The 56,252-nt window shown below is 56.7% G+C and carries 55 protein-coding genes (2 of these 55 running past the window's edge); 19 read left to right on the top strand and 36 right to left on the bottom strand.

The window, feature by feature from the left end; all coding sequences use genetic code 11:
- Positions 1-1,694, bottom strand: partial view of a glycine--tRNA ligase subunit beta gene (glyS, locus tag LA5095_RS01340; RefSeq protein WP_055111257.1) — the 5' portion only. The gene continues 394 nt to the left of window position 1, outside the view; 1,694 of the gene's 2,088 nt are visible here — the first part of the coding sequence; the start codon lies at positions 1,692-1,694; the stop codon falls past the left edge of the window.
- Positions 1,695-1,943: 249 nt separating this feature from the next.
- Here glyS and LA5095_RS01335 point away from each other — a divergent pair, with 249 nt between their 5' ends.
- A complete protein-coding gene (locus LA5095_RS01335) occupies positions 1,944-3,494 on the top strand; it encodes a putative bifunctional diguanylate cyclase/phosphodiesterase (RefSeq protein ID WP_208992516.1) in 1,551 nt (516 codons plus the stop codon).
- A gap of 74 nt (positions 3,495-3,568) precedes the next feature.
- Here the strand turns inward: LA5095_RS01335 and LA5095_RS01330 are convergent, their stop codons facing one another.
- From LA5095_RS01330 to LA5095_RS01320, 3 genes are all read right to left on the bottom strand, one after another.
- A complete protein-coding gene (locus tag LA5095_RS01330) occupies positions 3,569-5,512 on the bottom strand; it encodes a DUF2207 domain-containing protein (protein ID WP_055111255.1) in 1,944 nt (647 codons plus the stop codon).
- Between the two features lie 12 nt (positions 5,513-5,524).
- Entirely contained in the window at positions 5,525-6,079 is a 555-nt protein-coding gene (locus LA5095_RS01325; protein WP_055111253.1) for a LemA family protein, read from the bottom strand.
- Between the two features lie 162 nt (positions 6,080-6,241).
- Positions 6,242-7,183 carry a glycine--tRNA ligase subunit alpha gene (locus LA5095_RS01320; protein ID WP_055112608.1) on the bottom strand — a complete coding sequence of 314 codons (942 nt, stop codon included), beginning with the start codon at positions 7,181-7,183 and terminating at the stop codon, positions 6,242-6,244.
- A 340-nt stretch (positions 7,184-7,523) separates the two neighbouring features.
- On the opposite strand from LA5095_RS01320, the gene LA5095_RS01315 reads away from it, so the two are divergent.
- Entirely contained in the window at positions 7,524-8,924 is a 1,401-nt protein-coding gene (locus tag LA5095_RS01315; protein ID WP_055112607.1) for an MATE family efflux transporter, read from the top strand.
- Between the two features lie 37 nt (positions 8,925-8,961).
- On the opposite strand, the gene LA5095_RS01310 is transcribed toward LA5095_RS01315, so the two are convergent.
- The 4 genes from LA5095_RS01310 to LA5095_RS01295 form a co-directional block, all read right to left on the bottom strand.
- Complete coding sequence (locus LA5095_RS01310) at positions 8,962-9,147, bottom strand: hypothetical protein (RefSeq protein WP_035899534.1); 186 nt, start codon at positions 9,145-9,147, stop codon at positions 8,962-8,964.
- 46 nt (positions 9,148-9,193) lie between these two features.
- Positions 9,194-10,051, bottom strand: a complete 858-nt coding sequence (locus LA5095_RS01305; RefSeq protein ID WP_055111251.1) for a S49 family peptidase — start codon at positions 10,049-10,051, stop codon at positions 9,194-9,196.
- Between the two features lie 117 nt (positions 10,052-10,168).
- Complete coding sequence (locus LA5095_RS01300) at positions 10,169-10,792, bottom strand: PilZ domain-containing protein (RefSeq protein ID WP_144436101.1); 624 nt, start codon at positions 10,790-10,792, stop codon at positions 10,169-10,171.
- A 79-nt stretch (positions 10,793-10,871) separates the two neighbouring features.
- On the bottom strand, positions 10,872-11,819 hold the full coding sequence (locus LA5095_RS01295) for a uracil-DNA glycosylase (protein ID WP_235808836.1): 948 nt from the start codon (positions 11,817-11,819) through the stop codon (positions 10,872-10,874).
- 314 nt (positions 11,820-12,133) lie between these two features.
- Between LA5095_RS01295 and LA5095_RS01290 the strand changes: the two genes are divergently transcribed.
- The gene (locus tag LA5095_RS01290; protein WP_055111248.1) at positions 12,134-13,810 is read left to right on the top strand and encodes an electron transfer flavoprotein-ubiquinone oxidoreductase; all 1,677 of its coding nucleotides are present in this window, start codon (positions 12,134-12,136) and stop codon (positions 13,808-13,810) included.
- A gap of 1,576 nt (positions 13,811-15,386) precedes the next feature.
- On the opposite strand, the gene LA5095_RS01280 is transcribed toward LA5095_RS01290, so the two are convergent.
- From LA5095_RS01280 to LA5095_RS01255, 6 genes are all read right to left on the bottom strand, one after another.
- A complete protein-coding gene (locus LA5095_RS01280) occupies positions 15,387-16,706 on the bottom strand; it encodes a DEAD/DEAH box helicase (protein ID WP_055112604.1) in 1,320 nt (439 codons plus the stop codon).
- A 335-nt stretch (positions 16,707-17,041) separates the two neighbouring features.
- Positions 17,042-18,163 (bottom strand): PQQ-dependent sugar dehydrogenase, encoded by a 1,122-nt coding sequence (locus LA5095_RS01275; protein ID WP_055111244.1) that lies wholly within the window; start codon positions 18,161-18,163, stop codon positions 17,042-17,044.
- A 94-nt stretch (positions 18,164-18,257) separates the two neighbouring features.
- Positions 18,258-18,596: a chorismate mutase gene (locus LA5095_RS01270; protein ID WP_055111242.1), complete on the bottom strand. Its 339-nt coding sequence runs from the start codon at positions 18,594-18,596 to the stop codon at positions 18,258-18,260.
- A 107-nt stretch (positions 18,597-18,703) separates the two neighbouring features.
- A complete protein-coding gene (locus LA5095_RS01265) occupies positions 18,704-20,998 on the bottom strand; it encodes an NADP-dependent malic enzyme (RefSeq protein ID WP_029063786.1) in 2,295 nt (764 codons plus the stop codon).
- Positions 20,999-21,109: 111 nt separating this feature from the next.
- Positions 21,110-21,754: a ceramidase domain-containing protein gene (locus tag LA5095_RS01260; RefSeq protein ID WP_055111239.1), complete on the bottom strand. Its 645-nt coding sequence runs from the start codon at positions 21,752-21,754 to the stop codon at positions 21,110-21,112.
- A gap of 81 nt (positions 21,755-21,835) precedes the next feature.
- Positions 21,836-23,062, bottom strand: coding sequence for an aminotransferase-like domain-containing protein (locus LA5095_RS01255; RefSeq protein WP_055111237.1), 1,227 nt, complete (start codon positions 23,060-23,062; stop codon positions 21,836-21,838).
- A gap of 184 nt (positions 23,063-23,246) precedes the next feature.
- Between LA5095_RS01255 and moaB the strand changes: the two genes are divergently transcribed.
- Genes moaB through LA5095_RS01240 form a run of 3 tightly spaced genes read left to right on the top strand, consistent with a single transcriptional unit; the run spans position 23,247 to position 25,314 of the window.
- Positions 23,247-23,804 carry a molybdenum cofactor biosynthesis protein B gene (moaB, locus tag LA5095_RS01250; RefSeq protein ID WP_029063783.1) on the top strand — a complete coding sequence of 186 codons (558 nt, stop codon included), beginning with the start codon at positions 23,247-23,249 and terminating at the stop codon, positions 23,802-23,804.
- Between the two features lie 4 nt (positions 23,805-23,808).
- Positions 23,809-24,309, top strand: coding sequence for a GNAT family N-acetyltransferase (locus LA5095_RS01245; RefSeq protein WP_055111235.1), 501 nt, complete (start codon positions 23,809-23,811; stop codon positions 24,307-24,309).
- Positions 24,310-24,345: 36 nt separating this feature from the next.
- Complete coding sequence (locus LA5095_RS01240; protein WP_055111233.1) at positions 24,346-25,314, top strand: glutathione S-transferase family protein; 969 nt, start codon at positions 24,346-24,348, stop codon at positions 25,312-25,314.
- Here the strand turns inward: LA5095_RS01240 and LA5095_RS01235 are convergent.
- Positions 25,311-26,006, bottom strand: coding sequence for a glycosyltransferase (locus LA5095_RS01235; RefSeq protein ID WP_055111231.1), 696 nt, complete (start codon positions 26,004-26,006; stop codon positions 25,311-25,313). The genes LA5095_RS01240 and LA5095_RS01235 overlap by 4 nt on opposite strands.
- 165 nt (positions 26,007-26,171) lie before the next feature.
- Here LA5095_RS01235 and LA5095_RS01230 point away from each other — a divergent pair, with 165 nt between their 5' ends.
- Together LA5095_RS01230 and rnhB are read left to right on the top strand one after the other, a co-directional pair.
- Positions 26,172-27,248 (top strand): PA0069 family radical SAM protein, encoded by a 1,077-nt coding sequence (locus tag LA5095_RS01230; RefSeq protein WP_055112602.1) that lies wholly within the window; start codon positions 26,172-26,174, stop codon positions 27,246-27,248.
- Between the two features lie 44 nt (positions 27,249-27,292).
- A complete protein-coding gene (gene rnhB / locus LA5095_RS01225; protein WP_055111229.1) occupies positions 27,293-27,973 on the top strand; it encodes a ribonuclease HII in 681 nt (226 codons plus the stop codon).
- A gap of 395 nt (positions 27,974-28,368) precedes the next feature.
- Here rnhB and LA5095_RS01215 read toward each other — a convergent pair whose 3' ends face one another.
- From LA5095_RS01215 to LA5095_RS01180, 8 genes are all read right to left on the bottom strand, one after another.
- The gene (locus LA5095_RS01215) at positions 28,369-28,848 is read right to left on the bottom strand and encodes a F0F1 ATP synthase subunit B (RefSeq protein WP_055111224.1); all 480 of its coding nucleotides are present in this window, start codon (positions 28,846-28,848) and stop codon (positions 28,369-28,371) included.
- A 10-nt stretch (positions 28,849-28,858) separates the two neighbouring features.
- Positions 28,859-29,407, bottom strand: coding sequence for a F0F1 ATP synthase subunit B (locus LA5095_RS01210; protein ID WP_055111222.1), 549 nt, complete (start codon positions 29,405-29,407; stop codon positions 28,859-28,861).
- An 82-nt stretch (positions 29,408-29,489) separates the two neighbouring features.
- Positions 29,490-29,714, bottom strand: coding sequence for a F0F1 ATP synthase subunit C (locus LA5095_RS01205; protein WP_055111220.1), 225 nt, complete (start codon positions 29,712-29,714; stop codon positions 29,490-29,492).
- Positions 29,715-29,784: 70 nt separating this feature from the next.
- On the bottom strand, positions 29,785-30,534 hold the full coding sequence (locus LA5095_RS01200; protein ID WP_029063775.1) for a F0F1 ATP synthase subunit A: 750 nt from the start codon (positions 30,532-30,534) through the stop codon (positions 29,785-29,787).
- 54 nt (positions 30,535-30,588) lie between these two features.
- A complete protein-coding gene (locus tag LA5095_RS01195) occupies positions 30,589-30,975 on the bottom strand; it encodes an AtpZ/AtpI family protein (RefSeq protein WP_055112601.1) in 387 nt (128 codons plus the stop codon).
- Positions 30,976-31,186: 211 nt separating this feature from the next.
- Positions 31,187-34,645 (bottom strand): chromosome segregation protein SMC, encoded by a 3,459-nt coding sequence (gene smc, locus LA5095_RS01190; protein WP_055111219.1) that lies wholly within the window; start codon positions 34,643-34,645, stop codon positions 31,187-31,189.
- A gap of 87 nt (positions 34,646-34,732) precedes the next feature.
- On the bottom strand, positions 34,733-35,368 hold the full coding sequence (locus LA5095_RS01185) for a DsbA family protein (protein WP_055112599.1): 636 nt from the start codon (positions 35,366-35,368) through the stop codon (positions 34,733-34,735).
- 193 nt (positions 35,369-35,561) lie between these two features.
- On the bottom strand, positions 35,562-36,089 hold the full coding sequence (locus tag LA5095_RS01180) for a DUF721 domain-containing protein (protein ID WP_208992514.1): 528 nt from the start codon (positions 36,087-36,089) through the stop codon (positions 35,562-35,564).
- A gap of 206 nt (positions 36,090-36,295) precedes the next feature.
- Between LA5095_RS01180 and mutY the strand changes: the two genes are divergently transcribed.
- Positions 36,296-37,363 (top strand): A/G-specific adenine glycosylase, encoded by a 1,068-nt coding sequence (gene mutY, locus LA5095_RS01175; protein WP_055111217.1) that lies wholly within the window; start codon positions 36,296-36,298, stop codon positions 37,361-37,363.
- 17 nt (positions 37,364-37,380) lie between these two features.
- On the opposite strand, the gene LA5095_RS01170 is transcribed toward mutY, so the two are convergent.
- Both LA5095_RS01170 and LA5095_RS32605 read right to left on the bottom strand, forming a co-directional pair.
- A complete protein-coding gene (locus LA5095_RS01170) occupies positions 37,381-37,767 on the bottom strand; it encodes a VOC family protein (RefSeq protein ID WP_055112595.1) in 387 nt (128 codons plus the stop codon).
- A 342-nt stretch (positions 37,768-38,109) separates the two neighbouring features.
- Positions 38,110-38,283: a hypothetical protein gene (locus tag LA5095_RS32605; RefSeq protein ID WP_158510320.1), complete on the bottom strand. Its 174-nt coding sequence runs from the start codon at positions 38,281-38,283 to the stop codon at positions 38,110-38,112.
- Positions 38,284-38,517: 234 nt separating this feature from the next.
- On the opposite strand from LA5095_RS32605, the gene LA5095_RS01160 reads away from it, so the two are divergent.
- Together LA5095_RS01160 and bfr are read left to right on the top strand one after the other, a co-directional pair.
- Positions 38,518-39,000, top strand: coding sequence for a fasciclin domain-containing protein (locus LA5095_RS01160; RefSeq protein ID WP_104702190.1), 483 nt, complete (start codon positions 38,518-38,520; stop codon positions 38,998-39,000).
- Positions 39,001-39,271: 271 nt separating this feature from the next.
- Entirely contained in the window at positions 39,272-39,757 is a 486-nt protein-coding gene (gene bfr, locus LA5095_RS01155; protein WP_055111213.1) for a bacterioferritin, read from the top strand.
- Positions 39,758-39,880: 123 nt separating this feature from the next.
- Here bfr and LA5095_RS01150 read toward each other — a convergent pair whose 3' ends face one another.
- Complete coding sequence (locus tag LA5095_RS01150) at positions 39,881-41,392, bottom strand: AMP nucleosidase (protein WP_055111211.1); 1,512 nt, start codon at positions 41,390-41,392, stop codon at positions 39,881-39,883.
- Positions 41,393-41,690: 298 nt separating this feature from the next.
- Here LA5095_RS01150 and LA5095_RS01145 point away from each other — a divergent pair, with 298 nt between their 5' ends.
- The 4 genes from LA5095_RS01145 (at position 41,691) to LA5095_RS01130 (ending at position 45,545) form a co-directional block, all read left to right on the top strand.
- Complete coding sequence (locus LA5095_RS01145) at positions 41,691-42,491, top strand: transporter substrate-binding domain-containing protein (RefSeq protein WP_055112591.1); 801 nt, start codon at positions 41,691-41,693, stop codon at positions 42,489-42,491.
- A gap of 150 nt (positions 42,492-42,641) precedes the next feature.
- Positions 42,642-43,448: an amino acid ABC transporter permease gene (locus LA5095_RS01140; RefSeq protein WP_055111209.1), complete on the top strand. Its 807-nt coding sequence runs from the start codon at positions 42,642-42,644 to the stop codon at positions 43,446-43,448.
- Positions 43,449-43,587: 139 nt separating this feature from the next.
- Positions 43,588-44,274: a DNA-3-methyladenine glycosylase I gene (locus LA5095_RS01135; RefSeq protein WP_055111206.1), complete on the top strand. Its 687-nt coding sequence runs from the start codon at positions 43,588-43,590 to the stop codon at positions 44,272-44,274.
- Positions 44,275-44,405: 131 nt separating this feature from the next.
- Positions 44,406-45,545 (top strand): site-specific DNA-methyltransferase, encoded by a 1,140-nt coding sequence (locus LA5095_RS01130; RefSeq protein WP_055111204.1) that lies wholly within the window; start codon positions 44,406-44,408, stop codon positions 45,543-45,545.
- Positions 45,546-45,647: 102 nt separating this feature from the next.
- Here the strand turns inward: LA5095_RS01130 and LA5095_RS01125 are convergent, their stop codons facing one another.
- Together LA5095_RS01125 and LA5095_RS01120 are read right to left on the bottom strand one after the other, a co-directional pair.
- Positions 45,648-46,361, bottom strand: coding sequence for an alpha/beta fold hydrolase (locus LA5095_RS01125; RefSeq protein WP_055111202.1), 714 nt, complete (start codon positions 46,359-46,361; stop codon positions 45,648-45,650).
- Positions 46,362-46,390: 29 nt separating this feature from the next.
- On the bottom strand, positions 46,391-46,765 hold the full coding sequence (locus tag LA5095_RS01120; RefSeq protein WP_029063759.1) for a winged helix-turn-helix transcriptional regulator: 375 nt from the start codon (positions 46,763-46,765) through the stop codon (positions 46,391-46,393).
- A 135-nt stretch (positions 46,766-46,900) separates the two neighbouring features.
- Between LA5095_RS01120 and LA5095_RS01115 the strand changes: the two genes are divergently transcribed.
- From LA5095_RS01115 to LA5095_RS01105, 3 genes are read left to right on the top strand one after another with little or no spacing between them, the layout of a single operon-like run.
- A complete protein-coding gene (locus LA5095_RS01115) occupies positions 46,901-47,515 on the top strand; it encodes a glutathione binding-like protein (RefSeq protein WP_055111200.1) in 615 nt (204 codons plus the stop codon).
- A complete protein-coding gene (locus tag LA5095_RS01110) occupies positions 47,512-47,898 on the top strand; it encodes a nuclear transport factor 2 family protein (RefSeq protein WP_055111198.1) in 387 nt (128 codons plus the stop codon). Before LA5095_RS01115 ends, LA5095_RS01110 begins: the two co-directional genes overlap by 4 nt.
- Positions 47,899-47,900: 2 nt before the next feature.
- Positions 47,901-48,113 (top strand): tautomerase family protein, encoded by a 213-nt coding sequence (locus LA5095_RS01105; RefSeq protein WP_055111196.1) that lies wholly within the window; start codon positions 47,901-47,903, stop codon positions 48,111-48,113.
- Positions 48,114-48,520: 407 nt separating this feature from the next.
- Here the strand turns inward: LA5095_RS01105 and tyrS are convergent, their stop codons facing one another.
- The 3 genes from tyrS to LA5095_RS01090 form a co-directional block, all read right to left on the bottom strand.
- Positions 48,521-49,798 (bottom strand): tyrosine--tRNA ligase, encoded by a 1,278-nt coding sequence (gene tyrS, locus LA5095_RS01100; RefSeq protein ID WP_082442714.1) that lies wholly within the window; start codon positions 49,796-49,798, stop codon positions 48,521-48,523.
- Between the two features lie 246 nt (positions 49,799-50,044).
- Positions 50,045-50,713: a hemerythrin domain-containing protein gene (locus tag LA5095_RS01095; RefSeq protein ID WP_235808834.1), complete on the bottom strand. Its 669-nt coding sequence runs from the start codon at positions 50,711-50,713 to the stop codon at positions 50,045-50,047.
- An 81-nt stretch (positions 50,714-50,794) separates the two neighbouring features.
- Positions 50,795-51,244 (bottom strand): MarR family winged helix-turn-helix transcriptional regulator, encoded by a 450-nt coding sequence (locus LA5095_RS01090; RefSeq protein WP_055111194.1) that lies wholly within the window; start codon positions 51,242-51,244, stop codon positions 50,795-50,797.
- A 95-nt stretch (positions 51,245-51,339) separates the two neighbouring features.
- Here LA5095_RS01090 and LA5095_RS01085 point away from each other — a divergent pair, with 95 nt between their 5' ends.
- Positions 51,340-52,044 (top strand): glutathione S-transferase family protein, encoded by a 705-nt coding sequence (locus LA5095_RS01085; RefSeq protein WP_055112585.1) that lies wholly within the window; start codon positions 51,340-51,342, stop codon positions 52,042-52,044.
- Positions 52,045-52,102: 58 nt separating this feature from the next.
- Here LA5095_RS01085 and LA5095_RS01080 read toward each other — a convergent pair whose 3' ends face one another.
- From LA5095_RS01080 to gcvH, 5 genes are all read right to left on the bottom strand, one after another.
- Positions 52,103-54,154, bottom strand: a complete 2,052-nt coding sequence (locus LA5095_RS01080; protein WP_055111192.1) for a vWA domain-containing protein — start codon at positions 54,152-54,154, stop codon at positions 52,103-52,105.
- 100 nt (positions 54,155-54,254) lie between these two features.
- The gene (locus LA5095_RS01075; protein WP_055111190.1) at positions 54,255-54,908 is read right to left on the bottom strand and encodes an isochorismatase family protein; all 654 of its coding nucleotides are present in this window, start codon (positions 54,906-54,908) and stop codon (positions 54,255-54,257) included.
- Between the two features lie 21 nt (positions 54,909-54,929).
- A complete protein-coding gene (locus tag LA5095_RS01070; protein WP_055112583.1) occupies positions 54,930-55,397 on the bottom strand; it encodes a MarR family winged helix-turn-helix transcriptional regulator in 468 nt (155 codons plus the stop codon).
- Between the two features lie 202 nt (positions 55,398-55,599).
- Complete coding sequence (locus LA5095_RS01065; protein ID WP_055111188.1) at positions 55,600-56,085, bottom strand: OsmC family protein; 486 nt, start codon at positions 56,083-56,085, stop codon at positions 55,600-55,602.
- A 3-nt stretch (positions 56,086-56,088) separates the two neighbouring features.
- Positions 56,089-56,252, bottom strand: the end of a protein-coding gene (gene gcvH, locus LA5095_RS01060; RefSeq protein ID WP_055111186.1) for a glycine cleavage system protein GcvH. It continues 208 nt past the right edge of the window; only the last 164 of its 372 coding nucleotides appear in the window; the start codon falls outside the window, past its right edge — the gene reads right to left on this strand; it ends in the stop codon at positions 56,089-56,091.

Raw genomic sequence — 56,252 nt, 5'->3', positions numbered from 1 at the left:
ACACGCTTGACGACCATCAGAAGATCATCCTGCCCGTCCAGCGCAAAGACGGCATCGATCAGATCGTGGCGTGCACCCTCATCCTTCAGGTGCACCTTCAACCGATCGCCGAAGAAGGAAAGCAGGTCGCCGACAAGCGCATCCTCATCAGCCACGTCAACATCAATCAAGCCCAACGCCGAACGAACCGCATCGCCCAGCCTTATCCTGTGGCTGTTGTCCAGCACGATCCGGATTACCCCGAGTGCAGCGCGACGGAGCGCGTATGGATCTTTTGATCCGGTCGGTTTCTCATCAATGGCCCAAAAGCCAGCCAGCAGGTCCAGCTTTTCAGCAAGTGCGACACTGACTGCTACCGGATCGGTCGGTACGTTATCGCTTGGGCCCTGTGGCTTGTAGTGCTCTTCAATTGCGATTGCGACAGAAGCGTCCTCGCCTTGCGCGGTCGCATAGTACCGGCCCATGAGGCCCTGAAGTTCCGGGAATTCGAAAACCATGTTGGACACAAGGTCCGCCTTGGCAAGTTCGGCTGCCCGCCTGGCCTTCAACGCATCGGCACCGACTATCAGCGCGAGCTCGGCGGACAGAGAAACAAGGCGCTTTACACGGGCTCCGACACTGCCGAGCTTTTCATGGAATTTCACATCAGCAAGCCTGGGCAGATTGTCAGACAGGCTTGACTTCAGGTCCGTATCCCAGAAGAAGCGGGCATCGGCGAGGCGCGCCCGGATCACCTTTTCATTGCCGGCGACGATCAGCTTGCCACCGTCATCGGCCTGAATGTTTGAAACAAGAACGAACCTGTTGGCAAGACGCCCGGTTGTCGGGTTCTTCAGAACAAAACACTTCTGGTTGACGCGGATGGTGAGCTGAATGCACTCATCCGGAATTTCCAGAAATGCCTCGTCGAAGCTGCCGGTCAGTACCACAGGCCACTCAACGAGGCCGGCGACCTCTTCCAACAGGCCGGGATCCTCAACCAGGTCCAGACCAAGAGCCAGCGCACGATCCTTGGCGTCGTTCAGGATGATTTCCTTGCGCCGGTCCGAGTCCAGCACAACCTTGTGCTTTTCCAGCCCTGTCGCATAATCATCGAAGCGGCGCACATCAAACGCTTCATCCGCGAGGAAACGATGGCCTCTTGTCGTCTGACCCGATACGATACCGTCGAACTCAAACGGCACAACGTCGGGTTCTTCCGTTTCCGGCCCGAAGGTCGCAACGATCGAATGCAGTGGACGGACCCAGCGCGTCGGCGTCGTGCCCCATCGCATGGATTTCGGCCAGGGGAACCCGCGCAGAATTCCCGGCATGAATTCGGCAATGATGTCGATGGCGGAACGGCCCGGTTTTTCAATCACGGCGACATAAAAATCGCCTTTCTTCGGATCGTTGCGGATAGTTGCATCTTCAATCGAGGCAAGTCCCGCACCGCGCAGAAATCCCTCGACGGCCTTTTCCGGCGCGCCAACACGCGGTCCCTTGCGTTCCTCTCGTTTGGCCGCCGACCCGGCAGGCACTCCGGCGACATGAAGTGCCAGGCGACGTGGTGTCGCAAACGCCTTGGCGCCCTCATATAGCAGGCCCGAGTCCACCAGAGCATTGGTCACAAGGGATTTCAGTTCATCGGCCGCCTTGCGTTGCATACGGGCCGGAATTTCTTCGCTGAACAGCTCAAGCAGAAGATCGGGCATGGGAACTGTGGCCTTCGGTCTTGGTAGGGTATTTCCGGAAACAGATGTGCGTCCGTTAGCAATTCAGCAGCCTCTTGTCACCCTTTTTCCGGTGTAACGATTGCCCGGCACCTCCGCATAAATAGCAATAATGTTTCTCATTCTTGCTTCACTCTTCTTCAAGAAATACATGCGAAACTTTGAGTTCGTCAAAGCAGTATGAAGTATCGGGACGCAATAGTGATAAACCGGGTAGCCGCAGGCAGCCAAATGATGGCACGCCCCCTGGCCGCGCTTTTTGCAGCGGCCATTGTGAGTTTTGCGGCTCTGAAATTCATTCCCCACCTGCTGGAAGACGGTCACGACGAAAACAATCATCTTTTCTACGACGCTGCGACGGGCATTTTCATGGTCTTCGCGCTTGTCGGCACCACCTACGGCATTTGGGCGACGAGACGACTGAGGAAGGAGCTGAGTGCCAGATCTTCCCAACATTCAGAAGCCCTGGCACTTGCCCAGCACGATGCGCTGACCGGTCTTCCCAACCGCCGCCGGTTACTGGAAGCATTTGCGGTTCTCAGCCGGGAGGTGAAGGACGATTGTTTTCGCGCGATCATGATGCTGGACCTGGACGGCTTCAAGCCCATCAACGATGTGTACGGCCACGCGTTCGGCGACAACCTGCTGCGCAGCTTTGCCGGGCGCCTGGCCGAAACCGTCGGCAATGACGGCATTGTTGCCCGTCTCGGTGGAGACGAATTCGCAATCATTTCTCCCGTGTTCAAAGACAAGTCGGAAGCTTCGGGCTTCGCGCGGCGCCTCCTGACCCGTATCAGCGAACGTTTCGAATTCGGCGAGAGACAGATCTCCATCGGCACCGGTATCGGTATCGCCCTCTACCCGCATGATGGACATGCCATCACCGAGCTTCTTCGCCGCGCCGACATCGCTCTTTACCGGGCGAAATCTTCCGGCAGATCCACCTATCGTTTTTTTGAAGTGGATATGGATGCGTCCATCCTGCACAGGACGCTTCTGGAGCAAAGATTGCGTCGTGCAATCGAAAACGAAGAGGTGAAGGTACATTACCAACCCATTCTCGACATGGACACGGGACGGATTGCCGGATTCGAAGGGCTTGCCCGCTGGTCGGACAGTGATTTCGGCGACGTGCCCCCCATGCAATTTATTCCGATCGCTGAAGACTGCGGCATCATTTCAGAGTTGACGCGTCACCTTCTTGCCCAGGCCTGTTCTGCGGCCAGGAGTTGGCCGGACGAGCTCTATCTTTCGTTCAACCTATCGCCTGTTCAGCTGCAGGACCCGGCTCTGCCGACGCAGATCCAGACCATACTGGACACTGCCGGCTACCCGGCCGACCGGTTGGTTCTGGAGATCACCGAAACGTCGCTCGTGAAAAATCCCGAATCTGCAAAACGCATTTTGAACGAGCTCACCAAAGCGGGCATTACTATCGCGCTTGACGACTTCGGCGCCGGTCACTCCTCCTTGAGCTACCTCAGGGACTTTCCGATCAAGAAGGTGAAGATCGACAAGTCCTTTACCGAGCGCATGCTGACGGACAAGCAGTGTGCCGCCATCGTGGAAGCGGTACTCGTGCTTTCCAGGGGGCTCGATATCGACGCGGTTGCCGAGGGCGTTGAACAGGGTGAGGTTCACGACGCGCTCAGCTCCAGCGGTTGTCACTATGGCCAGGGTTTCCTGTATGCCAAAGCGGTCTCAGCAGAAGCTGCGGCCGAGCTGCTCAACGATCAGGCCGATGGCAGCCTTTCATTTTCCGATACTTCCAACGTGGCGTGAGCACCTTCTTCGGCAAGCAGGCAATTTTCCAATCTCGACGTTCGGGTTCCTGCGCGGACGCAAATGGCCGCCTGCTACCAGCCTCCCCCGCCGCCTCCACCGCCGCCGCCACCTGACGAACCGCCTGACGACCCGCCGGAAAAGCCGGAACTCGACGACTTGGGAACGGGAAGCGAGGACTGGAAAGACTGCGCCATGGAACTGGTCGTCTGTCCAAGCGTGTCGGCGACACGACTGGCTTCGAACCTGTGCCCTGCATACCAGCCGGGACTGTAACTTGCCGCGACGGCGGCACCTGCGGCCGTCGTCAACCACCCCTCGAATGCCTTTGACCAAGGCTTTTCCACGCCCAGCGCGACTGCGTAGGGGAGAAGATCCTCAAAATGACTTGTACTCATGTCCGGTACTTCCGACATGTTGAGCCGCTCCTCTTCGGCGACCGACAAATAAAGCTTGAGCCCTTCGATTTCATCGAGCACCTGGCGTCCGAGTGCGGTCGGTGCGCCAAGCAGAAAGAAGAAGAGGACATTCAGTGCGACCAGAGCCGCGGCCACCACGGGCAAAATCGGAAGCGTAGACACGCCACCGGAAATATTGTTCGCAAAAAGCCCGGTGACCACCATCGCTGATACGAACAGCAGAAAGATAAGGGCCATCCGGATCTGCATGTTCGAAATTCGAAAAATCGCCTTTCCGATGTTCACTGAGAAAGCCGCGGCGAAGATCGACAACACCATGAACAGAAAGGCAAACTCCATCTGATCAGGAGGCATCTGGCCGAATATGAATAGCGCAATGATTGCAACGACACTCAATATGGCTCCCGGGACAAGAAACGACCGGTTGTTCCTGAAAAAGACGTTCCGGCTCTCCACTTCGATCGCGCTTCTGAATTTCCTGCCGAGCGTTTTGATCGAGCTGCCATTGCCCTTGTAGATCTGCAACGGCGACCCTCGATCCTTGAGGAAAGCAACCAGGGCAGCTTCGCCCTTCGGCAGCCCATTGGTCTCGTCAGCAACGATATCGTCGAGCACAAGCATCATGTCTCCGTCGCGCTCTTCCAGCCGCAAGCAATGCTTGACCGCAAGATTGAGGCTGGCTGCCGTCAGTGCAATCCAGCCACCGTCGCCGAAACCACGGGTCAGAACGTATCTGGAAAGTGCCGGAGATACGCCCGCAGGCGGTTTGAACCTGGGAAAGACGACACCCTTCGCAGGGTCGCGTCCCACAAAAAGCCAGGCAACGAGATAATACGCCAGGACCAGCAGCACGCCTGCGCCGCCGATGAGTTCAGAGCGGTAGTCATTCAAGAAGTAACCGATCTGGTCGGCTTCTGTTGGCGGCGTGATGGAACCCTTGGGCATCGCGACCACGACTGTCAGACCTTCATAGGCGGCCAGAGGCCTCGTGGTCGTGAAGATGACCTCACGACCGTCGTCGCCCACACGCGCATCATAATTCCTGCCTGTGGCGCCGAACACGCCGGTATATGCCGTCCAGTCCCGTGCCCTTACTCCCTCCGGTAGAATCACCCTCGCGACAGCCTCATCGACCGGAAAGATCCACTCGTTTCCGGTCGCATTCCAGTAAACTTCGTCATGATTGGCAAAAAAGCGTATCTGCCGATCTGTTTGGTACTTGATCGTGTAGGTATAGTCGCCCGGCTGAAGGAAGACGTTTTCTTCGCCAATATAAATCCTGACACCGTCCCGGCTTGACGTTTGAGCGAAACTTGCGTCCCGGCCGTCCTGCAAGACCGAGAGCAGCTGGAATCCGGCGCGGTAGGTCCGACCGTCCTTACCTTCGATCATCAATGGAATATCGCGGAATATTCCCCGCTTGATGTTGTTGCCTTCAGCGCGAACCGTGATCGTTTCAGTAACTGTCAAAAGCCCGTTTTCGGCGACATCGATGTTGGAGACAAAACGATGAAACCGTTCTTCAGCCGCGATGCCCCCCGCGCCTGTGACACAGAGGACAGCGAACACCAGACAAGCGAAGGCGTTTCGGAAAATCATGCGATCGCCTCCCTAGAACTGAACCTTGGGTACGGCCCTGTCTGCTTCGTCCTCGATCTCGAAATATTCCGCCTTTTCAAACTTGAACCGAGAGGCAACAAGATTGGAAGGAAAGCTCTCCACCGCAACGTTCAGGCCGCGTACGGCGCCGTTGTAGTACCTGCGCGCCATCTGAATTGCGTTCTCGATCTCGTCGAGAGACTTGTGAAGATCGGAGAAATTCTCGCTCGCCTTGAGATCAGGATAAGCCTCGGCAACTGCAAAGAGGCGACCGAGTGCCTGGCTCAGCGCGCCTTCCGCCTTCGCTCTTCCGGCCACGTCGTCGCGCGGCACGGAACCAGCCGAAGCCCGCAGCTGTGTGACGTTGTCCAGTGTTTGCTGCTCGTGATCCGCATAACCCTTGACGGTTTCGACCAGATTGGGAATGAGGTTTGCCCTGCGTTTCAGCTGGACGTCGATGCCGCTCCAGCCCTCTTTAACCATCTGCCTTTTCTTGACGAGCGTGTTGTAAAGAAAAATCGCAAAGACCGAGACAGCGATCAGAAATGCAAGAATGAACCAGGCCAACGTGAACCCCCCCGTAAAGAATGACCGGAGGCTAGCGCCTGAGCACTGTCTTGTCATCCCGCGCAGGCACAGGGAATTGTTTCAATACCGTATCAACTGTCTCGTCGATTGCCTGAGACCCCGGATCACTGCCCGTCCTTCAAGAACAGGAATTCACCTGGCTTATTCTGCCGCCTGGTTGTGATAGCCGACACCGCCGGCTTCCGTCTCCAGAAATGCAGCACCGCAGGCCTTTGCGAGTTCGCGCACACGCAGAATATAACTCTGACGCTCGGTCACCGATATGACGCCGCGCGCATCCAGCAGGTTGAAAGCATGGCTGGCCTTGATGCATTGATCGTATGCGGGAAGCACAACCTGGTGCACATGTGCGCCCGTCTCGTCCCGTGCCTTCGCGCCGGCCGCCAGCAACGCACGGCACTCGTTTTCGGCATCCTTGAAGTGACGGAACAGTATGTCCGTGTCCGCATGTTCAAAATTGTGACGCGAGTATTCCTGTTCGGCCTGGAGAAAGACGTCGCCATAAGTGATCTTCGCATCGCCTTCCATGCCGTTGTAGTTGAGATCATAGACGTTATCGACGCCCTGGATATACATGGCCAGACGCTCTAGACCGTAAGTGAGCTCGCCGGAAACCGGGGAGCACTCGAACCCGGCGACCTGCTGAAAATACGTGAATTGCGAGACTTCCATACCGTCGCACCAACACTCCCAGCCAAGCCCCCAGGCACCGAGTGTCGGGCTTTCCCAGTCGTCCTCCACGAAACGGATGTCGTGTAACTTCGGGTCCAGACTTATTGCATAGAGCGACTTCAGGTAGAGATCCTGAAGGTCGGAGGGTGACGGTTTCAAGATCACCTGGAACTGGTAATAGTGCTGCAGGCGGTTCGGGTTTTCACCGTAGCGTCCATCGGTCGGGCGACGCGACGGCTGCACATAGGCGGCCCTCCAGGGCCGCGGCCCGAGCGAGAGCAAAGTGGTTGCCGGATGAAACGTCCCGGCGCCGACTTCCATGTCGTAAGGCTGAAGCACCACGCAGCCCTGGTCTGCCCAGAAACGCTGAAGCGTCAGGATCAGGCCTTGAAAGGAATTTTCCGGACGCATATGCGCCGGCAGGTTTTCAGTGGACATGGATTTTCATTCCGCAATTGGCTCTTGGCGGCAGGACAGTCCCGCCATTGCGGAGCGAGAGGTGCCACGATGCGGCGGCAAGGTCAAGACGCGCTGCCCAGGAGGCACACACACCAAATGGCGTGCAGCGACAGCCGGGGTTGACGCATCTCCTTCAACAAACTACCAACATCGCGGCTCCGGACGCCAGCCGCTCGCCGACCTCCGTCTTGGTGAAGATCCGGATTTGACGATTTTTCGTTCCTCCACGCGTTTCGCGTTGCGGGCAATGCGAGCTTCCCCTTCCTTGCGAAATAACGACCTGGAGAACGAAATGTCATCCGACACTTCGCGGAAGAACGTCTTCACACAGGGACCACTCACCCTCACCTTATTGAAAACCGCACTGCCGATCATACTGGTCATGAGCATGAACGGCCTTTTGACGGTCGCGGATGCCGTGTTTCTTGGCCGGTTCGTAGGACCCGATGCGCTCAGCGCAGTCACCTTGATGTTTCCCGCCTACATGCTGCTTGTCGCGATGGCGACGCTGGTCTCAAACGGGATGAACAGTATCCTCGCCCGCAACCTTGGTGGCGGCCATATCGATGGTGCACGATCGGTATTTTCCGGTGCACACGGACTGGCACTTTGTACCGGCGCAGGAGCAATCGTCCTGTTTTCAGCCGGTGGATACCCGCTGATCTTGATTGCTGCCGAGGGGTCGGAACCGATCGCCGGAATGGCATATACATACCTCGCTATCACAGTCTGGACCTCGCCACTTCTCTTTGTGCTTTCAGTCCAAACGGGTGCCCTTCGAAGCGAAGGCTTCGTCATGCAGATGGCCGGGGTCAGCCTTCTTGTATCGCTGGCCAATATTGTCTTCAATTTCGTGCTGGTCGCCATCCTGAAACTTGGTGTCGCGGGAACAGCCTACGGGACTGCGCTGGCGCAGCTGCTGACGTTTACAGTGGTGATCCTGTTTCGCTTGCGAGCAAAGACAGTCCTGAAACCCGGCGCTCTGCTAAGCTATCCGCTGACCGCGCATTGGTGGTCCATCTTTGCTCTTGGAGCCCCTCAAAGCCTGAACTTTGCCGGTATTGCCCTCAGCTCTGCGGCAACCTTCACCTCGCTTCAGTATTTCGGGCAGGAAGGATACGAAGCAACGGTCGCCGCCTTCGGCATCGTGACCCGCATCATGACCTTCGTCTTCTTGCCGCTGCTCGGATTGACCCAGGCACTGCAGGCAATGATCGGCAACAATTACGGCGCGGGAGAATGGAAGCGTTCGGACGACACACTACGGCTCGGACTTCTGACAGCGTTCGGTTATTGCCTTGGTGCACAAATACTCTTGACGGTTTTTGCCCGACCGGTCGGTTTCCTGTTCGTCGATGATTTGCAGGTGTCCGGCGAGTTGTCGAGGATCATGCCGATCACAGTCGCTTTGATGTTTGCCGCCGGTCCGCTCTTCGTTATCGCGGCCTATTTCCAGGCGCTTGGCGACGCGATGCGCGCGGCATTGATCAGTCTGATCAAACCGTATTTCTTCTTTCTGCCGTTGCTGATCGCGCTACCGGCATATTTCGGTGAAACAGGGATCTGGCTGGCAGGTCCCGCGGCGGAATTCCTGCTTGTCGTGCTGACCGCCATGATCCTCGGCGTAACAGCCAGAAGGAAAACACTGCGTTGGGGTCTGTTTGTTGCATCCACTGCAAAAACGAACGCCTAGGTTCCTCTCGGCGGAGCTTGTGCTCCGCCGGCGCGGTTCAATTGCCTGGACGATACCTGCCTGTCTCAGGATCCAGAACGAGCTTTGCGCCGCGACCGTTAGGGTCGGCCTTTGCCGCGGCCTTGGAGATCTGGTTCTCGACTTCGGCCATCTTGCGCTTGACGCGCTGGACGATCCAGTAGCCGCCAACGGCCAGGGCAGCAACACCTATCAGTTCCGTCATTTCTACTCCCCTTCTTGCTCCCACCTCACAATTTCAATACGTCCATTTAAAGGCCGTAACGCATCCACATCGCCCGTTCCTCCACGGAGGAAATAAGTTCTTCCCCAAGGCCTTCAGTCAGTCGTTGCCCTTTCAGTGCAACACCGAGACCAGCCCTTCGGCCGAACAGACCGCGCGGCGCAGATATCAGGTTCGGTTGCGTCTTTTCACCGAAGCGCTCACGCAAAACGGCTCGCAAGTCACCGATGGCATCGACAAGTCCGAGCTGAACGGCGGTGCGGCCAGTCCAGAATTTTCCGGTAAACAGGTCCGGATCGTCTGTCAGAATGTCACCACGCCGGGATTTCACCAGATCAATGAAGGTTTCGTGGATCTCCAGCTGAAGCGTTTTCAGATAGGCGATGTCCTCAGGATCTTCCGGCTGGAACGGATCAAGCGTCACCTTCTTTTCGCCTGCCGTGTAAACGCGGCGATCGACGCCAATTTTCTTGATCAGTTCCGTAAAACCGAAACCGGCCGCGACAACGCCGATCGACCCGACGACGGAAGACGGATCGACAAAGATCTCGTCACCGGCAAGTGCGATCATATAGCCGCCGCTTGCCGCGACATCCTCCACGAAAACAAGGACGTCCTTGTCATTTTCCTTGGCAAGGTCCCGAATGCGCTTGAAAATCAGGCGTGACTGTACCGGAGACCCTCCCGGGGAATTGACGATCAATGCGACTGCTGGTGCCTTCTTGATCGAGAAGGCTTTTTCCAGGGGCAGTGCTACTGAAGCCAGAGACAGTCCGGAGCGCATCGGGCTCTGCATGCCGATGGCACCTTGCAGGCGCACGACGGGAATGACCGGTTTGTCATTGCGGAAACGTTTGGGAAGAATACGACGAAAGCTGGAAAGCACGCTGGAAAGCCCTGAGAGTGATCAAAATCTTCTCCCGATATATGTATCGTCTCTGCACTTGCAAAGGTCGCCGGCAACCTTAATTCGTTCCGTGCGCGATCTAACGCTCTGTGGTCGTCAAGATCCGAAGGCGCTAATGCGCTTTTTCGGCTTCGGCTTTTGGGCTTCCTTTTCCTTTTCACGGTCGAGTTTGATCGCGATCATCTCCGGTGTCGGCATCGGTGCCGGCGCGAATGGCCAGTTGAGACGAACACCCGCGCTCCCCTCCGCGCGCCACACGATTTTCGCGGAAATCGGCAGATCAAGTCCCGGAATCGAGATTTCGACCTCCCGGGGCAGGCGATCCAGATTGTCTCCTTCAATCCGGCACCCTGATTTGCTGGCATCCACGATCCTGCACTTCATGGTGAAAGGGCTGGTCTTTCCGCAGACTATTGTGCTGATCCAGACGGGACGCCGAATTTCGCGCCGTTTTTCGCCGGACTGCGACTTCATGGGTTCAAAGCTGATCCTGGCTTCATTGTCACCAAAAGCAATAACCGTTCCACGGACAAGCTTGTCACAGCCTTCCAGACGCAGACCGACCTCCTCCTTGAGCAGGTCGACCTTTTCTGAAACGATCCAACACCCCTTGTCGGTCAGATCAAGCACCGACGCCTCAAAACAGGTCATATCCGCAAGATCGACGACTAGTGCCGCGACGCAGTTGTCTGCAGTCCTGACAGCGTTAAAGGTGCTCAATTGAACCTCCGGATTCACCACACCCCAGACTACAACCTGAAGCCTAAAAACGGTGTTAACGCGAGGTCAAATGAGGGATTTAACTTTCGGTCAGTTTCGCGCGAATGCTGAGGAAATCGCGCCACGACAGGCGTTTTTCCAAGGGACTGCGCAGCAGATAGGCCGGATGATATGTCGCGATCGCCGCTATCTGCCGTCCCGTGACCGGATAACTCATCCATCGGCCGCGCATCTTGCGAATGCCGTCCTGGACGCCGAGCAGGTTCTTGGCGGACGCAGCCCCGAGAAAGACTAACACGTCCGGATTGACCAGCTCGATCTGGCGCTTGATGAACGGCTTGCAGATTTCTGTTTCCTGCGGTGTCGGCGTTCGATTTCCCGGTGGTCGCCAGGGAACGACATTCGCGATATAGGCGGATGAACGATCCAGTCCGATTGCCGTCAGCATGCGATCCAAGAGCTGGCCGGACCGCCCGACGAAGGGTTTGCCCTGAAGGTCTTCGTCCCGTCCGGGAGCTTCGCCGACAAACATCAGCCTGGCATCCGGAGACCCGTCTGCAAAAACCAGCCTCTTGGCAGTGAGCTTCAGGTTACAGCCGTCGAAGGCTTCCAGACAGGCCCTGAGATCATCAAGCGTTTCAGCTGATGCAGCAAGATCGCGGGCGGACGCAACGATCTGCTGATCGGGAATAACAGCCGGTTGCCCTGCGGCCGTGCCCTGCGACAGATTGACAGGGGTTTGCGATGCGGTCGGAGCCTGTGGTGTGATCGACGTCTGTGGCTGGGCGGGTGATTTCGGTAACCGGCCGGTATCGATCCGCGCCGGTTGCGAAGCACTCGAGCCGATCGATTGCGCGTCTTTGGGTTCAGAGACCGCGACCTGAGCCCGGCGACGTTCCGCGGCCTGCCTGAGTGTCTGCTCGGCCCAATCAACCGCCTCATCCCCCAAAAAACAGTCGATGCCAGCGTCGACATAAAACTCCAGCAGGCTTTCGATTTTTCTCAGATCTTGTTGGGGATTTTGCAAGAGATCGACCTCCGAGGTGCGATATTATCCGGTTGGCCCGCGAGCACAAGCGGCACCCGGTGACAGAGGCTGCGGATAGTTCGATTTTCAGCGTCTTTGCACATCTCTCTACAGCCACCTCAGCGTAATTAACGTTTACGTAAACGTTAGCCTTTTGCTTGACGCGTCTCTCCGGCTTTGATCTATCTGGCGAAAATACAGTCAAATGGGGTCCGGATTTCGCATTCAGGATAGAAAAATGTCGTGTTTTGCGCCGCAAAATAGGGCAAACAAGGCGATAGGGATAAGGCCCCACCGGGTAGAGGGAGACAAAAATGAGCGAACAAGACGCGCTTGGTGAACGCGAGAGCATGGAAGTTGATGTCGTGATCGTCGGCGCAGGTCCGGCAGGACTTGCCGCGGCAATCCGGCTGATGCAAATCGCCGGCGACAAAGGCGAGGAACTGAGTGTCGTTGTCCTAGAAAAGGGATCCGAGGTCGGCGCCCACATTCTGTCTGGTGCTGTTATCGACCCTGTCGCGCTTGATCAACTTCTTCCGGAATGGCGCGACGAGGAAACACCGATCAAGACCGCCGTCACGGATGATCATTTCCTTGTGCTCGGCCCTGCCGGGTCCATGCGCCTTCCGAACCTGTTCATGCCGAAGCTGATGAACAACCACGGAAACTACATCGTTTCCCTCGGAAACGTTTGCCGTTGGCTGGCGGAAAAGGCCGAGGCGCTCGGGGTCGAGATCTATCCGGGATTTGCTGCGGCTGAATTGCTTTACGATGAAAACGGCAGTGTTGCCGGCGTCGCGACAGGTGACATGGGGATCGGCCGCGACGGCAAACCCAATGCAATGTTTACCCGCGGCATGGAGCTTCGCGCAAAATATACGCTGATCGGCGAAGGTGCCCGCGGATCGCTTGCCAAGCAACTGATCGAGAAATTCGATCTCGACAAGGACAGCGACGTGCCGAAGTTCGGCATCGGCATCAAGGAACTCTGGCAGGTTGATCCGGAAAAACACAGGCTCGGCCTCGTGCAGCATTCCTTCGGCTGGCCTCTCGACGGCAAGACCGGTGGCGGATCCTTCCTTTATCACCTGGAAGACAATCAGGTTGCCGTCGGTTTCGTGCTCCATCTCAACTACGAAAACCCCTGGCTGTCACCGTTCGACGAGTTCCAGCGTTTCAAGACCCATCCGGCAATCCGTGAGACATTCGAAGGCGGCAAACGCATTTCCTACGGCGCGCGCGCAATCACCGAAGGTGGCTATCAGTCGGTTCCCAAACTTTCATTTCCCGGCGGTTTGCTGATGGGATGCTCGGCAGGGTTCGTCAATGTTCCGCGCATCAAGGGCTCACATAACGCTATGTTCTCCGGCATGCTCGCAGCCGAGGAGGTGATGGCCGCCATCGGACGCGGCGAAGCCCATACGGAACTGGCGAATTACGATACGGCGTGGCGCAACAGCCCGATCGGAGAGGACCTGCACAAAGTGCGCAACGCCAAACCGCTCTGGTCGAAATTCGGCACCTGGATCGGGATCGGTCTCGGCGGTCTGGACATGTGGACGAACGAATTGTTCGGCTTTTCCTTCTTCGGCACCATGAAGCACGGCAAACGGGACTCCGACACCCTGAAACCGGCCAAGGACTGCAAGAAGATCGACTATCCGAAACCGGATGGTGTCGTGTCCTTCGACAAACTCTCCTCCGTGTTCCTGTCGAACACCAACCACGAGGAAGACCAGCCGATCCACCTGAAGGTTGCCGACATGGCGCTTCAGAAATCGTCCGAGCACGATGTGTTCGAAGGTCCTTCCAACCGCTATTGCCCGGCTGGCGTCTACGAGTGGGTCGAGGAAGGCGAAGATGCGCCGCGCTTCCAGATCAATTCGCAGAACTGCGTGCACTGCAAGACCTGCGACATCAAGGATCCGAACCGCAACATCACCTGGACAGTGCCGGAAGGTGCGGGCGGACCGAATTATCCGAACATGTAACCGCCGAGATGCTGACCACCTTGACACATCGGATTGGGGCGGCTTCGGCCGCTCTCTTTCTTTCATGTGTGAGCGCGCAAGCCGAAGTCTGCGACAAGGTTAGGCCAGATTGGAATTCTGACGCTGGCCCTGCGTCTCAATACGACGAACTTGTGTTTCTCTTTGGTTCAACATCCGGGCTGGCATTCCTCGCCCTGATATTTGTTTCGCTCATTTTTCGAAAGAGATGGCTTTGCGTTCTGTCGGCAACACTGTCGTTTGCCTTGGCAATCGCAGTTATTGGAGACTGGATATTTGAATGGGGTGGCAGAGTACATAAATTGGCCCTGGCCGAGGGCTGCCTTACGCCTCCCTTTGCAATCGGGTCAGTCCTTCTGGCGGTGTCTGCCATTTGCCTTCTGATCGCTGTCAGAGGGTCATTCCTACGAACGTAGTAATGCATGAAAACAAACAGCGCCGGGAAGTCAAACTTCCCGGCGCTGCCGTCTTGTGGCCGATGGGTGTTATCAGACCGGCGAAGTGGGGGTGCCGGTCCGTTGCGGTTGTCAATTGCGCACAGCTGGAAGGCCGGACGTCTCGGACGTCCATGCGTTGCGCGATCGCCCGCGCCACAAGGCCTGAGCCGTTCTTTCAAACGGCAATTCAAATTCATGGGAGTCGAAGGTCCTGATGGAGCCAACGTGCACCTTGCCCAGATCTTTGTCTGGTTAAAAAAGCCTCTGCACTTGTTAAACTTGGTTAATGAATGCGTCGGTGCGCGCCGATTTATCCTTACGTTACGTTCGCGTCAACCACCTACTTCGCCAGATAAAAATTTATTATGACTCGAGAGTTCAAATTTATACTAATTGGTCAAATTTTTATCTCGTTCGAAGCCGAATTTCGTAACGCTGAGGAAACTTCGCAATGGCATCAAGTCCAGATCAGTAATATCGAATAAATAGCACTGATAAGGCCCTGCCCGATTTTCCATAGCTTTCAACCGCTTATTGAAATTCCACCGCAATTAAAGGCGTATAAGAATTTTCTATACAACAATAGATAAAGAAAATGTTTCTTGCAATTCTTTGAAACTAAAGCATTTCTTGCTTTGCCAACTCGCTCGATTCAATCCTGAGTTAAGTGCAAGAATCGGGAAATAACCGCTTTTTTCCATCTAAATATCTGAAAAATTTGAGATAACCGGATATCCACATGCATTTATACACGCAATCGTCGACGATTGCAGACTCGAGTTGGTTAATCTAGTTTTACTGTCAATGGGGCTTAGTTGGTTGATTTTCGCCATGTTTTGGCGATTGACGTCACGTTGTTCGCGATGGTCTCGCGAGTTCCCCAAAACAATTTGATATCTGGTCGCCCATCGGCGATCGGGTGCCTTGTGGGCAGGAAGCAGCGGCTTCCCGACCGGACTGCGGCGGTTTCGGATCGGGTTTGAACGGCTTCCAACTGTACAGTCAGAGCGGCTTTTGTTGCTCTGGACCCCATCGACCACAAGGTTTGGCACCGGGAAGGCCACTTCCCGGTGCAATTTTTTTAAAATCCGCTTCTCTGGAAACCGCGCAGCTGCCTTGGATCAGGCAGCCCTTTTGCGGTTGTTTGGCCTGCGGCGCTTCGCCTGCCTTGCAGATGCGTTGTTGTTGTCGTTGTCGTTCTTGGAAGACGATTTGCGGAATGGCTTCTTGGGCGCCGGCTTGCTGCCGCCTCGATTTTGCCCACCACGGTTCTGTCCACCGCGCTTTGACCGGCTCGCTGCTGCGGCCATTGGAGGAACATCGCCGCTGGCGACCGGAATCTCGATACCGATCAGTTTTTCAATCTGACGGAACAACGCGATCTCCTCGGGAGCGCACAGTGCAACTGCTTCACCGGCAGCGCCGGCACGTGCCGTGCGGCCGATCCTGTGAACATAGGCTTCAGCGACTTCAGGCAGCTCGAAGTTGTAGACATGGCTCACTCCCGGGATATCGATCCCGCGGGCGGCAACGTCGGTGGCCACAAGTACATTTATCCGGCCTTCGCGCAGATCCCGGATCGCCTTGTCACGCTGGTTCTGACTCTTGTTTCCGTGAATGGAGCCCGCCGCAACGCCGTTTTGCGACAATTTGCGCATGAGACGCTCAGCACCATGTTTGGTCCGGCAAAAGACAAGCGACATGTCGTCCGGGCTGGACTGCAATTGCTTGAGCACGAAATCCGTCTTGGCTTTCTGATCCATGAAATGCACGGACTGGGTAACCTTGTCGGCGGTCCGTCCTGTCGGCGAGACTTCAACCCGTTCCGGATTGCGCAAATAGGAGCGTGCGAGCTCGGAAATCTGTTTCGGCATCGTTGCAGAAAACAGCAGGGTTTGCCGCTCTTGACGGACCAGTCCGGCTATCCTGCGCAATGCATGGATGAAGCCGAGATCGAGCATCTGGTCGGCTTCATCGAGAACGAGATAGGACGCGGTACCCAGGTTGACGGCCTTTCGGTCAACGAGATCAAGAAGCCGGCCCGGAGTGGCCACGAGAATATCCGTCCCCCTGGAGAGCCGCTTGATCTGTCCGTTGATCGATACGCCACCGACGACGGAAGATACACGCAAGGGGGTGGTTTTCAGGTAAGAAACCAGGTTTTTTGCGATCTGGTTCACCAGTTCGCGTGTCGGTGCGAGAATAAGCGCGCGCGCGCCCCTTGGCTGCGCATGTTCGTTTTCGGCAAGCAACCGGTCGATCAGCGGTAACCCGAATGCTGCGGTCTTTCCGGTGCCGGTCTGGGCAAGGCCCATGAGATCGCGGCCCGAAAGGATGAGCGGAATAGCTTTTTCCTGGATAGGTGTCGGTGACGTGTAGCCGTTTTCCGAGACAGCTTTCAACAGGCCACTGGAAAGTCCCAGGTCTTTAAATTCGGTCAAAATCATTTCCTTGTTTCGAGCGTCACAAACGCCCGTGTCACCGCAAAGTCTTCCTTTGCGGCTTGATGTCGGTTCGCGGCAGCAAGATCCTTTCAAAAGACCGTGCTCTGTGCCGCCAGACCCTAACGTGATGTGGGAACTGGTTGAGCCTCTCATCAGGCTCGAATTCTGTGCAACTGGGAGTCACCCTGCTCCGGAAACGATGCGTTTTCGGGCAATCGGTGCATTGAGTCTGCTCACGCGGCAGCAATTGCTCGCCGGTATATCGTCTTACGGACGCAAAATGTCAAGCGAATGCGCAGGATTTGTCTTTCGGCGACAAAGCGTTCCGGCAATCACGGGACCAATCGGATCAACCGGCCGTCATCGCTGTCGGTCAGAACATAGAGAAATCCGTCAGGTGCCTGGCGAACATCCCGTATGCGTTCACCCAACTCGGCCAGAAGCTGTTCTTCAGCAACTATGCTGTCACCGTCCAGCCTGAGCCTGGAAAGATGTTGCCCGCGCAATGCACCAACCAGCAGGTCTCCCTGCCAGTCGGGATACAGGTCGCTTTTGACAAAAGCCATTCCGGAAGGAGCAATCGACGGATCCCAGTAGTAGACAGGTTGTTCCATGCCGTCCCGGGACGTTCCCTCGCCGATCTTGCCACCGGAATAGTGCCGTCCGTAGGAGATCACCGGCCAGCCGTAATTCTTGCCGGCCTCCGGAATATTGACTTCGTCACCGCCACGGGCACCGTGCTCAACCGTCCAGAGCTTTCCGGTGACGGGATTGATTGCCGCACTTTGCGGGTTCCGGTGTCCGATGGACCAGATTTCCGGTTTGTAACCCTCAAGGCCTTCGAACGGATTGCCAGGTGCGGGATCGCCGTTCGAAGTCAGTCGCAGCACCGAGCCGGTGTGTTCCGACGGGTCCTGCGAACGCGAACCTTCTCCCCTGTCGCCCAGTGTCATGAACAGGGTCCCATCAGGAGCAAAGGCAAGGCGAGAACCGAAATGACGCCCGCCATAGGCGCGATTGTTGGCCCGGAAAATCGTCTCGCCGTCTTCAAGGCGGTGGTTTTCTCCATCTGCCGCCAGCTTTGCCCGATAGAGAGATGTCCCTGCTCCTTCGGGCGAACCTTGCGAGAACGTCATGTAGATCGTGCGGTCGCTTTCAAATCCGGGACTGAGTACGACATCGAGCAGCCCACCCTGGCCTTGCGCGAAGACCTCGGGCGTTCCGGACACCACGCTCTGGTCGCCTTCGGCGGAAACGAATTTCAAAAGACCGTCGCGCTCGGTCACCAGGTAGCCGCCTTCAGGCAGAAACGCCACGCTCCACGGATAAGCAAGACCATCCGTGACTGTTTCGGGATCTACCGATGACTGGGCGGCGGCAGGCATCATCACTGCTGAACCGGCCAGAAGGACCAACGCTGCGGCTGAAGTCGTGCAAAAACTCAGGACGTTCATTCAGGGCTCCGAACAAGAGAGACTGCCAATCGGCATTTTCTCTTTAATTAGGTACTCCCGGCGATCCGAACAGCCACCATCGCATTAAAAACATTCAATCGGCGGTTTCGACGGACGCAATATCTGCATTTTCCAGACGTGTGGATATTGCCCGTTTCTCCCATGCCACATTCCAGTCGATCAGCGTACGCCAGACCAACTCGGCCTGCGCGGGTTCCAGACCAAGGCCTTCAGCGCGCTGACGGATTGCTGCAATCATTGTTTCGATACGCTCGCGATCAAATGCTTCATCGGGATGTTGCTTGATTTGCGACATGCGCCGGACGTAACCCTGCCGGCGCGCGAAGATCCGGATCAACTCCTCGTCCAATATGTCAATCGCAGTTCGGATATCCTGCTTGCTGACGCAGTTTTCGGGCGTTTTCACGGTCATGGTGCGACTTTGTTTTCAGGACGGGACGCGGGCCGGTTTAAAGGTCCGCATCGCAAAGGTGAACGCGCGAATTGAAGCAGCCGGTTTCCCCGACAGTTTCTGCGGGCCTAGTCTGCCAATCGGGTTTGTGCCTCAACGCTTGCCAATGCCGACATGTTGACCACACCGCGCGAGGTCACGGACGGTGTCAGGATATGTGCCGTTTTTGCCGCTCCCAGCAGAATCGGGCCGACATGCAGCGCCTGTGTCGCCACCTTCAGGAGGTTGTGGGCAATATTGGCCGAATCGAGGTTCGGGAAAAGCAGCAGATTGGCTTCGCCTTTCAGCCTGCTGCCCGGCATCACCTGCTCCCGCAACGTTTCGCTCAACGCTGAATCGCCGTGCATTTCCCCGTCTGCTTCCAGTTCCGGATGGCGTTCCCAGATGATGTCCAACGCCTCGCGCATCTTGCGCGATGATGCCGTTTCTCTCGAACCGAAGTTGGACATCGACAGAAGTGCGATCTTGGGTTCGATGCCGAAGCGGCGAATTTCCTGAGCGGCCAGGATGGCCATTTCCGAAATCTCTTCGGCGGTCGGATCTTCAGTGACGAAAGTATCCGACATGAAAAGGGCACCCTGGCTGTTGATAAGCAGGGACATGGCGGAAAGATCGCGGGCCGTTTCGCAAACGCCGATCACCTGCTTGATATCGCGAAGATGCCGGATGAAACGCCCCTCCAGGCCGCAGATGACCGCGTCCGCATCGCCCCGCCTCACGGCAAGGGCAGAAATGACAGTCGCGTTGGTTCGTACGACGGTCCGGGCGGCACTGGGCGGCAGACCCTTTCGGCCGACACACTCGAAATACTCATCCACATAGTCGCGGTAGCGCGGATCGTCCTGCGGGTTGACGTATTCAAAATCAATATCGGGACGGATCTTCAGGCCGAAGCGCTCGCAGCGCTGCTGCAGAACATCGGGGCGGCCAACCAGGATCGGTTTGGCAATGTGGTCCTCGATCAGGACCTGTGCAGCACGCAACACGCGCTCGTCCTCGCCTTCCGCATAAATGATCCTTTGCGGCTCCTTCGACGCATTCTGGATGATCGGCTTCATGATCAGGCCGGAACGGAAGACAAAGCGGTTCAAACGGTCGTAGTAAGCATCAAAATCGGTGATCGGCCGCGTTGCGACACCGGATTCCATCGCGGCCTTGGCGACGGCCGGAGCGACACGCAGAATGAGGCGCTGGTCGAAGGGTGACGGGATCAGGTAGTTCGGGCCGAAAGTCTCGGTCTTGCCACCATAGGCTCGCGCCACGACGTCGGAAGGCTCTTCCTGTGCAAGGCCCGCAATCGCTTCCACAGCCGCGCGCTTCATGTGTTCGTTGATGGTTGTCGCTCCGACATCCAGAGCACCACGGAAGATGAAGGGAAAGCAAATGACGTTGTTGACCTGGTTGGGGTAATCGGACCGGCCGGTGCACATCACAACATCATCGCGCACAGCCAGGGCTTCTTCGGGCATGATTTCCGGATTGGGGTTGGCCAATGCCAGAATCAACGGTCCCTTGCCCATCTTCTCGACCATCTGCGGCTTGAGCACGCCGCCTACGGAAAGGCCAAGGAACACATCCGCACCGTCAATGACTTCTTCCAGTGTTCTCAGATCGGTCTTTTGCGCGAACACGGATTTCCACTCGTCCATGAGCTTTTCACGGCCCTCGTAGACGACACCTTCGATATCCGTGATCCAGATATTCTCACGCTTCGCGCCGAGGGAGACAAGCATGTTCAGGCAGGCAAGAGCCGCAGCTCCGGCGCCGGAAGCGACGATCTTGGCATCCTCGATTTTCTTGCCCGCAAGATGCAATCCGTTTCGGACGGCGGCTCCGACGATGATCGCGGTGCCGTGCTGGTCGTCGTGAAAGACAGGAATTTTCATCTTTTCCCGGAGCTTTGCCTCGACCATGAAGCATTCCGGTGCCTTGATGTCTTCCAGATTGATGCCACCGAAAGTCGGTTCCAACACCGAAACCGCATCGACGAACTTGTCGACGTCCAGTTCGTCCACTTCGATGTCGAAAACATCAATCCCTGCGAACTTCTTGAAAAGGACCGCCTTTCCCTCCATCACCGGCTTGGATGCGAGCGGACCAATATGGCCGAGCCCAAGAACAGCGGTGCCGTTGGAGATGACGGCCACAAGATTGGCACGCGACGTGTAGATAGCAGCCTTTGACGGGTCGTCGGCGATTGCAAGACAGGGCGCAGCAACACCGGGTGAATAGGCCAGTGCCAGGTCGCGCTGGTTTCCAAGCGGTTTTGTCGGCTGTATCTCCAGCTTACCGGGCTTCGGATTCTCGTGATAATAAAGCGCTGCTTCGGTCAGATCGTGCTCGGTCTTGTTGCTATCGCTCATGACGTTTCCTGTCTCCCTGACCTTCTCGGCTCTGTCGCTGTTTCTGGATGCAATCCGGCTGGTGCTGCACATTACAACTTTGACTGCAATTTCCTTAAATGTCTCTGCGGTTTATCTCGCGCGCTGTAAAATAAGAACCCGTATCAACAAAAACAGTACGACCCCGTTCAGAACATGCCACAGGAAATGCGTTCCAAACGCAAGATGCACGCACAGAGGTTCATCCATCGTGCGAAATGTGAGCGAGGCAAGGAACACCAGCCCTGTCAGCAATACCTGTAGACCAAGCTTCTGATTTTTAGGAACAAACAGTATTCCAACAACAAAAATCGCCAGGAGCGCAGGCACGTAACCGGCCGAAGACCCGACAAGCGGCGCGATTGCCTGTCCGGCGAACGGCGTCACTGCAAAAAACGCGATAACGATGCCGAGAGCTGCCCACCATTGCAGCTGCAAAAAACGATTGAGCGCGAGGAAAAGATAAAAATGGATGAAAATCGCGATCGGAATGACGTCGGCAAGCGATGCCCACCTTGTCGCAAAAGTGTGAAACAGGAACGACCCGATGCCTATTGCGGCAAGAACGACGATCAGGCCGAAGCCCGCCAGGTCGTTCGGTGTTTTTCTGCGCCAGATCAGAAATGCGGCCAAAGCCGCAATCAGAAACGCGGCATTGGTCATGGCGTTCAATGGCTCAGACCAGAACTCAGGTCCGACGCGTTCGCAGTAGTTGTCCAGCTTCTCGTGAAATTCCATGCGCCTCACTTCGGTTCGCAGTTCCGGTTAAACTGCTTGTGCCGACCTTCGCATTCAAGACCAAGTTTGTGACGGGTGATGTTACTGCCTGGACATGACAGTTTCGCTGATCAGGGCACCAAGCCTTGAAATTCCCTGTTCAATTTTGCCCGTGTCAGCACAGGAAAAACTCAGTCTCAAGGTGTTGCCGCCGCTCCCGTCCGGATGAAAGGCCCTGCCGGGTACAAAGGCCACCTTTGCGGTCTCGACCGAACGCTCAAGCAAATCCGACGCATCAAGTTCCTCCGGCAACTCCACCCAGATAAACATGCCGCCTTCCGGCCGGGTCCAGCTCGTACCAGCGGGCATGTGTTTTTCCAGGGCCGCAAGCATTGCGTCGCGACGGTCCCTGTAAATCGCATTTGTGCGCGCGGTATGGCTCTCGAACTTCGTCTCGGCAACGCGCGCCATGGCTTCCTGGTTGAGAACCGGTGTGTTGAGATCACTCGCCTGTTTGATCAGAACCAGCCGGGAAATGACTTCGGACGCCGCACAGATCCAGCCGAGCCGCAGGCCGGGCGAAAGCGATTTTGAAAAACTGCCGCAATAAAGCGTCCGGCTGTTTTCAATGCCGCCGTTGCAATCGCAATCAAGCGCCAGCATCGCCCGTACCGGCTCGCCGTCATAGCGAAGGCTCTGATAGGGAGCATCTTCGATCACGGCGCAGGCGAGATCGCCAGCAAGCGACAGAATGCGCTTGCGCTCTTCCAAGTCAAGCGATAGGCCTGTCGGATTGGCAAAATCCGGCGAAAGATATGCGAATTTGACTGCGCCGCCCTTTTCTTCCGCTCTGGCAAGATAGTCACGCGCTTCCAGATTGGCGCGCGGCTCCAGCCGTTCAAAATGAAGCTCATACGCGTTGAACGCCTGGACCGCTCCGAGATAGGTCGGCCACTGAACAAGAGCAGTATCGTCTTCGGAAAGGAACAGTTTGCCGATGTAGTCAAGGCCCTGCTGAGATCCGGACGTGATGAGAATATTCTCCAGATTGCAGGAAACACCAAGTTCTCCCATGTGCTCGACAATCCATTGGCGTAGCCTGATGCTGCCTTCGCTGATGCCGTACTGGAGTGCCCTTTCCGCCTCCGGGCCGCCCAGGATGTCGGAATAGGCCTGCTTGAATTCCCTGGCCGGGAAAAGTGCCGGATCCGGAATGCCTCCTGCAAAGGAAATCACATCCGGCCGGTCCAGCAGCTTGAGGAGTTCGCGAATTTCCGAAGCGCGCATTCGCGTCGCCCGTCTGGCGTAGAGACTGTCCCAGGTTGTCATGATCGGCTCTCAAGCATGTTATCGATTATTTAAGTCAATAATACTGACCTAATTATTTTGCAAGTGTCCCATTCTTGTTATTTTTTGTAATTTTATTTCGCGTAGATGGGCCTGGCACGCGCAGTCCGGCAACCACTGGAAGAATGACTCAACTTCCCTTATGTCTCGAATAAAGGAGTCCCGCATGTCACGTATCGATGAGTCCCGTCCCTTTGTACCGCTCAACATCGCGGTTCTGACCGTTTCCGACACCCGAAAGCCGGAAGAAGACCGATCCGGAAACACCCTTGCAGACCGGGCTGAAAAGGCAGGGCATGTGCTCGCCGACCGCAAGATCGTCACCGATGACGTTCCCGCCATCCAGGAGATTGCAAGGAAATGGATTGCCGACAAAGGCGTCGACGTCATCATATCGACCGGAGGCACGGGTTTTACCGGCAGAGATGTCACGCCGGAGGCGATGGAACCGCTGTTTGAAAAACGGATGGACGGGTTCTCGGAAGTTTTTCACCGTATTTCCTACGACAAAATCGGCACATCCACGATCCAGTCGCGGGCAACCGGCGGCGTTGCGGGCGCGACTTACATTTTCGTGCTTCCCGGTTCGCCCGGAGCCTGCAAGGATGCTTGGGACGGCATCCTGAAATGGCAACTCGACTATCGCCACATGCCCTGCAATTTCGTCGAAATCATGCCGCGACTCGATGAGCATCTCAAGCGCGGGAAACTCCAGGAAGCGTGACGCGATGCCGTTCAGGATCCGAGGAACAACTGCTGCCGATGCGGCCGCCGTTTCAGCGCTGCTCGCGCAAAGTTATTCTGTTCTTCTGGCAGAGGCCTATGATGAAGAAACCCTTCGAAGGGCGCTGCCGCTCATAACCGATGCACAGCCGAACCTACTGACCTCGGGGACCTACTATGCAGCCGAGTTTCGCGATGGCCAGATTGTCGGCGCGGGAGGATGGACCAAGCACTCCCCGACTGGCAGGAACGAAACGGCTTCAAATGGCAATATCCGTCATTTTGGAACCGATCCCGATCACACGGGCAAGGGTATCGGACGTGCCTTGATGGAACGGTGTCTGGAAGAAGCTGCCGCAGCCGGACTGCAGGAACTGAATTGTTACTCGACACTGAACGGCGAAGCGTTTTACCAAGCCTGCGGCTTCAAAACCGTGGAACCGTTTCCGATCGACTTGCCGGGCGGCGTGATCTTTCCCGCCGTCCGCATGACCCGGACACTTTGACGAAATACAAAGACTGCGGGTGAATGGGAGTGCGAAATGGGATTGCTTGTAGACGGTGTCTGGGACAAGGACGCTACAGGTGACGGCGTTGCATCCGATCGATTTGAACGTTCTCGCGCCCAGATCAGAAACTGGGTTACACGCGATGGTTCGGCAGGACCGACGGGGCGCGGCGATTTCAAGGCTGAAAGCGGACGGTATCATCTTTACGTCGCCTGGAATTGTCCCTGGGCACACCGAACGCTGCTGATGCGGGCGCTCAAGGGGCTTCAGACCCACATTCCAATTTCGGTTCTCGCACCCAGACGGACGGATGAAGGCTGGGTTTTCGATCCGGAAGACGGGTATGTCGACACGCTCTTTGGCTCTTCCGCGCTGCACGAGATCTATTCCACAGGCACAGACAACTATACCGGCCGCGTCACGGTGCCGGTGCTCTGGGACACGAAGTCGGAGAAACTGGTCAGCAACGAATCTGCTGAAATCATCCGAATGTTCAATGGCGCCTTTCAGGACATTGCCGACAACCCGACCGATTATGTGCCGGCGGGCTTGATCGAGGCTATCGACGACTGGAACAGCTATATCTATCCGAAGCTCAACAATGGTGTTTACCGGACCGGCTTTGCTCGCTCGCAGTCAGCCTACGACGATGGTGTCCGGGATGTTTTCGAAGCGCTGGAGAGGATAGAAAAAACGCTCGAGACCAGCGCGTGGCTGACAGGGGACGTTTTGACGGAAGCGGATATCCGGCTGTTTCCGACATTGGCCCGTTTTGACGTTGCCTATTGGAGTGCGTTCAAGTGCAACCGCCACCGTCTTGTCGACTATCCGAACCTTTGGGCCTATGCACGACGCTTTTACGCTCTGCCGGGTGTCGCCGATACGGTGAAACTCGAGATTTATCGGCGCGGCTATCATTCCAGAAGTGATGTGCGCAACCCGCACGGGATCGTGCCCCTGGGGCCGATTGTCGATTTTTCGGAGCCTGTTGAAATCTGCTAACCGTGCAATTTCACGGCAACGCTTGCGGGAATACGCAATGCGCCGACGCAGAAGCGCGCTAAGGCCTGGCGAAAACGGGTTGTCGAGCCATCACCTTCCGCCGCACCGGCTGTCACAGCGGCGGCCCTCAGCAATACGATCTGACTGCGGCCGATCCGTTTGGCAATATCGAGGTCCTCGAGTTCCGGCAGCGGCCGGTGTCCCCCGAGCGCCTGGTAGAACTGACGCGAGATCAGGAGACCCTGGTTACCATACGGCATTCCCAGCAATTGCGATCGCAGTGCGGCCAAGGACTCGCTGATGCGCGCGCTCATGCCGAAGCTTTCGTATCTGAGGCGAAAACTGGCGGCGGTCGTCAGCCCGTTTGGCGCTCTGCTTGCCCGGTCGATGAAAGCCTGGGCTTCATGATGCCAGCCGCTTTCCAGCAGCGTTTCCGGCCACAGGAACAACAGCCACTCGCCCCTCTTGGCCAGCCCGGCACCGTGAGACAGACACTCGCTGCGGGTTTTACCGTTGCAATTCACCCAGCTGCAGCCAGCCGCATCGGCGACCTGCTCGGTCGCATCATTGGATCCGCCGTCCACAATAATGACTTCCCGGATCACGCCCTCGGCGGCCGCCGTCACCAGTGACGAAAGCGCGTGCACCAATTCTGTTTCCGAGTTTTTCGTTGCTACGACGACACTGATCATGGCCGTCTTTTACATGAAAAATTCGCAGGTGCGAAATAACCCGCTTGAATGATCGAGTTTTTGATTTAATGTTCCGGTTATGTTCTTTTTTTGCAGTGAAAATGTCCAATGAGTGCCGCACCGCAGTCCGATACCGCTGTCGACCCGGAAGAATACACAGACGCAATGTCAGCCCGGCTCAACGAGGATCGCCGTCGAGGACGCGCAGCAGCTCTCAACAAGACGGGCCGCTTCGAACCACAGACGCGGGAGAGTTTCGATGACGGCTGGGACAGTCTTGAAGATCTGCCCCCACTAAAAACAGAGGTTCAGGATGAACGAGCGCGCACGATCATAACGCGCAACGATTCGCCGGACCTTTCCTTCGACCGCTCGATCAATCCCTACCGAGGCTGCGAACACGGCTGCATCTACTGTTTCGCCCGCCCGACCCATGCCTATATGGGCCTGTCTCCCGGACTGGATTTTGAAACCCGGCTGTTTGCAAAGCCCAACGCTGCAGCCCTTCTTGAACGTGAGCTTTCCAGACCGGGATACACGCCGCGTGTGATCGCGATCGGCACCAATACAGACCCCTATCAACCCCTGGAGAAGAGCTACGGACTGATGCGCGAGATCCTGGAAGTTCTGGACGCATGTTCGCATCCTGTCGCTATTGTCACCAAGTCCGCACTTGTCGCACGCGATATCGACATTCTCTCCAGGATGGCGGAGCGTAACCTGGTCAAGGTCGCGCTTTCGGTGACGACACTCGACAGGAAGTTGTGCCGGGGAATGGAACCTCGCACCTCTGCTCCCCACAAGCGCCTTGGTGCAATTCGGGCCCTTTCCGATGCGGGTATTCCGGTCGCGGTGATGATGGCTCCGATCATCCCTGCCCTGACCGACAGCGAGATCGAAGGACTGCTTGAGGCCGCAGCCGAACATGGTGCGCGTGAAGCAAGTTTCATCCTGCTGCGTCTGCCACTGGAGGTTTCGGAGCTGTTCCGCGACTGGCTGCTGCGCGAGCACCCCGATCGTTATCGGCACGTGATGAGCCTGGTCCGCTCCATGCGGGGGGGCAAGGATTACGATGCCAAGTGGGGTGAACGTATGCGCGGCCGCGGTCCGTATGCCGAGCAGATCGCCAAGCGCTTCTCGCTTGCTGCCAAAAGACTCGGTCTCAACCTGCGCCGGAAAAAGCTGAACACGGCAGATTTCGTTCAACCACAAAAAGGCGGTGTGCAACTCAACCTGTTTTAACGAACCTGCTTGCAGCACATGGGAAGCGGCGGCAGGGTCCTATCATGACTTTCGGTCCTTCCCTCTTCGACCTGCCTTTCCCGGAAAGTCCGGACCTCTGGATAGAACAGCGGCACGCAGCCTCCTTTCACGGCGGGCTTTGCGGTGTCGACGAAGCCGGGCGCGGTCCCTGGGCAGGACCCGTCGTTACGGCTGCAGTCATCCTGGACTATGACAACGTTCCGGATGGCCTCGACGATTCCAAGAAGCTGACGGAAGCAAGACGCGAGGAACTGTTTGGGCAGATCGTCTCGACCGCCCGGGTCTGTACCGCAAGCGCGTCTCCGGCGACAATCGACCGTTTGAACATTCGTGCTGCGACACTTTCCGCCATGGTTCGGGCCGTCAATGGCCTCAGCCAAGTACCGGCTTACGTGCTGGTCGATGGACGCGACATGCCGCGCGAGCTCAAACAGCAGGGACAGGCACTGGTGAAGGGCGACGGGCGCTGCCTGTGCATTGCAGCGGCCTCCATCGTCGCCAAGGTTACGCGAGACCGCATGATGGTGCGCCTCGAAGAACATGTCCCCGGCTACGGCTTTGCCCGGCACAAGGGCTATGGTGTTCCGCAACATCAGGAGGCGCTGGACCGCCTGGGCCCTTCGCCGCACCACAGAATGAGCTTCAAACCGGTGCGATTGGCCGCTGTGGAGAAGAACCGGGCTTCAAAAGTCCGCCATGAGTGAACCACCGGGATCAGACAGACGGCAAACACGGAAACACTCTGTTGCGTGACTGCGGCTCCGCGACACTTCCAGTTCCCCTCGTGCACTGAATTCGGCCGAACTGAATCATTTCACCGTGACTGACAGGTTCCGCACTTGTCGCTTCGTTTCCGCACGCAATGACATGCGTTCTGCGGCGATTGTTTTCATATATGCCCGGTAAACGGATTTCCGTCCGCTCGTGCAGATCAATTCTTTTTCCGGGGAGATCACCATGGCAACACTTGCCGATTCAGCACGAGCCATCGAGTTGGAAGCATCCGCCTGAAGATCCTTATCCCGCACACGGCAATGGCACAGAAACAAAAAAGCGGCCCGGAGGCCGCTTTTCTGAATTCAGGCAATCAGAACCGTGATCAGTTCAAACGTTCTTTGACCTGATCGATGCTCTTGGCAAGAATATCGTCAGCGACCTTGTCCTTGACCTTGGAAGCCAGGATTTCCTCGGCGGCGGCAACCGCGACATCCGCTGCCTTTGCGCGGACTTCGGCAATTGCCTGTGTTTCCGCCTGGGCGATCTTGGTTTCCGCGGCCTTGGTACGGCGCGCGATCATCTCTTCCAGTGCCTGGTTGGTTTCTACCGTCAGACGCTCAGCTTCGGCGTTGGCTTCCGCGATGATCGCTTCTGCTTCGCCTTCCGCTTCATGGCGCTTGCGCTGGTATTCCGACAGGAGGGCCTGGGCTTCTTCACGCATCTTGCGCGCTTCTTCCAGTTCCTTGCGGATACCATCCGCGCGGTCGTCGAGCGAACCGCCAATCTTGCCCGGAACCTTGAGATAGATGATCAGGGCGAAGAAGAGGATGAGACCGATCAGGGCCCAAAATGTTGCATCCATGATGGTCTCCTCAGTTCAACGCCGACTTCAGCGCCTTGGTCAGGTCGGTCTTTGTCGGAGCCTTGCCGATCAGCTGCTCAACGAGCGCTGACGTGGTGTCTCCGGCAATTTCGCCGATCTGGGACAGTGCCTCGGTCTTGATACCGGCGATCTGCGTTTCAGCGGCCTGCAGCTTCTCGTTCAGCTCGGCTTCCGCCTTTTCGCGGCGAGCTTCGTGATCAGCCTTCAGCTTGGCACGCGTGTCGTGAGCAATGCTGTGTGCCTTGTTACGGGCCTCGGCCAGCGCCTGCTCGTATGCTGCGATCGCTGCATCGGTTTCGTCTTTCAGGCGGTTGGCCTCGGAAAGATCACCGGCGATCCGGTCCTTGCGGTCTTCAAGGATCCCAGCGATCCGCGGCATCGCCACGTTCTTCATGATCCAGTAGAAGACGCCGAAGGTGATGGCGAGCCACAGCAGCTGCGACGCAAACGTTGTCGCGTCGAACGGCGGGAAGCCCACGCCATGTTCTGCGGGCGGCACTTCTATGCCTTCAGTGGTCGATTGTGTTTCGCCTGCCATTTCCACTCTCCTAGATCCGGTCAGGCGGCGCCGTCAGGGCGCCGCCACCGGAGTCGCATCGAAATTCGCTGCTTGTGAGCGATTAAGCGAACAGGATGAGGAAGGCGATCAGAAGTGAGAAGATGCCCAGAGCTTCCGTCACGGCGAAGCCGAAGATCAGGCGGCCGAACTGGCCGTCGGCTGCGGACGGGTTGCGCAGAGCGCCTGCGAGGTAGTTACCGAAGATGGTGCCGAGGCCGATGCCTGCGCCGCCCATGCCGAGGCATGCGATACCCGCACCGATGTATTTTGCTGCTTCTGCTTCCATGACACGTGCTCCTAGATGTGTTTGCAGATTGCTCACTTACGACCCTGCCGGCCGTGTGATTGGATGACCCTTAGTGGGAAGGATGAATGGCGTCGTTCAGATACATGCAGGTCAGAACGGCGAAGACGTAGGCCTGCAGGAACGCGACCAGGAATTCGAGCGCCGTCAGGGCTACCGTCATCGCGAGCGGCAGAACCGCTCCGAAGATACCTACCGCACCCATCGCACCGAGACTGACGACAAAGCCGGAAAATACTTTCAAGGTGATGTGACCCGCCAGCATGTTGGCGAACAGACGTACGGACAAGCTGATCGGGCGGGACAGGAACGAGATAACCTCGATCATGGTCACAAGCGGGATCAGCGCGGCTGGCACACCGCTTGGTATGAACAGCTTGAGGAAACTCATTCCGTGCCGCATGAAGCCGTAGAAGATAACGGTCAGAATAACCAGCATCGCCAGCGCAAAGGTGACAATGATGTGGCTGGTGATCGTGAAGAAATACGGGAACATACCGAAGAGGTTTGCGACAAGCACGAACATGAAGAGAGAAAACACGAGCGGGAAGAATCGCATCCCGTCCGTCCCGGCCGCATCTCGCAGCGTGCCCGCAATGAATTCGTACATCATTTCCGAAACCGACTGCACCCGGCTCGGCACAAGGCCGCGACCGCTGGTCGAGAAGATCAGAAATGCGGAGGTTGCCGCCACGGTCAAGACCATGAACAGGGAAGAGTTGGTAAATGAGAAATCCATGCCTCCGACTTCAATCGGAAAGATCTTCTGGATCTGGAACTGTGAAATCGGATCGTTCGCCACCGGCCAGCCTTCTTCGCTCGTTCATTCTCACAGCGCCTCAAGGCGCTACAATTTCTAGTCCGATCCGTCTTTGCGAACGTCTTTGTCCCGGCGCAACCCCACTTGCGGCTGTTCGACCGCCCCGGCCGAACGCAACACATTCAGGACACCGGCCGCAAAACCCAGCAGCAGGAAAATAATGAGGCCGAATGGCGTCGTCCCCAGCCACTGGTCGGCAACCCAACCTATCCCGGCTCCTACCAGAACACCCGCGATGAATTCGGATGAGATCTTCATCGCCTGAGCATATCCGGAGGAGTTGCTTTCAGATTTGCGCGCGGCCTTTTCATCGACTGCGTGCTGATCTTCAAGCTTCCGGTTCAATTGAGCCCGCCGTTTCGACAGACCCGCTTGCGAAACATCGCCGTTTCGATCGTGATTTTCGCCGTCTTCCGAAGACATGTTCTTCTGTCCCCAGTGCGCCGACATGTCAGATCAAATAACAGGAATGCCCCGTAAGCCGCGCGCACCATAGTCGGCGCCTATGGCCGTGTCAAGGAGCCTTAAACAATAATTATCTTATTGAAATAATTAGTCTTTTTTCTTTCTCACAAAATTTACGAGACCTAAGTTGTACGCTGGCTTCGAAGTGACGCAGCCGCCAGGGGTTCCATCAGGCGGTTTCCCGGAATCGTTCCGCCGTCTCAAGGTCGACCGAAACAAGCTGTGAAACACCGCGCTCGGCCATGGTCACCCCGAAAAGCCGGTTCATGCGCGCCATGGTAATCGGATTGTGCGTGATCACGACAAACCGGGTTTCCGTGCTGGCGATCATCTCGTCCAGCAGGTCGCAGTAACGCTCGACATTGGCATCATCCAGCGGGGCGTCGACCTCGTCGAGAACACAGATCGGAGCAGGATTGGTCAAGAAAACCGCAAAGATCAGCGACATTGCGGTCAAGGCCTGTTCGCCGCCGGACAGCAGTGTCATCGTTTGCGGTTTCTTTCCCGGTGGCCTGGCAATGATCTCCAGCCCGGCATCGAGCGGGTCGTCTGAATCAACCAGCTGAAGTTCAGCAGTCCCGCCACCAAAAAGATGCGTGAACAGGCGCTGGAAATGGCCGTTGACGACTTCGAAGGATGCAAGAAGGCGTTCTCGGGCTTCTCGGTTGAGGTTTGAAATGCCGGTGCGAAGGCGCCGAATCGCTTCGATTAGATCGTCCCGTTCAGATGTCAGCGTGGTCTTCTGCTCGTCGATTTCCTTCAATTCTTCTTCGGCGCGCAGGTTCACCCCGCCAAGGCGCTCACGTTCCGCCTTGAGCCGCTCCAGCTTTCGTTCGGTGGCAGCCGGATCCGGTAATGGTGCGCCCTCTTTCAGCCCGGCAATCTCGGGGAGTGCCGTAACGGGGACTTCAAGATCCTCGTCAATCCTGCGTTCCAGGTTGCCTTTGCGTTCCTTCGAGGCCTCGAAGCGTTCCTCCGCCCGGATCTTCTGCTCACGTGCCCCCGCCAAGGCCTCCATTGCCGCCCTGGCCGCACGATCGACTTCCGAAAGGTCCAGTTCTGCCTGCTGCAACTGGTCGTCGCGCGTCTTCTTTTCGTCCTCGGCCTTCGATATCGCTGAAAACAGTTGCCGTCGCTTGATCTCGATGTCTTCGGGTGCCTCGATCAGTTCGGCCCGCTCCTCTTCAGCCTCTTCCCGGCGTTCGGTCAGCACGGTAATCTGCCGCGCCGCGTTGGACGCCCTGGTTTTCCAGCTGTCATATTCGCGCGCGATCGCTTCCAGCCGCCGGTCGCGCATTTGCTGCTCGCGTGCAAGCCCCTCAGAGACGGCGCGCGCTTCGGCCAGGGCGCCGCGTGCCGCAGCGACCTCTTCCTGGAGGTCCGAGATCTGTTCCTGGTAGTTCGCGCTCTCGGGGGCATCGGCGAGACGCTCGTCCGCCTCGACAACCTGTTCGCGCGCAAGCTCCGCTTCTTCTGCAATGCGTTCTGACCGGTCTTGTGCAGCAGCCTTTTTCGCCGCCAACTGGGATATCGAACGTTCCGCAGTTACGAGTGCCTCGCGGGCGGCAGCCGCCTTGCGTTGTCCATCCCGCACCTTGCCGCGTGCGGACTGTTCCAGTTCAACACTCTGGCGCACGCGTGTCGCGGCGGTTTCCAGATCCTGCTGCCGGCCCTCAAGCTCACCTCGAGCGGTATCTATTTCATCGGCAAGTTCGGCAAGACGATTTTTCTGGGCCAGTCTTTGCGCCGCCGGTGTCGGTGCATTGGCGGCGACCAAAAAACCATCCCAGCGCCAGAGATCGCCATCTCTCGAGACCAGTCTTTGTCCCGGAAGGAGTTCAGCGCGACGGGCAGGCCCCTCGTGCTGGTCCACGATGCCCACCTGGCGCAATCGGCGCGCAAGTTCCGCCGGAGCCACGACTACGTCAGCCAGAGAACGGATACCGGAGGGCAAAACCGGATCTCTGTCTCCGGGCAGTGGGGTCCCCCATTTGACTGCGGCGGTTTCTTCGAGCGATGCATCCAGGTCTTCGCCAAGCGCGGCGCCGAGCGCGGTTTCAAATCCCTGTTCTACCTGAACCTGCTCAACGACAGGTGTAAAGTCCTGATCGGAGTGCACATTCAGAACCTGATCGAGGGTTCGGGCTTCCGTTTCCAGGCCCTGTAACGCCTGTTGCGCATCACTCAGCGGTCCTCTAGCAGACTGCTCCTGTTCCCGGGCCTCACGGGTTGCATGTTCCGCCTCTTCCGCAGCTGCATCGGCCTCCAGAAGAGTTTCTTCGGCAAGTTCCAGCGCCTCGCGGTTTTCAGAAACACCATCGTTCTCCGCCAATTGACTATTCAGCGCGTCCAGGGCCTGTTGAGCTTCCTGTGCCTGGGCCACAAGGCGTTCGGCGCGCTGGCGTGTCTCTGCCACCGCGCGCTCCAGTTGACGGCGCTCTGCACTGGCGCGGGCTTCCGCCGCTGTCAGATCCGACAGCCTGGTCTCGTTGGCACGAACAGTCTCCTCCGCCTCCGAAACGCTTTCGCGGGCAGAATCGGTGCGCTCCTGTACCATTTCGTTTTCTTCAAGCAGTTCCGCGCGCTCTTCAGACAGGCGTTCGAGAACCTCATCGTTTTCAGACACCATTGCCTGCTCACGCCTGATGTCTTCGGCAAGTTGAACCAGTCGCCGCTCCAGATCCTGCAACCGCTCCTTTACACGGCGCTCCTCGGCATCAAGTTCGTTGCGCGCAATGACAAGCCGTTGCAGGGCTGCCGCAGCCTTTACGGCTTCGTCTCTCAACTCCGGCAGCTTGTGTGCTGCGATCGCCTGAACGCGTGCGCTTTCCGCCTGAAGGGCGGTCGCCTCATTGACCTGCTTCTGCGCTTCGGCGAACTGGTTTTCGGCCACTGACAGGGCATTCCGGGATTCTGTCCAGCGGATAAAGAGGATGGAAGCTTCCGCCGCGCGGATTTCGGATGACAGGTTCCTGTAGCGCGAGGCTTGTCGCGACTGGCGCTTCAAGTTGTCGAGCTGGCCATCGATCTGAACCAGAACATCCTCCAGCCGCTCCAGATTTTGCTCGGCTGCGCGCAAACGGATCTCGGCCTCGTGCCGCCGGGAATGAAGGCCGGAAATTCCGGCAGCTTCCTCGAGGATCTGACGTCTGGATGTCGGCTTGGCGGCGATCAGCTCGCCGATCTGGCCTTGCCGCACCATCGCAGGCGAGCGTGCGCCGGTAGAAGCATCGGCAAACAGCAGCTGGACATCGCGCGCGCGGACATCCTTGGCGTTTATCTTGTAGTTGGATCCCTGCTCCCGCTCGATCCGGCGGCTCACCTCCAAGAGGTCCGCGTCATTGAACGCCGTCGGCGCCGTGCGGTCCGGATTGTCGAGAAAGAGCGTGACTTCCGCGGTGTTCCGCGCCGGACGGTTGAGACTGCCGGAGAAGATCACATCGTCCATGCCGGACGCGCGCATGTTCTTGTAGGAGTTTTCGCCCATGACCCAGCGCAGGGCCTCGACGAGATTAGATTTTCCGCAACCATTGGGGCCGACGACACCGGTCAGCCCGTCGCCGATGATGAATTCCATCGGTTCGACAAAGGACTTGAAGCCCACGATTCGCAGTTTGGAAAATTTCATCGGCGCTCAAACCTCCGGGAGGCGAGCGCCGAACAAGGCAAAGTCAGGTTCAGGCAATCGTCATCGCCCGGCGAAAAATCCGCCGGATTAAAGGTTTTCCTCGATGATCTTGCCCATCTCGTCAATCGACATCGCCCCTGAGTGCTTGGCGCCGTTGATGAAGAATGTCGGCGTAGAGTTCACGCCGAACTCGTTCGCAGCACGATCTCTCACTGCATTAACTGCGTCGAGCAGACCCTGGTTTGTCAAGCATTCCTCGAAGGACTCCTGTGTAAATCCGATCTGTTTGGAAAAATCGAGCAGGGATTGGTACGGATTGTCGGTAAATGCCCAGGCGCGCTGGTTTTCAAACATTGTATCCACAATCTCGAAATAATTTTCAGCCGGTGCGCAGCGGGCCAGCATGAAGGCGGCAGCCGCAACCGGATCCAGCGGAAACTCACGGAAAACGAAGCGGACCTTGCCCGTGTCGATGTACTGTTCCTTGAGCGGCTTCCAGGTGCGTTCGTGGAAGTTTGCACAATGTCCACAGGTCATGGACGCATATTCGATAATCGTGACCGGTGCGGTTTCTTCACCCAGAACCTTGTCACCCAGCGGACCCGGTACGTTCAGCTTGTCCGGATCGACCGACTGCGCAAGCGCCGGAACGCTTGCTGCAACACTGAACGCTGCGGCCGTCAAAGCCGTGGTCTTGAGAAACTGTCTGCGGGTCTGGGTCACGAGGGTCGTCCTGTCACTGTTTCTACGCACTGCACGCGGTGGTGCAGATTCTGTTGCTTCATTTGCCCCTTCGGGCAGCCGGCGTCAACAACGCTTATCAAATGTGGCAGGATAGAGGACTCCTCAACTGTTTCTTTCACGATGATGTTATTGCGTTGTTATCGCTTGCGAACACCCCGGCATATGTAACTTGTCAAGCCGCCTCGTCCGTGCCTTTTGCGATCACCTGGGCACCGAGCTTTTTCAAAGCTTCCCGCAAACGGTCGTTCTCGACGCCTTCCAGGCTTTTGTCGAGCTTCTCCTCTTCCCGCTCCGTGAGAGACCGCAGAGGTTTAGGCTGCTCAGCCTGCTTAGTCCTCACCGGTTTCTGCAGGATCTTGATGCGGCCGATCGCCGCCCAGCCATAGAATGTGTTTATCCGCTCGATTACCTGGGCGCTGTCATGGGACAGCATCATGGCAGTGGCACCATCGGTATGAACCACCAGTGTCGCGGGCTGCGGCGGTTTTTCCGGATCGCTCAGTTCGGGCTGCCGCGGCCAGATCAGCTTGTCGGGCAGAACCCGGGTGCCATAGCGCTCTCCGACGATATCGGGCCAGGCGGTGACAATGTCGACAGAGGCAAATCCCCGCTTGCGGCACGCAGGCGTCATCGCCTTGCCGACGAGGTCGGCAAGCATTTTCGCCTCTTTCGGCTTGTGCTGCGTAATTGCCTTTGCCACGTTGATGACCTACTTCCTCATCCGGATCGCCAAATTGCACCGATTGAGCACGGTTCACGAAATACGATGTCGTGTCCCAATAGAATACGCCAAAAAGACGACGATTACTTTATGGACACCCACCAGGCAGTCAAATCTACCCAAGTTGTCCCCAGGCTATCCAAGATAGCATGCACAAATTCACCTGCGAGTACACGTTAATCCTCATGCGGTCTGCTTCCCTAAACCAATCGCTTCTGAAGTGGTACGACAGGCACGCCAGGCGATTGCCGTGGCGCGTTTCCCCGGAAGACAGGAAACTTGGCGAAATCCCCGACCCTTACCGGATCTGGCTGTCCGAAGTGATGTTGCAGCAGACCACGGTCGCGGCGGTGAAGGACTACTTCGAAAAATTCACCAATGCCTGGCCGAGCGTTGAGGACCTTGCCGCCGCCGATGAAGAAGACGTCATGAAGGCCTGGGCAGGTCTGGGGTACTATTCACGCGCACGGAATTTGAAAAAATGCGCAGACACCGTTGCCCGGGATCACGGCGGCCGGTTTCCGGAAGCAGAAGACGCGTTGCTGAAGTTGCCCGGGATCGGTCCATATACGGCAGCCGCCATCGCGACAATCGCCTTCGACCGGCATGCGGCGGTTGTCGACGGCAATGTCGAGCGGGTGCTGACACGGCTGACACAGATTGAGACTCCATTGCCCGAGGCAAAGAGCCAAATCAGGGACGTGATGGCGACGCTCACGCCACACGACCGGCCGGGCGACTTTGCGCAGGCGGTGATGGACCTCGGAGCCACGATCTGCACGCCGAAGCGGCCGGCGTGCGGTCTTTGCCCCTGGATGAGCGATTGCAAGGTTCAGAATTCCAGCTTGGCCGAAGCGCTGCCCAGAAAGGCACCAAAGAAAGAAAAGCCGACCAGGTATGGAGCTGCATTCGTTGCCGTCGACCGGGAGAGCGGAGCTATCCTTTTGCGCCGCCGGCCGCCAAAGGGGTTGCTAGGCGGCATGACGGAGGTTCCCGGCACGGACTGGTCGGAAGCGTTCGACGTTTCGGGCGCGCAGGAACATGTCCCCTTCCCGTCCGAGTGGCGAATATGCGCCGGCGTGGTGAAACACACGTTCACGCATTTTCATCTGCGGCTCACGGTCTTGCGGGCATACGCGCCGCAGGACATCCTTCGTATGGTCGAAGGTACATGGTGGTCTCCACCCGCTGCTCTCGACGAGGAAGCGCTGCCGACAGTGATGCGGAAAGTACTGTCGGCAGCGCTCGACTAAGTGGAGACTTCACGGCTTCACGGCGGGGAGATTGGTTCCCCCACGTCGATCCTGTTGCCATCAGGATCAGCAAAGACGAACGCGCGCAGGCCATAGTTCTTGTCCTGAAGCCGCTTGATGATGCGCAGTCCATGATCCTGGCACCTTTGATAGGTTTCGGTCGCGTCGGAGACAAGCATATGCGCCACGTTGAAGGTGGCCGCCTTGTGGTTTTTTTGAAGCGTGAGATGCAGCTCTGCTTCATCCTTCTGCAATATCATGAAACCGACAGGGTCACCGTTTTCAAAAACCTTTTCGAAGCCGAAGACCTCTTTGTAGACCTGATATGATCTTTCGATGTCACTGACAGGCAGCATTGCGGCGATGCGGCCGAGACGGAGCGAGTTGAATTCTTCGGAAGGCATGGCATCCCTCTGTTTCAAATGCGAGCTGCGCGTTTGCTCCGGACGGTGCCGGTCGTCAACGCCGTTCATCGCTGTTCAGGGCAGTGCCTTGGCGGATACTAACAATTCGCTTTCAGACGTCAAACCCCGGACCAAGCAACAAAGACTTCAAACATGAAATACGGTTCAAGAAGGGAGCGAAGACGGCGGTCTGGAGATCAATCTCGGCAACCGCGTTTTGAGTGCATGTTTTTATGGTCGCCGGCGCTTGTGCCGTGTTGCCGATACGGATGGCATGCGCCTCCGCATCTTGGTTGTCCTGGCCGAAACAAGCCTTGTCGAGGCGACAGACCAACAGGACAGTCAGAACCTCAACACAAGAACGACCGCCGTCACAGTCCAGTGGCCGGCCGGGAATTTATCCAGGACATCGGCGGCAACCTGACCCTTGTTGACTGTGAGGCCACCTGCGCCAGGTGCGGGCAGGAAATAGAGAAGCGTATAGCGTGCGCCGAGGTTCGGCATGGTGAACAGCATCAGACTTCTCCTTCAGCGGTTGATCACGTTCAAATCATCCACCACGCGAAAGCAGTGCGGTTGGATCACTTGCCGGAGCGTATAAATCCGGGATCATTTTTTCCTCATCCGTTCCGAAGTACCAAGCGTAGAACCGGCGACACAGGCACTCAAGCAACATCTTGATTTGACTTGGAAAAAGTCTTTTTCCAAGGCGTTAAACCCTTGCCTGTGACCTATTTTCGGGAGTTAGTCATGAAACTGATACAGAACCTCGTCTTTGCACTTCTTCTCGTCGTGCCGCTTTCCGTTGCAAAAGCCGGTGAAAAGGACATTGTTGACACGGCAGTCGGCGCCGGTTCGTTCAACACCCTCGTTGCTGCAGTCCAGGCTGCAGGATTGGTCGACACCCTGAAAGGCGAAGGTCCCTTCACCGTATTCGCGCCAACGGACGAAGCTTTCGCGGCGCTGCCGGAAGGTACAGTCGAGAACCTTTTGAAGCCAGAAAACAAGGACCAGCTTGTTGCGATCCTGACCTATCACGTCGTCCCGGGCAAAGTGATGTCTTCTGATATCGCAGGCAAGAAAGCTGAAGTTGCTTCTGTTCAGGGCGACAAGATCTCCGTGGACGCAACCGACGGTGTCAAGGTTGACGGTGCGAAGGTTGTGACAGCCGACATTGAAACTTCCAACGGTGTCATCCACGTGATCGACGCGGTCATCCTGCCGAAGTCCTGACATCTCAGACGGGTACACATCGGCCCCATCATGTACCCTCTGTCCGCGCGGCCTCCCAGGAGGCCGCGCTTTTTTTGGTGGTAAGTTTGTCGGTAGCGCTCGATAGCGGTTGGCCGGCATTGTAAAATGCACCGTTGGCTGGAAGAAAACGCATTGAAAAAAGTTCGTACTTTTGTGAACTAGCGCTGGACACACAATGTAGAACTATTCTAAAAAGACTTTCTAGAATAATTCTAAACTATCGCATTTTAGGCTCCAAGGAGAGGTTGCCATGAAGGGAAGTGAAAAAGTCATCGAGCGCCTGAACGAAGCACTGTTTCTGGAACTCGGCGCGATCAACCAGTACTGGCTGCACTACCGCCTTTTGAGCGACTGGGGTTTCACGCGCCTTGCGAAAAAAGAGCGCGAGGAATCGATCGAGGAAATGCAGCATGCGGACAAGCTGACCGACAGGATCATTTTCCTGGAAGGTCACCCGAACATGCAGAAGGTTGCACCACTGCGCATCGGCCAGAACGTCAAGGAAGTTCTGGAATCCGATCTTGCAGGCGAATACGACGCCCGCGCATCTTACAAGACGTCGCGCGACATCTGCCGCGATGAAGGTGACTATGTATCCATGGGCCTGTTCGAAGAGCTTCTGGCCGACGAGGAAGGGCACATCGATTTCCTCGAAACACAACTGGAACTTCTCGGAAAAATCGGTGAAGAGCGCTACGGCATGCTGAATGCAGCGCCGGCAGATGAAGCTGAATAAGCCGTTTTCTTCATAGGCAGGTTATCAAGCGCGGCTCAGGGCCGCGCTTTTTTTAGCCTTCCGCGCACTCATGTCTCGCCAATAAATTCACTTTCGAAAGACAGCTGAACAACGACAGGCAGTTTACTGGAACGCAGTTTCCGCAAAGCTCCGGAGTTTTCGGGAATGCAGCCTTTCCGCGGTCATGTTACGCATCTTTTCCACGGACCTGATGCCGATCTGAAGGTGCTGGGCGACCTGACGCTTGTAAAAGTCCGTTGCCATGCCGGGCAGTTTCAATTCGCCATGAAGCGGCTTGTCGGAAATGCAAAGCAATGTGCCATACGGGACGCGGAATCGGAAACCGTTGGCGGCGATCGTGGCTGACTCCATATCAAGCGCGATCGCTCTGGACTGGGAAAAACGCTTGACCAGTTCTGACTGGTCCCACAGTTCCCAGTTCCGGTTGTCGAGGGACACCACTGTTCCGGTCCGCATCAATTTCTTCAGGTCATAGCCGTCGATGCCGGTAACTTCCGCAACGGCGTCCTCCAATGCGACCTGAACTTCGGCCAATGGCGGGATCGGGACCCAGGTCGGCAGATCCTGGTCCAGGACATTGTCGTCACGGACATACCCGTGCGCCAGCACATAGTCTCCGAGTGTCTGGCTGTTCCTGAGGCCGGCGCAATGACCGAGCATCAACCAGACATGGGGCCGGAGCACCGCGACATGATCGGTGATCGTCTTGGCATTCGACGGACCGACGCCGATATTGACCATGGTGATGCCGCTGCCATCCGCCCTTTTCAGGTGGTAGGCAGGCATCTGGGGCAACTTGGAAAGTTCCGTGCCACAGGAGGGTTCGGTCTCGCCGGATTGCGTGATCAGGTTGCCCGGCGCCACGAAGGCTTCGTAGCCACTTTCCGGGTCTGCCAGGAGTTCATGCGACATGCGGCAAAATTCATCGATATAGAACTGATAGTTGGTGAAGAGCACGTAGTTCTGGAAATGCTCCGCGGCTGTCGCGGTATAATGCTGCAACCTGTGCAGAGAATAGTCGACGCGCGGGGCGGTAAACGAAGCCAGAGGCATAATACCGTCAACGGGTTCATAGGTCCCGTTGGCAATGGAATCGTCCATCACGGTCAGATCCGGCAGATCGAAGATATCGGCCAGGGGCCGGGTCAGATTGGCGGCCGCAGCGCCCCCCTCCACATGGGTCCCGTCATAGAATGCAAAATGAAGCGGGATGGGCATCTTGCTATCGCCGACAAGAATCGGCACGTCGTGGTTCTTCATGAGAAGCGACAGTTGGCTATGCAGATAGTTACGGAAGAGATCCGGGCGCGTGATCGTGGAAGCGTGCGTCCCCGGACCCGACACGAAACCGTAGGACAGGCGGCTGTCCAGGCGGACATGACTGTCTGTCACGATCCTGACTTGCGGATAAAAAGCCCTCACCCTCTCGTCAAATTCCTGGCCCTCGAGAAGATCGTTGAAGTGCGAACGCAAAAAAGCCGTGTTCGCTTCGAAGATTTCAATCAGACGATCGACCGCTTTTTCCGCGTCTGTAAAAACTTCAAGCGGATGGGACGGCGCAAGCCTGACGCGCCGTTTTCCCGTTGGAATATCGCCATTGATCAAATTGGACATAACTGTCTCCTTATTGTTGTTATGAGGGCACAGTCCCGCCTTGCAGCGCCCGGGTCAATAGATCCAACGGGAGTTTTTTGAATTTTTTTTCACAGAGAGAAAATTTCTGCACCCGACTTTTCGACGGCCAAAAGCAGCACGCGGCATGACGTCACTCAAAACGCCGGCCCCAAAACCGATCAGGTTTCAAACGACTGACACGATCCCGCAATCTTGGAACCTGGTGCGTTCAGGAACGGTCTTTTCCGATACACCTAATGCCGATACTATCCTTGCAAATTCTGACCAGGAGCTTCCCATGAAACGTATCCTTTTGAACCTTGCGGTTGCTGTATCCTCATTGCTTGGGACCGGTATTGCAGCGGTTGCGGCCGATCTCCCCGATCTTGGTGGCAGGGATGTTGTCATTGCTTCGGAGAACACCTACCCGCCGCTTCAGTTCGTGGATCCCAAGACCGGTCAGGCAGGCGGCTGGGAATACGAGGCAGTCGCAGAGATCGCCAAGCGGCTGAACATGAATGTCGAATACGAGAACGTCAGCTGGGATGCCATGATCCCCGCAGTGTCGGCCGGTGAATACGATCTGGCCATGAACGGCATCACCATCCGCGAAGACCGGGCCGAAAAGGTTGCTTTTTCCGATCCCTATATGCGTTCGGAAATGTTCATGCTGGTACGTGCCGACGAGGACCGTTTCACGGATCCCAAGGGTTTTGGGGCCAACAACGATTTCCTGGCCGGTGCGCAACCGGGTACGACCCCCTTCTATGTCACAGTTTACGAAGTTCTCGACGGCGATGAAAACAATCAGCGCATCAAGCTCTTCGAAACATTCGGAGCTGCCGTGCAGGCACTCAAGACGGGTGACGTTGATCTGGTTCTGACTGACAGCACCGGTGGCCAGGGTTACGTCAACGCAAACCCGGACACGTTCAAACTGATCGGCGATCCGATGGGTACGGAGGATTTCGGTTTCATCTTCCCCAAGGGTTCCGAACTGATCGCACCGTTCAATGCAGCGATTGCCAGCATGCGCGAAGACGGCACGCTGGATGCACTGAACAAGAAATGGTTTTTCGACTACAAGGCCGCCCAATGACAGGTTCCGACCCGTCTCCGGACGGGTAGACCAGCTGCCACGTGGCCGGTATCGGGACAGCTCCCGGCACCGGCCACTTTCTTTTCGCAGTTACGTATCCTTGCCTGACGGCGAGGCGTCCCGACCCAGCGAACGACACAAGACACCGACATGTTCCGAAAAAAGACTTCAACGGTATCCCCGCAACAGGACTTTCCTTATTGGCTCGTTGCCGCCAGCGCCATCGCGGTATTTCTCCTGTTTCAGATCGGAACCGACGAAATTTACACGCAAGTCATGACGACGGTTTCCCGAGGTGTCGGACTAACCATTTTCGTGACGCTTGTTGCGTTTTTCCTGGCGTCGGTCATCGGCCTGCTGCTGGCACTTGCCTCGCTCTCCGGCTCGATCGTCCTGCGCCAAAGTGCAAGGTTTTACGTCGAGGTTGTGCGTGGTTTGCCGATCATCGTCTTGTTGCTCTATATCGCCTTTGTCGGCACGCCGCTGATAGTCGCCGCCATCAATGCCGTTCTGGAGCCGCTAGGTACCGGTACGATGCGCACCCGCGACTTTCCCCTGCTCTGGCGCGCCATCGTCGCCCTGATGATCGGATACTCCGCATTTATCGCTGAAGTTTTCCGCGCCGGGATCCAGACCGTCGACAAGGGCCAGATCGAGGCGGCGGAAGCGCTTGGCATGAACAGGTGGCTTCGGTTCCGCCTGATCATCTTTCCCCAGGCTCTCAAGACGATCCTGCCGCCTCTCGGTAACGACTTTGTTGCCATGATCAAGGACAGTTCCCTGGTTTCCGTTCTCGGCGTCGCCGACATCACCCAGCTTGGCAAGGTCTACGCCGCCGGGTCCTTCCGCTACTTCGAAACCTACAATGTCGTCGCGCTGATCTACCTGATGATGACCATCACGCTTTCCCTTGCGCTGCGCAGGTTCGAGCGGTCAAGGGATATAGGGGGCCGGTAAGCCACAACTGAACTGCCTGTCCGGACGGGTGTTGGCATCAATTCTTTCTTGTCTTGCTGCGGCTGCTTCTGCGAGTGTGAACTCCGTCAGGAATCCGGTAGACACAAAAGGCGGGAAAGACTTAACGGAGACATGACACATGCGTTCCCTTGAAGAGATCGAAGCACTCGCCACACAGAAAAAGGGCGGAGCCGAAAAGCTCGCGGCACTTCTTGGCGAGCACAATCTGCCCAAGTCCGAAGCCGAACTCGACAAAATCGGTGACGATCGCTGGCTTGCAATGTTTACAAAATGCGTCTTCCAGGCCGGCTTCAGCTGGAAGGTCATCGAGCAGAAATGGCCAGGGTTCGAAGAGGCTTTCCAGGGATTTGATGTCGCCCGCCTCTCCTTTCTGCCTGATGAAGCCTTCGAGGCTCTGCTCAAGGATACCCGGATCGTACGCAATGGCGCCAAGATCAAGGCCGTTCAGGACAATGCGGTGTTCCTGAAGGAGCTGGCCATAGAACATGGCAGTGCCGCACGCTTTTTCTCGCGCTACCCGGTCACCGATCAGATTGGCCTGATGGAGCTCATGAAAAAACGTGGCAGCCGCCTCGGCGGAACAACGGGTCAGCTCGCGCTGCGATTCATGGGAAAGGAAAGTTTCATCCTGACAGGAGACGTGGTTAACGCCCTGATCCGTGAAAATGTCATTGAGAATGACCGCATGTCGAAAAAAAACCTGAAGGAAATTCAGGTTGCCTTTAACGATTGGAAGACAACTTCCGGTCGCAGTTTCAACGAAATCAGCAGAATTCTGGCCTTTTCGGTCGGTACAAGTCATTAACTTCTCATTCAGCTTTTACGATTGTAAACAAAGCCTTGATTCAAAGGGAATTTTTCTTTTCTCGACTTAACCGCTGATTTACCAAACCCGGTAACCATGACACTCGAAATTGCGTGAGGTAATGCGTCGCAATGAGTGTACTGCGTACCGGGGTGTCCTTAGCGGCACCCCACCCCAATGAAAACAAGGAAGCATCCGCTTCCTGGATGAACAAGATCCTGAAGGGCGACTGCGTGTCCGCCCTTGAGAAACTGCCGTCCCGTTCCGTGGACCTGGTCTTTGCGGATCCGCCCTACAATCTCCAGCTGGGCGGCGATCTGCACAGGCCGGATCAGTCCAAGGTGGACGCCTGTGACGACCACTGGGACCAGTTCGACAGCTTCGAGGCCTATGACGCCTTTACCAGGTCGTGGCTGCTGGCCGCGCGCCGTGTAATGAAGCCGGACGGGTCGCTTTACGTGATCGGCTCCTATCACAACATATTCCGTGTTGGTGCGATCCTGCAGGATCTCGGCTTCTGGATCATGAATGACATTGTCTGGCTGAAATCCAACCCGATGCCGAACTTCCGTGGCAAGCGGTTCACCAATGCCCACGAAACCATGATCTGGGCGGTGAAATCCAAGGATGCAAAGCCGACCTTCAACTACGATGCATTGAAGACGTTCAACGACGATCTGCAGATGCGCTCCGACTGGCATCTGCCGCTATGTACCGGAACGGAGCGGTTGAAAGACGGAACCGGGCAGAAGGTGCATCCGACACAGAAGCCGGAAGCGCTGCTTTACCGGGTCCTTACAGCCTCTTCCAGGCCGGGAGACGTGGTGCTTGACCCGTTCTTCGGTACCGGAACCACCGGCGCGGTCGCCAAAAAACTGGGCCGCAACTTCGTTGGTGTCGAGCGTGAGCAGGACTATATCGATGCCGCGACCGCCCGTATCGAAGCCATCGAAGCGGGTGACGGTGAAGCTCTGGAAATGCAGCAAGGCAAGCGAGCCCTGAAACGTATCCCGTTCGGAACGTTGCTGGAAAACGGCCTGCTTTCACCGGGTGCCGAACTTACCTGTTCGAAAGGCAAGCATATTGCAATTGTGCGGGCTGACGGTTCCCTGAAATCGGGCGACCATACCGGTTCGATCCACAAGGTCGGTGCTCTCGTGCAGGGGCAGGAAGCCTGTAACGGCTGGACGTTCTGGCACACCAGGGAAGGTTCGGCCAAGTCGCCAATCGATGAACTTCGCAAGGAAATCAGATCCCGCCTGCAGGTATAAGCAGGCTGACAAGCAGAAGCGAACTTCGTGTTCCCCGCGATAGCACTTAACTCCCGCCTCCCTCTCGGAGGCGGTTTTTTCTTTTTGAACCTTTGCGCTGGCTCAGCCGAGTCCTTCCAACAGATCGGCAAGTGCCAAAGGTTCGGTCACCATGGCGTCGTGCCCGCTTGCGATCTCCTCGATGGGCCATCCAAGTTTTCTGGCACGGTCCAGGGCAACGATGGCCGGCCGGTAAGGCGGGTCAGTGCAGCGGATGTAGTCGGCTGGCAGGCTGTTGCCCACCGGGTTCTTGAGATCGAGCGCGGTCGTAAAGGTTCGAAAGGGATGAGGCGTCAGACGCGGCTCGACAAATGAAACGTCTTCGGAGCGGGAAACACCGAAGCTCTCCGCCGGTGCCGGTGGCAGAGTGAGACCGCCGCTGGTTTTCCCGGCCAATTCGGTGCGGTCTCTGGCCATGTCTTCCGGCAAAAGACCAAGCCATGTTTCACCTGCATCCAACATGATGGCATCGAGATAGATCAGCTTGGCAATCCGGTCAGGAACGACATCCGCAACACCGGTGATCGGGATACCGCCAAAGCTGTGACCGACCAGAACAACATTCTTGAGGTTCTCGAAGCGAAGATGCTGGACGATATCGTCAACGAAGGTCTGGATTGTGATATCCGGCGACAGCAAATGCGACCGTTCTCCGAGGCCGGTCTGGGTTGGTGCCGTGACGCGGTGGCCCCGCGCCCTCAACAGGTTCGCAACCCGCGACCAGCACCAGCCGCCGTGCCAGACGCCGTGAACGAGAACAAAGGTCTTTGTCTCCATGAATGGTCTTTCAATGCAATTTTTCTAAACTATTCAGCAGCTTCGGAGGCAACTTCATACCCACGCAGCTGCTTCAGTTTGTGCCCGACCTCGACGATCGCTTCCAGAGCCGGGATCAGTTCTTCTCCCAGTCCGGTCAACTCGTATTCGACCGACGGTGGCGACGTCGGGCGCACATGACGCAAAAGCACACCGCGCTCTTCAAGCTCGGACAGCCGCGCGGAAAGAACCTTCGATGACACGGGCGGAATGTCTGCCTTCAGCTCGTTGAAACGGCGCGGTCCGGCTCTCAGGCTCCAGATGACATTGGGCGCCCAGGCACCTGCAATCACTTGCATGCATTCCGTCAGCAGACACGGTTCCGGCGGCTGCGGGCTTCGGTTCTTGCGCATTTTCAGTGTCATCTTGCCTGTAACTCTGCAGAAATCAGGTTTCTCCCGGGTAACTCGAAAAACATAGTTACCATCAGTTACCTACTTGTCAACAGTGACTTCAACAAACACCTTCCCGTCATCAACATTCAGTAATGGAGCGAAACGATGAAGTTGTTTTACAAGCCCGGCGCCTGTTCCATGGCGGCACATATCCTTCTGAACGAAGCCGGTGCCCCCTATCTGCTGGAGAAGGTGGATACCGAACAAGGCACGACAGAAACCGGTGTATCTTACCTGACGACGAATCCTCGCGGATACGTGCCTGCCCTGAGGCTGGATGACGGCGCGGTCCTGACGGAAAATGTCGCGATCCTGCACTGGATCGGCGAACAGTTTCCAGAGCTTGCACCTGAATTCAACGAGCAGCCATTGCTTCGTTTCCGGCAGCTTGAACTCCTGAGTTTCCTGTCTTCCGAATTGCACAAGGCCTTCAGCCCCTACTTTTCCGGCAAGACCTTCGCGGAGGCAGAACAAGCAGTCATCCGGTCCAGGCTGGACGCCAAGCTGGGTCAGTTCAATGACCTGCTTGCGCAAGGACAATCCTACTTGATCGCAGATGCGTTCTCCGTCGCCGATGCCTACGCATTCGTCATATTGAACTGGACCAACTTCATCGGGGTTCCCCTGGATGCCTGGCCGGAAACGAAGGCCTATGTCGCGCGTATCGCCGCTCGGCCATCAACTCGCAAAACCCTGCAAGAAGAAGGGCTTGCCGCATGACCGGCCCGATCGAGGAACTGACCGGTGTGATCACCGACTATTTCGATGCCCTTTATCAGTGCGATACGGATCTGCTGCAGAAGGTTTTTCATCCCAAGGCGGTTTATGCGACCGCAGACGAGTCTCCCCTGCTGCACAGGACCATGGACGAGTATGTTCCCGTGGTCGCGGCCCGGGTGTCACCCGCCTCGCGCAGAGAGCCTCGCAACGATGTCATCGAGGAGATCCAGCTCGCCGGTAACAACACGGCCTTTGCCCGCGTTCGCTGCACCATGGCAGGCAAGGCCTATGTCGATTTCCTGACTTTCGTCCGCGAAGACGGGCGTTGGCGGATCATGGCAAAGATCTTCCAGATGAATGCACAAGCCGAAGGAGCTGCATAGCCATGCCCTATGTCAATATCCAGGTGACCCGCGAAGGCGTTACATCGGAGCAGAAAGCCCGGCTCATAAAGGGCGCGACCGATCTGCTCGTCGAGGTTCTCGGCAAAAACCCGATGACAACGTTCGTGGTGATCGATGAAGTCGAGATGGAGAGTTGGGGGATCGGCGGACTGCCAGTTGAGCAGTTTCGGGTGCAGCAACTAACAAAGGCCTAAAAAGGACGGAGCCGATGGAAACACCGGCTCCGTGTTTTTGCAACGTCTTGTGGTCGTCAGGCTGGAGGATATACCGAAGAGGCCAACGTGCTGGCTACGGATCATCCTGTTAAATTAACGCCGTGATCATTCGCCTCTGAAGTTTTCGAAATGAGTGGATCCCTGATCTCCGCTGCGCTGCGTCTGGGATGACCTTGAAAGAGGAACTGCAACCGGTTCATCTCCTCGAAGTCATCCCCGACTTGATCGGGGATCCAATGCGATTGGCATCTAACAGACCTGCTGTTTTTCCAAGTATCTAACCCAGCGAATCGTAGCAGACCAAGGACCAAGACCTTTGGACTACTGAAACTCCACCTCTTGAGTTAAGACAGTTCTGAAAACACAGTCCTGCATTCGTGTCCTTTTCATTCAAACCCGACCAACGCCTTACGGCGCCTTCCAACCGAAACGGCGAGCCGATCGTTTGCTTTCAGGTCACCGGTGCCGATCCGGCGGCGCGGGTCCTCGATGATCCGGTTGTTGAGCCGCACACCACCCCCTTCCACAAGACGCCGGGCTTCGCCATTGGATGCCGCAAATCCGATTGCGACGACGAGCTCGAGAAGTCCCAGACCTTCGGCAAGGCGTTCAAGCGGCAGCTTATGGGTCGGTTCGAGAAGGTCATCGCCGCCTGAGAACAAGGCATCTCCCTGTTGCAAGGCTGTACGCGCTTCCTCGGGTCCGTGAACGATGGTCGTTACCTGGGTCGCAAGGATCTTCTTGGCTTCATTCAGCTCCACACCCTGCAATTCGGACAATCTTTCGACTTCCTTGATCGGCAATTCCGTGAAAAGGCGGAGGAACTTGCCGACATCGGCATCGGCCGTATTACGCCAGAACTGCCAGAAGCCGAACGGTGACAGATGTTCGGGATGCAGCCAGACAGCACCGGCGGCTGTCTTGCCCATCTTGGCCCCGCTTGCAGTCGTCAGCAGAGGAACCGTGAGGCCGTGCAGCTTGCGGCCGTCACGTCGGCCGAGTTCGACACCGTTGACGATGTTGCCCCACTGATCGGATCCGCCGACCTGCAACACGCAGTCGTGGCGCTTGGCCAATTCCAGAAAGTCCACCGCCTGCAGCATCATGTAACAGAATTCAAGCACGGTCAGCGGCATCTGCGCATCAAGGCGCGACTTGACACTGTCGAACGTCATCATGCGGTTGACAGTGAACTGGGAACCATAGTCGCGGAGAAATTCCAGGAAGCGGAACTCGTTGAGCCACTCCGCGTTGTCGACCAGCAAGGCACCATCGGGACCGTCCATGTCGACTAGCCTTTCGACCGACCGGCGAATGGTTGCGATATTGGCGGAAATCTGTCGTTCTTCCAGAAGTGGCCTTGCATCATTCCTGAAGCTCGGGTCACCGATCTGGCTGGTCCCGCCGCCAAGGACGACGATGGGGCGATGGCCGAGCTTTTGCAGCCAGCGCATGGTCATCAACGGCATCAGGTGCCCGACATGAAGACTGGCGGCGGTCGCATCAAACCCGGCATATGCGGTGACCAGTCCTTCGGAAAGCGTTCGGTCCAGCGCATCCACATCCGTGCACTGGTGCACGAGACCGCGCTCCAGGAGCACCGCGAGCGCTTCCGATTTGAGCTTGGTCGCCGGTTTACCGGCTTCGATCATGTGTTTGGTCATTTTCGGCTTCCTGGTTTCCCCGCCAGGAGCCCTTGAAACCAAAAAGCCGCCTGACGCGGCGGCTTTTTTAGGTTTCTATCAAGTGAGCAAGATCCTACGCAGCCGCCGGTATGTCGGTGACGTAATAAAAATACGCAAAGGGTGCTGCTATCTTGGCCATGGCATTTTAGATGCGTTATCCGCCTCCCAGAGTCAAGCCGGATTTTTCAAGGATGATTTCAGGTCTGTCTCAGTTTCGCGCTGGTCTCAGGACAGCCCCAGCTCACTTTCGCCTCTTGAAAGAATGATCGGGACGATCAAATCCTCTTCATCGGCAAGATGCCGTTTGAGCCCCATGAGAAGCATATCGCTGGTCGCTGCATAATTGTCCGAGGCCCGCCGAATTGCGTCCCGGTCGCCCTCCTGCAGCTGACCGATCAGTTCATTGGCGCTGCCGATCACCGTCTCGATACGATGATGTATAACCTCATGATCGTTTTCCAGAAGCTCAAAGCCAGGGAGCAAGCGTTTTTCCGCCTCCATGAAGACGGGAAAATAGTGGTGATCCTCGATCATGTGATGATTGTGCAATTCGGTGAGGAAATGCTGGAGCTGCGGGGCGAACATGCCGCCAAATCTTTCGGGAGGAATCTGGCCTTCCCGAAACTGGCGCAACATGGAAATCAAGGTGTTGCCGAAATTGCGGAAACCGTCATGACGGTTGAGCCAGAAATTCGTCAATGGTCCGAGATTGCCATGCCCCAGCCACGCATCCCTCGGGTATTCCCGGAGAAGAAAAAGCCACTCCTGCGGCAAGTCCTGACGACTATCGATATCAAGCGGGTCGTTCATTTGCGCTGTCAGCCTTCGTTTGGACAGCAACTGGTGCGTCAGGTCGGTCGGCTTCCTGTTGCTTACTCTTATCAGGGGTATCATCTGTCACCAACCAATCTGCGCCCGTCGAAATCAAGTTTGCAAAACGTCAATCATGCAATTTTTCGAAAATTATCCTCGTTTTCAGGGCAACAGCTTGCCCAGCAGCTTCCAGAGTGTTTCAGCCTCTTCGTCGTCGAGATGCGCCGCAAACTCGGTTTCGACCGCTTCGCGGTAGACCGGCCACATCCTCTCAAGCAGGGCCTCACCTTCCGGTCGCAAAAAAATCATCACTCCGCGACCATCATCCGGAGCCCGCCTCTTGTCCACGTACGAGGCCCCAACCAGCCGCTCGATCAGCCTGGAAACGTTATACTGCGCCAGAAGCATTCGCTTCTCAATATCGACGGGCCTGAGGCCAACCCCGTCTGCACGCCGCAATTCCAGAAGAACATCATACCAGCCAAGTGGCGGGAAACCCTCCGCCTTCAGGCGGACTTCCACGCGGGAGAGAACTGCACCACTTGACCGTTGCAGCCGCGCCCAACATTCCATCACATCCGGGAAATGCCGGTCTTTCAGGTTTCCAGTCATGGTCAACGCATAGAACTTTAATGCATGTGCATCAATCTTGTATTTTCATGCATCTGCATCTATTTTAATGCAGGTGCATGAAAATGGAGTTCGACATGACATATCCCTTCACGCTGATCAGCCACAGTCTTTGCCCCTACGTTCAAAGGGCAGCCATCGTACTTGCGGAAAAGTCCATTCCTTTCGACCGGACCTACATCGATCTTTCGGACAAGCCGGACTGGTTCAAGGCCGCTTCGCCACTTGGAAAAGTCCCCTTGCTGAAGACCGGTAACCACAGGTACCTGTTCGAATCGGCACCGATCGTGGAGTTCATCGACGAAACACAAGCCGAAAGACTCCATCCCGACGATCCGGTTGAGCGCGCAACTCACCGCGCTTACGTCGAATTCGCTTCGCAGATCCTGAACGGGATTGGCGCTCTATACAGCGCAGCTGATGAGCAGAGTTTCGAAAACGCAAAGCATGCCCTGCGATCGAAATTCGAGCATCTCGATACCCGAATCGACGCTACGGGTCCTTATTTCGATCGTGACCGATTTTCTATCGTCGATGCCGCCTTTGGCCCGGTTTTTCGTTACTTCGATGTCTTCGACACGTTCACCGACCTTGGAATTTTCAATGACCTTCCCAGGGTCAGGCGCTGGCGGTGTGCCTTGGCTGTGCGCCCCTCGGTTGCGAATGCGGTTACAAACGATTATGCAACGCTTCTGCGTGCCTTTGTGTTGAAAAAAGGCAGCTGGATCACCGGTTTGATGCTGTCGGCCGAGTCCGAGTCTCCGGCGCATTCTATCCGGTAAACGAATACGCCCTACCAGCGGGGCGCTGGCCCCGCCGGTTTGTCGATTGGCTTGCCGTCTACTGGACCGATAGTGGCCGGGTGACGAGCACAGCCTTGTTGTCCCCGTTGAAATAGCGAAGCTCGTAATCCCCGGCTTCTTTCGGCGCATTCAGGTTGACAGTCTGGGCGTCGATATCTCCTGACCATACACGCCTTTCAAAGACAGCTCTGCCTTTGCCGCCACGTGCCTTGGGATCCCAGATCTGCACCGAATCATACCGAGCCCCGGGTCCTTTCCAGGAAACTGAAAATTTTGTCCCCGTTTCAACGCTCTCCGGCCCCTCAATCGCTATTTCAAGCGGAACGACGGCAATCGGACGCGTCAGCATCACGGTCTTGTTGTCACCATTATAGTAGCGCAACTCGTAGTCGCCCGGTTTTGCCGCGCTCGGCAATGTAACCTTGCTGTTGTCAAAATCGTCATTGCGCAGTCGTTTTTGATGAACAACCCGGCCGTCGCCGGCGCGCGCCCGCGGATCAAAGAACTGAACGCTGTCGTAGCGTGCACCGGGGCCGGTCCAGACGACGGTGACATGGCGGCCCTGACCGATCTCGTCGGGAGCTTCGAGTGCAACGACTGCCGCGGTCACCTCGACAGGCACGGTGGCGAGCACAGCCTTGTTGTCCCCGTTGTAATAGTGCAGTTCATATGGCCCGGCCTTGACCGGCCCCGGCAAGGTTACTCTCTGATTGTCGAAATCGTCGTTGCGCAGACGTTTTTCATGGAGCTTCTTGCCGTTCGCCGCATCGACCAGCCGCACACTGTCATACCGTGCTCCCGGCCCGACCCAGTCGACGACAATCGGCTTGCCGGCTTCAGCCGCTTCTTCCGTTTCAAGCGTGACCGGAGCTTCGATGATGTCCAGTGAACGTGTCGCCAGAACGGTCTTGTCTTCCCCTGCATAGTATCGCAGCTGATATGCGCCCGGTTTTGCCGGTGTCGGCAGGGTCACCTTGTTGTTGTCGAAATCATCGTTGCGCAGGCGCTTGTTGTGCAGAACCTTGCCCTCGCCGCCGCGAGCAGACACGTCATAGAGTTGCACCGCGTCGTAACGGCCTCCGGGGCCGATCCATTCCACGGTCACCGGCCGTGCCATGGCGGTTTCGTCCGGGGCGAACAGAGCCACCTCGGCCGGGATCACGTCGATCGCACGTGTTGCCAGGATCTGGCGGCCTGTGCCGTCCCAGTAACGCAATTCATATGTGCCGGGATCGGTCACCACTGTCATGGTGACCTGATTGTTGTCAAAGTCTCCGTTCACGATCGCTTTCGAGCGAAGGCGCTTTCCCTCTCCTCCGCGGGCCATCGGATCATGCAACTCGATCTGGTCGTACCGACCGCCCGGACCCTGCCAGGTGACATCAATCCGTGAACCGATCTCGGCTTCGTCCGGTGCCTCAAGCAACGCATCGGGCAGCTGCGCCGGTTCAGCCGCAGCTTCTTCGACGGGAACCGTTTCGACTGTTGCAGTCAACGCATCGGAAAGTTCCGCCGTGCTGCCGGCCTGAATGTAAAGACCACCAGTGTTTTCCGCCAGGCAGGCGACCTGGCGTCCTTCCTCCTCGCTCAAGCCAAAGCCAATCACATGCGCGGTGAAGTTCACGCCGAGCCGCGCAAGTTCATTGCCAAGGGCACAGGGGTCCGCATTGCAGGTTTCAATCCCGTCCGTGACGAGCACGACGGTCGCCTTGTCTTCCGTGAAGCGCATGGTTTCGGCGGCCTGGCGTACCGACGCGGACAACGGCGTCTTTCCTTTGGGCGTGATCCTGTCTGTTGCTGCCTTGATGGCCGCACCAGTCCCGGTTGCCGGGGGAACGATCAGTTCGATATCAGCGCAATTGCCTTTTTCACGGTGCCCGTAGGCAAAGAGCCCAAGTTCCAGGTCAGCTGGAAGCGTTCCCAGAACATTTGTCATGGCATCGCGCGCGATTTCAATCTTGGTACGGCCTTCGATCTGGCCCCACATGGAGCCCGAACCGTCGAACACAATTGCGACCTTGTCTGCGGCCAGGGAATGAGACGAAAAAACGGATAATGCTGTAATTGCAAAAACAAGCGGTCGAAACATAGAACCTCCGACGAAAAAGAATAAGCGAGATATCGCAAGGTAAACCTGCCACAGGACGCCTTCTTCGCAAAGGTCACAGTTTGCCGGTCGGACGATCAGCTCAACATATGACGACCCCTGCCGCGTCAAGTTCGCTTTTCAAGGTAGGCCATTTCGCGGGTGTTGCGGTCAGGGTCGCGGGTTCGCGGATTTCCACGTCATAGCCACGCGCGCGCGCCCCCTTCGCCGTCAGCTGGACGCAATGGCACGCATCCAGGCCAACCAGAGTCAGACACCCGATCTTCTTTTTGTCGAGCCAGGCCTCGAAATCGGGATTTGAAAAAGTGTCTCCAACGGATTTTTCAAATACCGGCGCGTCTCCGAGATCAACGTCGCGGTCGAATTTCAGGCCTTCCCGGCCCGGCGTCCCGATGCCACCGGCCACAAGTTTCATCAACTGGATGACAGGCCAGTCCCGAAAAATGTTTTTTACGAAAGCAACCTCGCTGCCGTGAGAGCGGGCCTCGGCGATTTCCTGGTTCATGATCTTCAATGCCGCATCCCGAACTTGCGGATCAAAGCCCTGCTTGCCGGTGTTGCGCGTGAAATCTTCCTGAACATCGATGACGAGGAGCGCTTTGGACGGTCTTTCAGTCCGGTTGATCAACTCCCCTTTCGTTGGTGTGCCGAGCTTCCTGACGAAAAACCCGATATAGCCGAACAGCGCCGCCAACAGCAAAACAAGGCCACCGATTACACTCCAAAAGACGGACATGGTACTTCTCCAGCATAAGAATTATTCCAGCGCCTTGGGACGATCGGGATCGTCCTCAAACTCTGCAAAGTGGTCGAGCATGGCGCAGAGGACACGTTGCGTTGCCAGGATATCGTCTTCTGAAAAGAGCTCGCAGACTGCATCGATCTCGTCATTTTCCCGGGCCCGGACTTCTCCAAAAACCGTCTTGCCCTGATCTGTCAGGGAAAAGAGCGGTGAACGCCGGTGTGCGGGGTTGGGCTGCCGTTCAACAACACCTGATTCCTCGAGAGCATTCACGATCAGCTGGATCTGCTGGCGCGTCAGAAACAGGACCCGTCCGATTTCGGGAACGGAAAGCGGTCCGGTCTCATCAAGCACTTCCATGACCGCTCGCATTCCAACCGTTACACCGGTTCCGCTCAACTTTGCTTCCACCGCACGCGCCAGGCGGCGGTGAACCGGGCGGATCAGCCTGACGATCTCATATAGTTCCACAGATTTCTTCATGACACCTTCTCTTGACATAAATATTGTCATAACGACAATTATATTGTCAATATGGAAAGCCTGTAAACCGGGTTTCCAAGTCTGGGTGTTGTCGTTGCAGTCAGCATCAGGGTCCCATTTCCCGGGAGAGATTTGTCAAATGCAAGTGCCCCGGCACAAAGGCCGGGGCAGCATGACACAATCCGAATTGCCTTCAGGAAGACTAGGGAGCGATCAGCTTCACCGGACCCTGCTCAATGACGATCTCGCACCTGACGGAATTGGCGATAAAGCAGACGTCATGCGCTTTTTCGTGCATGTCGGTTAACCAGGACTCGTCGGGTTGTTCACTTGCGATCAGCGTGACTTCCGGACGCAGAACCACTTTGGTGATGGCCATCTTGCCACGGCCAATGCGACTCATTTCACCCTCCGCGTGATCCCGGTAACTGGCGACATTGAAATTCGCCCGCCGGGCCAGATCGAGAAACCAGAGCATGTGGCAAGAAGAAATCGCGGCCACGAAAGCTTCTTCCGGATCAACGGCCGCCTCTACTGAATGTGGTGGAGCGACCACAGTCGGTGATGCGCTTGCCGGTACCTCCAGGCCGCCGTCAAAACGCCAGATATGGCCTCGGGAATAGGCATTGGCTGCATAGTCGCCATCGCATGCCCACTCCACCTGAGCCGTATAATAGTGACCTGCCATGGTTCAAAGAGACTCGACAAAGGCCTTGTAGCCTGCTTCGTCCAAGAGTTCTGCAAGCTGGCTTTCATTGCCAACCTTCATTTTCAGAAACCAGGCAGCGCCTTCCGGATCCTCGTTCACTTTCCCCGGCTCATCGGAAAGCGCTTCGTTGGCCTCGACCACTTCAC

The organism is Roseibium album, assembly GCF_001404515.1.
In the GTDB taxonomy this organism is placed as follows: Bacteria; Pseudomonadota; Alphaproteobacteria; order Rhizobiales; family Stappiaceae; genus Roseibium; species Roseibium album.
This window is presented reverse-complemented; position numbering and strand designations above follow the sequence as displayed.

What these genes read in the sequence shown, in the direction of transcription:
- LA5095_RS01255 (WP_055111237.1), bottom strand. Translation starts at nt 23,062, where the DNA reads ATGACAACCTGGGACAGTCTCTACGCCAGACGGGCGACGCGAATGCGC.
- LA5095_RS01090 (WP_055111194.1), bottom strand. Translation starts at nt 51,244, where the DNA reads ATGACTGGAAACCTGAAAGACCGGCATTTCCCGGATGTGATGGAATGT.
- LA5095_RS01145 (WP_055112591.1), top strand. Translation starts at nt 41,691, where the DNA reads ATGAAACGTATCCTTTTGAACCTTGCGGTTGCTGTATCCTCATTGCTT.
- LA5095_RS01065 (WP_055111188.1), bottom strand. Translation starts at nt 56,085, where the DNA reads ATGGCAGGTCACTATTATACGGCTCAGGTGGAGTGGGCATGCGATGGC.
- LA5095_RS01075 (WP_055111190.1), bottom strand. Translation starts at nt 54,908, where the DNA reads ATGTCCGTCTTTTGGAGTGTAATCGGTGGCCTTGTTTTGCTGTTGGCG.
- LA5095_RS01330 (WP_055111255.1), bottom strand. Translation starts at nt 5,512, where the DNA reads ATGATTTTCCGAAACGCCTTCGCTTGTCTGGTGTTCGCTGTCCTCTGT.
- LA5095_RS01230 (WP_055112602.1), top strand. Translation starts at nt 26,172, where the DNA reads ATGTCAGCCCGGCTCAACGAGGATCGCCGTCGAGGACGCGCAGCAGCT.
- LA5095_RS01210 (WP_055111222.1), bottom strand. Translation starts at nt 29,407, where the DNA reads ATGGCAGGCGAAACACAATCGACCACTGAAGGCATAGAAGTGCCGCCC.
- LA5095_RS01315 (WP_055112607.1), top strand. Translation starts at nt 7,524, where the DNA reads ATGTCATCCGACACTTCGCGGAAGAACGTCTTCACACAGGGACCACTC.
- LA5095_RS32605 (WP_158510320.1), bottom strand. Translation starts at nt 38,283, where the DNA reads ATGCTGTTCACCATGCCGAACCTCGGCGCACGCTATACGCTTCTCTAT.
- LA5095_RS01120 (WP_029063759.1), bottom strand. Translation starts at nt 46,765, where the DNA reads ATGACACTGAAAATGCGCAAGAACCGAAGCCCGCAGCCGCCGGAACCG.
- LA5095_RS01290 (WP_055111248.1), top strand. Translation starts at nt 12,134, where the DNA reads ATGAGCGAACAAGACGCGCTTGGTGAACGCGAGAGCATGGAAGTTGAT.
- LA5095_RS01195 (WP_055112601.1), bottom strand. Translation starts at nt 30,975, where the DNA reads ATGTCTTCGGAAGACGGCGAAAATCACGATCGAAACGGCGATGTTTCG.
- LA5095_RS01275 (WP_055111244.1), bottom strand. Translation starts at nt 18,163, where the DNA reads ATGAACGTCCTGAGTTTTTGCACGACTTCAGCCGCAGCGTTGGTCCTT.
- smc (WP_055111219.1), bottom strand. Translation starts at nt 34,645, where the DNA reads ATGAAATTTTCCAAACTGCGAATCGTGGGCTTCAAGTCCTTTGTCGAA.
- LA5095_RS01115 (WP_055111200.1), top strand. Translation starts at nt 46,901, where the DNA reads ATGAAGTTGTTTTACAAGCCCGGCGCCTGTTCCATGGCGGCACATATC.
- LA5095_RS01265 (WP_029063786.1), bottom strand. Translation starts at nt 20,998, where the DNA reads ATGAGCGATAGCAACAAGACCGAGCACGATCTGACCGAAGCAGCGCTT.
- LA5095_RS01140 (WP_055111209.1), top strand. Translation starts at nt 42,642, where the DNA reads ATGTTCCGAAAAAAGACTTCAACGGTATCCCCGCAACAGGACTTTCCT.
- LA5095_RS01320 (WP_055112608.1), bottom strand. Translation starts at nt 7,183, where the DNA reads ATGCGTCCGGAAAATTCCTTTCAAGGCCTGATCCTGACGCTTCAGCGT.
- LA5095_RS01110 (WP_055111198.1), top strand. Translation starts at nt 47,512, where the DNA reads ATGACCGGCCCGATCGAGGAACTGACCGGTGTGATCACCGACTATTTC.
- LA5095_RS01335 (WP_208992516.1), top strand. Translation starts at nt 1,944, where the DNA reads ATGATGGCACGCCCCCTGGCCGCGCTTTTTGCAGCGGCCATTGTGAGT.
- LA5095_RS01085 (WP_055112585.1), top strand. Translation starts at nt 51,340, where the DNA reads ATGACATATCCCTTCACGCTGATCAGCCACAGTCTTTGCCCCTACGTT.
- rnhB (WP_055111229.1), top strand. Translation starts at nt 27,293, where the DNA reads ATGACTTTCGGTCCTTCCCTCTTCGACCTGCCTTTCCCGGAAAGTCCG.
- LA5095_RS01080 (WP_055111192.1), bottom strand. Translation starts at nt 54,154, where the DNA reads ATGTTTCGACCGCTTGTTTTTGCAATTACAGCATTATCCGTTTTTTCG.
- LA5095_RS01310 (WP_035899534.1), bottom strand. Translation starts at nt 9,147, where the DNA reads ATGACGGAACTGATAGGTGTTGCTGCCCTGGCCGTTGGCGGCTACTGG.
- bfr (WP_055111213.1), top strand. Translation starts at nt 39,272, where the DNA reads ATGAAGGGAAGTGAAAAAGTCATCGAGCGCCTGAACGAAGCACTGTTT.
- moaB (WP_029063783.1), top strand. Translation starts at nt 23,247, where the DNA reads ATGTCACGTATCGATGAGTCCCGTCCCTTTGTACCGCTCAACATCGCG.
- LA5095_RS01105 (WP_055111196.1), top strand. Translation starts at nt 47,901, where the DNA reads ATGCCCTATGTCAATATCCAGGTGACCCGCGAAGGCGTTACATCGGAG.
- LA5095_RS01235 (WP_055111231.1), bottom strand. Translation starts at nt 26,006, where the DNA reads ATGATCAGTGTCGTCGTAGCAACGAAAAACTCGGAAACAGAATTGGTG.
- LA5095_RS01150 (WP_055111211.1), bottom strand. Translation starts at nt 41,392, where the DNA reads ATGTCCAATTTGATCAATGGCGATATTCCAACGGGAAAACGGCGCGTC.
- LA5095_RS01170 (WP_055112595.1), bottom strand. Translation starts at nt 37,767, where the DNA reads ATGCCTTCCGAAGAATTCAACTCGCTCCGTCTCGGCCGCATCGCCGCA.
- LA5095_RS01095 (WP_235808834.1), bottom strand. Translation starts at nt 50,713, where the DNA reads ATGATACCCCTGATAAGAGTAAGCAACAGGAAGCCGACCGACCTGACG.
- LA5095_RS01135 (WP_055111206.1), top strand. Translation starts at nt 43,588, where the DNA reads ATGCGTTCCCTTGAAGAGATCGAAGCACTCGCCACACAGAAAAAGGGC.
- LA5095_RS01260 (WP_055111239.1), bottom strand. Translation starts at nt 21,754, where the DNA reads ATGGAATTTCACGAGAAGCTGGACAACTACTGCGAACGCGTCGGACCT.
- LA5095_RS01130 (WP_055111204.1), top strand. Translation starts at nt 44,406, where the DNA reads ATGAGTGTACTGCGTACCGGGGTGTCCTTAGCGGCACCCCACCCCAAT.
- LA5095_RS01270 (WP_055111242.1), bottom strand. Translation starts at nt 18,596, where the DNA reads ATGACCGTGAAAACGCCCGAAAACTGCGTCAGCAAGCAGGATATCCGA.
- LA5095_RS01070 (WP_055112583.1), bottom strand. Translation starts at nt 55,397, where the DNA reads ATGAAGAAATCTGTGGAACTATATGAGATCGTCAGGCTGATCCGCCCG.
- tyrS (WP_082442714.1), bottom strand. Translation starts at nt 49,798, where the DNA reads ATGACCAAACACATGATCGAAGCCGGTAAACCGGCGACCAAGCTCAAA.
- LA5095_RS01245 (WP_055111235.1), top strand. Translation starts at nt 23,809, where the DNA reads ATGCCGTTCAGGATCCGAGGAACAACTGCTGCCGATGCGGCCGCCGTT.
- LA5095_RS01215 (WP_055111224.1), bottom strand. Translation starts at nt 28,848, where the DNA reads ATGGATGCAACATTTTGGGCCCTGATCGGTCTCATCCTCTTCTTCGCC.
- LA5095_RS01125 (WP_055111202.1), bottom strand. Translation starts at nt 46,361, where the DNA reads ATGGAGACAAAGACCTTTGTTCTCGTTCACGGCGTCTGGCACGGCGGC.
- LA5095_RS01240 (WP_055111233.1), top strand. Translation starts at nt 24,346, where the DNA reads ATGGGATTGCTTGTAGACGGTGTCTGGGACAAGGACGCTACAGGTGAC.
- LA5095_RS01160 (WP_104702190.1), top strand. Translation starts at nt 38,518, where the DNA reads ATGAAACTGATACAGAACCTCGTCTTTGCACTTCTTCTCGTCGTGCCG.
- mutY (WP_055111217.1), top strand. Translation starts at nt 36,296, where the DNA reads ATGCGGTCTGCTTCCCTAAACCAATCGCTTCTGAAGTGGTACGACAGG.
- LA5095_RS01205 (WP_055111220.1), bottom strand. Translation starts at nt 29,714, where the DNA reads ATGGAAGCAGAAGCAGCAAAATACATCGGTGCGGGTATCGCATGCCTC.